This window comes from Pseudomonas fildesensis, from assembly GCF_001050345.1.
Classification (GTDB): domain Bacteria; phylum Pseudomonadota; class Gammaproteobacteria; order Pseudomonadales; family Pseudomonadaceae; genus Aquipseudomonas; species Aquipseudomonas fildesensis.
Genome location: NZ_LFMW01000003.1, coordinates 57,027 through 113,087 on the forward strand (window position 1 = coordinate 57,027; position 56,061 = coordinate 113,087).

Here is a 56,061-nt window from a genome sequence, read left to right on the forward strand (position 1 = left end):
CGGGTAACCTGAATGAACGCGGCGCTCTCTGGCTTTTCGCGAGCAAGCTCGCGCCTACAGAAGAGCGCGCGACATGCGCCAAGGTGTTCATTATTTAACCTCCGGCGGCGTGGTGAACGTGTGGTACGGCGCGGGCGAAGGGACGCTCCACTCCAGGCCTTCGGCGCCATCCCACGGCTTGGCCGGCGCCGGCGGGCCGCCACGGATGCACTTGATCACGATGAACAGGAAGAAGATCTGCGTGGCACCAAACATGAAGGCGCCAATCGAGGAGACCATGTTGAAATCGGCGAATTGCAGGTTGTAGTCCGGCACCCGGCGCGGCATACCGGCGAGCCCCACGAAGTGCATCGGGAAGAACGCCATGTTCATGCCCACGAAGGACAGCCAGAAGTGCAGCTTGCCCAGGGTTTCGTCGTACATGTGGCCGGTCCATTTCGGCAGCCAGTAGTAAGCCGAAGCGAAGATCCCGAAGATCGCGCCGGGTACCAGTACGTAATGGAAGTGCGCCACCACGAAGTAGGTGTCGTGGTACTGGAAGTCCGCCGGTGCGATGGCCAGCATCAAGCCGGAGAAGCCGCCAATGGTGAACAGGATCACGAAGGCCACCGCAAACAGCATCGGCGTCTCGAACGTCAGCGAACCTTGCCACATGGTGCTGACCCAGTTGAACACCTTCACGCCCGTAGGCACGGCGATCAGCAGGGTGGCGTACATGAAGAACAACTCGCCCACCAGCGGTATGCCCACCACAAACATGTGGTGCGCCCACACGATGAATGACAGGAACGCGATGCTCGCCGTGGCGTACACCATCGAGGTGTAGCCGAACAACGGCTTGCGCGAGAAGGTCGGGATGATCGAGCTGACGGCGCCGAAGGCCGGCAGGATCATGATGTACACCTCGGGGTGGCCGAAGAACCAGAACACATGCTGGAACAGCACCGGGTCACCGCCGCCGGCCGCGCTGAAGAAGCTGGTGCCGAAGTGGATATCCATCAGCATCATGGTCACGCACCCAGCCAGCACCGGCATTACAGCAATCAACAGGAACGCGGTGATCAGCCAGGTCCAGACGAACAGCGGCATTTTCATCAGGGTCATGCCGGGTGCGCGCAGGTTGAGGATGGTGGCGACCACGTTGATCGCGCCCATGATCGAACTGATGCCCATCAGGTGGATGGCGAAGATGAAGAACGTCACGCTTTCCGGGGCGTAGGTAGTGGAGAGCGGGGCGTAGAAGGTCCAGCCGAAATTCGGCCCGCCTCCGGGAGCGAACAGGGTTGATATCAACAGCAGGAACGCCGCCGGCAACAGCCAGAAGCTGAAGTTGTTCATGCGCGGCAGGGCCATGTCCGGCGCGCCGATCATCAGCGGGATCATCCAGTTGGCCAGGCCGACAAACGCCGGCATCACCGCACCGAACACCATGATCAAGCCGTGCATGGTGGTCATCTGGTTGAAGAACGCCGGCTCGACGATCTGCAGGCCCGGCTGGAACAGCTCGGCACGGATCACCATGGCGAACGAACCGCCGAGCAGGAACATGGTAAAGGCGAACCACAGGTACATCGTGCCAATGTCTTTGTGGTTGGTGGTCAGTACCCAGCGCATCAAACCTTTTGCGGGGCCGTGGGCATGGTCACCGGCGTGGCCATGGTCATCGATCACAGCGCTCATGGCCGTTCTCCTGCAAGCGAGTGGGCGGGGCGGTTGGCAGTGAATGCGTTCATTTGCTTTGCGCCTGTTTCAGAGCCAGCACGTCTTTTGGCGTGACCATGTCGCCCTTGTTGTTGCCCCAGGCGTTGCGCTCGTAGGTCACCACGGCGGCGATATCGACTTCCGAAAGCTGTTTGCCGAACGCCGCCATCGCGGTGCCGGGCTTGCCGTGATAGACGATGCTCAGGTGGCCTTCTTTCGGCCCGGTGGCGATCTTCGAGCCCTTGAGCGCCGGGAACATTGGCGGCAGGCCTTGGCCCTCGGCTTGGTGACAGGCCACGCAGGTGGTGTGATAGACCTTATCGCCACGGGCGACCAGCTCTTCCAGCGTCCACTCTTTGGAGGTCAATTCCTTGAGCTTGGCGGCTTCCGCTTTGCGCTCGCCGAGCCAGGTGTCGTAGTCGGCCTTGGACTTGACCTCGACCACGATGGGCATGAAACCGTGGTCCTTGCCGCACAGTTCGGCGCACTGGCCACGGTAGATGCCGGGCTTCTCGACACGGGTCCAGGCCTCGTTGACGAAGCCAGGGATGGCGTCACGCTTGACCGCAAAGGCCGGCACCCACCAGGAGTGGATCACGTCGGCGGCAGTCACCAGAAAGCGCACCTTGGCCCCCACCGGCAGCACCAGCGGCTGGTCGACTTCCAGCAGGTAATGCTCTCCCTTGGTGGCCTGGTTATGAATCTGCTCGGCCGGCGTGGCCAGGTTGCTGAAGAACTCGACGTCCTGGCCCAGGTATTTGTAATGCCATTTCCACTGGTAGCCGGTGACCTGGATATCGATATCCGACTCACTGCTGTCGTAGATATTGATCAGGGTTTTGGTCGCCGGAATGGCCATGGCCACTAGGATCAGCAAAGGCACCACGGTCCAGAGAATTTCCACGGTCGTGCTTTCGTGAAACTTGGCCGCTACCTGGCCCGTGGACCGCCGGTGCAGGATCATCGACCAGAACATCGCGCCAAACACGACAATGCCGATCACTACACAGATCCAGAAAATGGTCATGTGCAGGTCGAACACAGCGTGACTGACTTCAGTCGCCCCTGGCGCCATATTCGTTGTCCAGGCGGCGTGCGCCTGGCCGAATACTGACCACAACAGAAGGCCCATCCAAACGTGTGGATGTCGCGTCATTGCGGGTTCCCCTTATCGTTCTTGTTATCCCGCCGGTTTGCACCCGGGGTGAAGGGAGCGGCTTCCATACTGCTTACAACCGCTTAGCCTCACCTGCTCATGCAGTCTGGCGTCATCAGCTAATTGCGTACAAACCCGAGTATAGACAGCACCTGCAACCCCGCAATGTGTAGGGGCAAATGAGCAGAAATGAGTGGCCGAAGCTAATAAATCCGGGAGCGTAATCGTTTATCCGACGAACGATGGCAATTCGATATAACGCGGTTGCATAACCATGAAATAATTATGACAAATGCGTCTGAGGCGCTCGTATAAACGAGCTACCTTATCCTCTCCCTATTCCTACGCCTGCTTCACTGGAGCTTTCATGAACACCGCCGCATTGCGCGAGCAGATTTCCCGTGCCCATCAACACGAAACCAGCACCGGCCAGCTTGCCCTGCAGCTGGAAAACCAATTGCCGCACCTGCATTCGGCCATCGCTGTGGCTGACGGTGATCGCACCCAAGTCATGACCCGCTTTGTAACCGCCTACATCGAACTCGTCCCGGACTTGCTGGAAGCCGCCAATGACGTGGCCCGCGAAGCCGGTATCGAAAGCCAGATAAAGCCGGTGCTGAAGATCGCCGAGCAATTCTTCCTGCAACCGCCAGCGATTCTAGTGGGCCATGTAGGGCTCGACGGCTTGCTGGACGAGGCCTACCTGGCCCATCGTCTGGTGGAAGAGGTCAACGATTTGTATATCAAGCATTTCGGCCAGCCGTTGATTCCTGCGGATACCACCGTGGCTAACGTGATTGCCCATCAGCTGATTGGCGAAACATTCGCTAACCAGTTGGATGAAGCGGTGCACCACGCGGTAGATGAACTGCTTAACGAAGAAAGCTTTGCGCTGGAGTCCGTCGAGGCGTATCGCGAACAGTTGAAGAGCCCGGACACAGAAGCGGCGTGGAAGCGCTGGCCGTGCCTGTCGCGGCAGCTGGGTGTTGAGTTGGCGCTGGATCAGCCTGCTTAAACTTTGCAGCGGGCGCTATGTTTGATCGTTCCCACGCTACGCGTGGGAACGATCATCAGCCAACGGACGGCGCTGAGCCAATCCCCGTCGTCGTGCGCAGACGCCCTTCCAACCGGCGCTTCAACCCGCGCGCCTCTATCACCAGCTTCGAGCCCTTGGCCACATTGGCTCGACCCCATTCCTCCAGCAACTCCAGGCAGGAATGGTCGATGTAACTCAGGTTATTGAGCGGCACATGCACGGTCGTCCCCGCGGGCACCGTCGACAGCACCTGGGTCAGCGCCGGCACTTTCAGAAAGGTCGCCGCACCGGTCAGGCGCAGCTCCATCTCGCCGTCCTTGGGCAGGTCTATCAGGCTGACTTTAAGCCGCGACGCCTTAAAGGCCAGTTTGACCAGCGTCAGGCCGAATCCCACCAGCACACCGGTCAACAAATCGGTAAAGATGATCGCCAACGCGGTGGCTGCGTAGGTAAACATCGGCATCCGCCCATAACGTCCCAACGCCCGGAACGCCTTGATATCCACCAGCTTGATCCCGGTGTACACCAGCACGCCCGCCAGGCTCGCCACCGGAATGCTTTGCAGCACGCTCGACAGCAACAGCACGAACCCCAACAGCCACACACCATGGAAAATTGCCGACAGGCGCGTGGTGGCACCGGCCTGCACATTGGCCGAACTGCGCACGATCACACCGGTCATCGGCAAGGCGCCGACCAACCCGCAGAGCATGTTGCCTACGCCTTGAGCGGATAATTCCTTATCAAAATCGGAACGCTGACCGCTGTGCATGCGATCGACCGCCGCGGCGGAGAGCAGGGTCTCGGCGCTGGCGATAAACGCCACGGCGAACGCGGCGATCAGCAGTTGCGGGTCAGCCAGGTTCAGCAGGTCGCCGGGGCGCAGCCAATCGATTGCGTCGGCGAGGTTTTCCGGCACCTCCACGCGCTTGACCTGCAATGCCAGCACCAGGCTGGTCACCGTCGCCAGGCCCACACCGAGCAAGGCACCCGGTACAAACCGCAACGGATGTGGCCGCAATTTATCCCACAGGTACATCACCAACATTGTCGACAAACCCAGCAAGCCGGCCTGCCAGCCAAGCCCACCGCCAATGGTCGGAATCGCTTCAGCCAAGGCGGCCGGGAAGCCCGCCAGGTTATCCAGCCCCGAAGGCTTGGGCGCGCCGTCGAGCATCACATGGATCTGCGACAGCACAATCAGTACACCGATCCCCGCCAGCATGCCGTACACCACCGCCGGCGCCGTAACGCGGAACCAGCAGCCCAGGCGCAAACGCCCCGCCACCAGTTGCAGGAAACCCGCCAGCAGCAGAATCGGCCCCAACATCGCCATGCCGTGCTGGCGCACCAGCTCAAACACCAACACCGCCAAACCCGCCGCCGGGCCGCTGACTTGCAGCGGCGACCCCGCCAACCAGCCCACCACCAGGCCACCGATAATCCCGGTGATCAGGCCCTTGGCAGGCGGCATGCCGGAAGCGATTGCAATGCCCATGCACAAGGGCAGGGCGACCAGAAACACAACCACGGAAGCCAGCAGCTCCCGTGGCAGTACAGCTTTCAATTGAGCAACACGCATGATGACTCTCCCGAGGCATTCGCCGGGCGCGGCAAAGCCTGGCTGCATCCATGGCAGCCACCGCATTACCCGGCAGGGAAGTGTTTTAGAAGCGCGCTTTAGGCGTCGCCGAAGGGATCGACTCGGTCGCGTTTAACGGTCGAAACGCCGCCTGATCCGCGTCGTAAGCCCGAATTTCGCTGGTCTCGATGTTGTAGATCCAGCCGTGGATAAACAATTGACCGTTGGCCATGCGCGAAGCCACCGAAGGGTGAGTGCGCAAGTGCTGCAACTGGGCGATGACGTTTTCTTCGGTCAGCACCTTCATGCTCTCGCCTTCATTGGCGCAGTCGCAGTTGTCCTCAACCATGGACTTGGCAACCTCGGCGTGACGCAGCCAGGCCCTGACCGTCGGCATCTTCTCCAGGCTGGCGGGATTGAGTACTGCACGCATGGCGCCACAGTCGGAGTGACCGCACACGATGATGTGCTGCACGCCCAGGGCGAGTACCGCGTACTCGATGGCCGTGGAAACACCACCGTTCATCTGGCCGTAGGGCGGCACCACGTTGCCCACATTACGGGTCACGAAAAGGTCGCCTGGGGAGCTTTGGGTGATCAGCTCGGGCACGATGCGCGAATCGGCACAGGTAATGAACATCGCCCGTGGGCTCTGGGCCGTGGCGAGTTTCTTGAAGAGTGCTTCCTGCTGAGGGAAGACGTCGTGATGGAAATGCAAAAAGCCGTCAACGATGTGTTGCAGCGCTGCATCGGCGGACTCCGCCACAGAAGGGGCTGAAGCCGACGCAGCCAACGGCTGTTTATCCTTGTCACTCATGATTCATCCTCTTGATTAATGCAGGGGAGTTTTCAGGTCAGTTCGACGCCCGGTCAGTGGAATAGTTGGAAAACTCCCCACCCCAAGGCGCCGACTCATCAGTCACTCGATGAACAAGGTAACCGTCGAAACTTAACTCAAACTGAATGAACCGCTCTAGAACGCGGGTTTCAGTGATATCAAAACGCGACTATTCCTACAGGAACGGTGCATTCTTCCTCGTCAGTCTACAACAATGCCATTTGTCTGCCTGGGGGACAAAACGCAGTGCAATCCAGGTTGAAGCCCTCACGGCGATTGAGCCCCAGGCGTTTGATCGCCTTGCTGAAACGTTGCGCCAGCAGATCGGCGAACGGCCCCTCGCCACGCATACGCACGCCAAACCGACTGTCATACACCTCACCGCCGCGCACCTGACGCACCAGGCTCATCACATGGGCCGCACGCTGAGGGTAATGCGCCGCCAACCATTCCTCAAATAGCGGCGCTACCTCCAGCGGCAGGCGCAGCATCATGTACGCCGCGCTTTGCGCGCCAGCGGCGTGGGCTTCGGTCAGCAGGTTTTCCAGCTCACTGTCGTTGATCATCGGGATCATCGGCGAACACAGCACGCCCACTGGAATACCGGCCTCGCGCATCACCCGGATCGCCCGCAACCGTGCCTTGGGCGCTGCCGTGCGCGGCTCCAGGATGCGCTTGAGCTCGTCGTCCAGGCTGGTAAGGCTGATCATCACCGCCACCAGGCGCTGCCGGGCGAGCTCGGTGAGCAGGTCGAGGTCGCGCAGGATCAGCGAGCCCTTGGTGATGATGGTCACCGGGTGCCGGTAACGCAGCAGCACTTCGAGGGTTTGCCGAGTGATCTTGTATTCACGTTCGATAGGTTGATACGGGTCGGTATTGGAGCCCAGGTTGATCGGCGCACACACATACCCCGGCTTCGATAACTGCTGCTCCAGCACGTCGGCGGCATTGGTCTTGGCGATCAGCTTCGTTTCAAAATCCAGCCCCGGCGACAGGTCCCAATAGGCATGGCTGGGCCGCGCATAGCAGTAGATGCAGCCGTGCTCGCAGCCACGATAGGGATTGATCGAGCGATCAAACGGCAAATCCGGCGAGTTGTTGCGGGTAATGATGGTTTTCGCCGTTTCGATACGCACTTCCGTGCCCTGGGTCGGCGGTACTTCCTGGTACCAGCCATCGTCCTCAGCGACGCTGACGGTGGGTGCAAAACGGTTGTGCAGGTTGGTGGCCGTGCCCCGGCCACGGGGCGGCAGCGGAGTAGACATGAAAACGCCCCTATACTGTTTTTATATACAGTATAGGGGCGCAAGGGTTCTGGCCAGTGCCGTTTGGCAGTCAGGGAAGGGTCAGTGCTTTTGCGTCACTTGCCCGAGATCATCGCCCGAAGTAGTGCGCATATCGTTCTTGCGCAGGTCTGCCACCTCGCCGGCTTTCACCGGCGCACCTTTATTGCCCCAGCTGCCACGGATGAAACTGACCACATCCGCCACTTGCTGGTCCGACAACCGCCAGGCAAACGCTGGCATGGTGAAGGTTGACGGCGCTGCGTGAGTAGCCGGCAACGTCCCACCGTTCAACACGATGTTGATCAGTGAAGTGGCATCCGCCGTCTGCAACACCGGGTTGCCCGCCAGCGCCGGGAACACCCGCGTGTACCCATGGCCATCGGTACGGTGGCAGGCCGCGCAGTTGTCGATGTACACCGATGCGCCCGGCTTGCTGTCATCACCTTTCCAAAGCGCCTCGGCCACCTGCTTGTCGTACTGGTGCGGCGGGTCCTTGGGGTCCACTGCCGGCAGGCTCTTGAGGTAGCGGGCGATCGCGGTCAGGTCGTCCTTGGACATGTACTGCATGCTGTGCACCACCACATCGCTCATGCCGCCGAACACCGCGCTGCGATCACTGCGCCCGGTCTTGAGGAATTGCACCAACTGTTCCTCACTCCAACTGCCGAGGCCGTCCTTGTGGTCGCCGCGCAGGCTTTTCGCGATCCAGCCTTCCAGCGGCGCGCTGCCGGACAGGAAGGCGTTGCCGTCACCGGCACTCAGGGCTTTTTCCTGCATGGTCAGGGCGCGTGGTGTATGGCACGCGCCGCAGTGGCCGAGGCCCTCCACCAGGTAGGCGCCACGGCTGATCACTGGGTCAGCGCCCGCTGCCGCCTGGTAATCCGCCACCGCGGGGGCAAACATCCAGCGCCACGCCGCCAACGGCCAGCGCATGCTTAGCGGCCAAGGGATGTCGCTGTCCTTGTTCTCCTGGGCGACCGGCTCCACGCCTTTCATAAAGTACGTATACAACGCCTGCATGTCGCTTTCACTGACACGCGCGTAAGACGGATAGGGCATCGCTGGGTAAAGCGTACTACCGCTCTTGGCGACGCCATGGCGCACGGCCTTGTCGAAGTCCTCGAAGCTGTAGTCGCCCAGGCCGGTCTTGTCCGGGGTGATGTTGGTGGAATAGATCACGCCAATGGGTGTTTCCATCGGCAGGCCGCCCGCGAATGGCTTGCCACCCTTGGCGGTGTGGCAGGCCACGCAGTCGCCAGCGCGGGCCAGGTATTCGCCCTGCTTGACCAGGTCGGTTTCGGCGGCGCTCACCGAGCAGCTGCTAAACAGAGCAAAGGTCGCGATAACAAGTGCTTTCATGGTCATCGCTCCTTATGCCTGAACCAGGGGGCCGGGGTTTTTCAGGTAGTGCTCGCGAATCGCCCGCGCCGACCAATAGGTCAACGCTGCCACCAGGCCGGTAGGGTTGTAGCCCAAGCCCTGTGGGAAAGCGGACGCACCCGGGACAAACACGTTGTGGACATCCCAGCACTGCAGGTAGCGGTTCAACGCACTGGTTTTCGGGTCGGTGCCCATGATCGCGCCACCGTTGAGGTGCGTGGTCTGGTAGGACGCGGTGTTGAAGTGCTCACCGACCTTTTTGCCAAGCACGGCAATCGCTTTGGGGTTCATCGCTTCGGCGATCTTGCCCATTTTCTCGACCATGAAGCGGTTCATCTTGATGTCGTTTTCCTGCCAGTCAAACGTCATGCGCAGCAACGGCAGGCCGTAGGCATCGCGGTACACCGGGTCCAGATCCAGATAGTTACCCCGGTAGGATTGATGTGCACCGTGAGCGTCCATCGACACTTGGTGGGTGTAGTAGTCGGCGGTGGCGCGCTTCCAGGCACTGCCCCAGGCCGGGGTGCCCGGTGGGTTGGAGGTACCGGCAATCGGCCGGCTGCCCGCCTGGTTGACCCACATCGGCGACCCTCCGACGAAGCCATGGGGCCCGTGGTCGAAGTTGTCGGCGTTGAAATCATCGATCGCCACACCATTGCCGCCGGCGCCGATGAAGTTGTTGGTGTGGGTGTCCTTATCGAAGAACGCCTTGATGGTGGCCATGTTCTGGTAGGCGAAGTTCCTGCCCACCACGCCCTCGTTGGTAATCGGGTCGTAAGGCTTGCCGATGCCCGACAACAGCATCAGCCGCACATTGTGGAACTGAAACGCGCCGAGGATCACCAGATCTGCCGGCTGCTCGATTTCGCGGCCCTGGGCGTCGATGTAGGTCACGCCGGTGGCCTTGCTCTTGGTGCTGTCGAGATTGACCTTGAGCACGTGGGAATTGGGCCGCAACTCAAAGTTCGGCACCTGGCGCAGCGCCGGCAGGATGTTTACGTTCGGCGAGGCCTTGGAATACATGTAGCAAACGTAGCCGCTGCAGAAACCGCAGAAGTTGCACGGGCCCATCTGCGCGCCATAGGGGTTGGTGTACGGCCCCGAGGTATTGGCTGACGGCAGGTTGTAGGGTTTGTAACCCACCGACGCGGCAGCCTTTTGAAACAGCTGCGCCGACACGGTGTTTTTCTGCGCTTCCAACGGGAACGGGTTAGAGCGATCCGGCGCATATGGGTTGCCGCCACGGTCTTCGCCCACTCGCTGGCCGTTGACGGTCCAGGCCTGGCCGGAAGTGCCGAAGACTTTTTCCGCGTAGTCGAAAAACGGCTCCAGCTCTTCGTAGCTGACGCCGAAGTCCTGGATGGTCATGTCCTTGGGAATGAAGTTTTTCCCGTAGCGTTCTTCGTAATGGCTGCGCATGCGCAACTCGATAGGGTCAACGCGAAAATGCACCCCCGACCAGTGCAAGCCCGCACCGCCCACGCCGTTACCCGGCAAGAAGGCACCCAACTGACGGTTCGGCAGGGCGACATCGTTCACGCTATGGCGAATCGTCACCGTCTCCTTGGAGATGTCCTGGAAGAGTTTTTTCCGAACGCTGTAAGTCAGTTCGTCAATCACCTGGGGATAGTTACCGTCCGGGTAAGTGTCCTGCATCGGGCCGCGCTCCAGCGCTACCACGTTGAGGCCCGCTTCCGTCAGCTCCTTGGCCATGATCGCGCCGGTCCAGCCGAAGCCGACAATCACCGCATCCACTTTCTTCATGATGGTCGCCACGTTTATGCCCTCTCGCCGCGAATTGAAACAGCCGGGAAGGGGTATTGCTCGTTGCGTTCCACCCAGTCCATAAAATCGGCGCGGGCGCCGGGGAAGCCGATCATGGTCCAGCCGACCATGCCTTTGTTGCCGCCATGAATCGGGTCGCAGAAGAACCCTTCCTTGGTGTTTTGCAGCAGCAGGTTGAAGAATATCTTCGGTGGCACCGTGTCGAAATGCGCGGAGACTTCTGCGCCTCCAGCCTCCAAACGCTTGAGCATATCCTCCTGGGTAGCGCTGTCTTGCGCAGCAAACGCTTTACCGTTGAACGCCTTCGACCATGCATCCGTCGCGGCAATACCCAGGCGATAGATCTCCTTGGGCACCAATTTGCTCTGCCAGCCCATCTCCGGCGCAGCCTCGGCGTTGAACGGGCCTTGCATGAACCACAAGGCGCCGCTGGCGTACGGCGTGTGCATCTGGCGGTCGATGTATTCCGGTGCGCCGGCTTCCAGGGCGCCAGGGCCTTGGGCGTCAGCCGGGATCAGGCGTGCAACGGCGGCATTGATAAACGCCCATTCTTCAGCGGTGAAATAGCTCGGCTCATAGGCCTTGTCGCTCACGGGCGGCTTGGCTGGCGCGGCCTGGGCCGGCTCGGGCGTGGCCATCAACATCGAACTGCCAAGGCCGGTGCTGGCAACCGTGACCACCGGGATCAAGGTCAAGGATTTGCGCAAAAAGTCACGCCGGGGGTTGTCTTGATCTTGATCAGACATGGGTGCACCTCATCATGTGGTCACGGGTTTAACAGCGGCTTCTGGTGAGCGGCTTGTTTGTATTGGGCGGCGAATTGGATCCAACCGATCCAGGGAGATAGAACGCAGCGGCAATCAATAGTTACAAATGATAGCAGGCTAAGCATCGAGAGAATCGATTCAGCGACAAAAGTAGGGGGGTTCACGATTCTTTGACGAGCGCCTCACGTCCCATTGACCCCATACAAACCAATCTGCGTCCCATCACCCAATAGCCCACTCGGTAACGTCGCCCCATGTTCAACACTCAACTGCTGCCAACCCTCGTCTTGGCGTTTATGGCACTGTTCGCGACGGTTCACGCCCGGGCCGACGAAGCCTCGTCCATTCGTTCAGCGGAATGGGCCCAGCCTGTGGGCACCCAGTACAACCTGCACCAAATGACGCCCACGCTCTACCGCAGCGCCCTTCCGGACAGCAACGCAGTTCCTCTACTGGAACAACTCAAGATCGGCACCGTGATCAACTTCCTGCCGGAGTCCGACGCCAACTGGCTGAAAGCCTCCGGCATCCATCAGGTACAGCTGACATATCGCACAAACCATGTCGACGATACCGACGTGCTGGCAGCCCTGCGGGCGATCAAGGATGCACAAGCCAATGGCCCGGTGCTGATGCACTGCAAACACGGCTCGGACCGCACCGGCCTGATGGCGGCGATGTACCGCGTGGTGGTTCAGGGATGGAGCAAAGAGGATGCTTTGAACGAGATGACCTTGGGCGGCTTCGGTTCAAGTAACGGCTTTAAGGACGGAGTTCGCTACATGATGAAAGCCGATATCGACAAGTTGCGCGCAGCCTTGGCGAATGGCGATTGCAGCACCAGCGCGTTTGCGCTGTGCTCAATGAAAAGCTGGCTGAACCCGGCGACGAAGGCGCACGAGGCCGCTGAGGAAAAAACTGCACTGGTCGTGACCCCCTGAGATGTAATCCCAGGGGGTGAATGCATCAGTCTTTTTTCAGCTTCGGATTCGGAAAGAACTGCACGGCCTGCACCTTCGGGTCCGGTGCTTTCAACGCCGACACATTCACCCGCGTGCCCAATTCCTTGGGCACCGACAAACCTTGGTCATTCAGCGTGTCGGTATAACCGCAGGCGACACATTCGCGGTGCGGCACGCTGTCTTCGGTCCACATCTTCAACTTGTCCGGCTCGCTGCACGCCGGGCAGACCGCCCCGGCGATAAATTGCTTTTTGGTAATCACAGGCACTTCGCTCATGCTGCCGCGTCCTCACTCAGGCCGCTGTGGCGCAAGAGTGCGTCAATCGACGGCGCACGCCCGCGGAAGTCGACGAACAGCACCATTGGCGCCTGCGAACCGCCACGGGCCAGGATTGCCTCGCGGAACGCTCGGCCGGTTTCGGCATTGAGCACGCCGTCTTCTTCGAACTTGGAGAAGGCATCCGCCGACAACACCTCGGCCCACTTGTAGCTGTAGTAACCCGCCGCGTAACCGCCGGCGAAGATGTGCGCGAAGCTATTGGGGAAGCGGTTGTACGCCGGTGGGCGCATCACCGAGACCTCGTCGCGCACGCCCTCGAGCACCTGGGCCGGGCTGCGGCCGTCGCCGTGGGTGGCATGCATTTCGAAGTCGAACAGCGAAAATTCCAGCTGGCGGACCATCATCAGGCCGGATTGGAAGTTCTTCGCCGCGAGCATTTTTTCCAGCAGGTCCTGGGGCAGCGGCTCGCCGGTTTCGTAATGACCGGAGATCAGCGCCAGGCCTTCCGGCTCCCAGCACCAGTTCTCCATGAACTGGCTCGGCAACTCCACCGCATCCCAGGCCACGCCGTTGATGCCGGACACGCCTGCGTGTTCAACGCGGGTCAACAAGTGATGCAAGCCGTGGCCGAATTCGTGGAACAGGGTGGTGACTTCATCGTGGGTCAGCAGGGCAGGCTTGCCGCTGTCGGCCGGAGTGAAGTTGCACACTAGGTTGGCTACCGGGCTTTGCAGCACACCGTCAACGGTGCGGCGACGGTCGCGCGCGCCGTCCATCCAGGCACCGCCGCGCTTGTTGGCGCGGGCGTACAGGTCGAAGAAGAAGCGGCCGACGTGCTGGCCGTTTTCGTTGATTTCGAACAGGCGAACGTCCGGGTGCCAGGTGTCGAAGCCTTTCAGTTCGGCGATCTCGATGCCGTACAGGCGCTGCACGATGGCGAACAGGCCGCCCAGCACTTTGTCGATCGGGAAATAGGCGCGCAGGGCTTCCTGGGACACGCTGTAGCGCTGCTCACGGAGCTTTTCACCGTAGAAACCGCTGTCCCAGCTTTGCAGGTCGGCGCAGCCTTGTTCGGCGGCGTAAGCCTTGAGCTGTTGCAGGTCCTGGGTGGCAAACGGCTTGCTGCGCTTGGCCAGGTCGCGCAGGAAGCTCAATACCTGGTCGCTGGACTCGGCCATCTTGGTGGCCAGGCTCAGCTCGGAGAAGGACGCAAAGCCCAACAGCTGGGCCAGTTCCTGGCGCAGGTCGAGGATCTGCTCCATCACCGGGCCGTTATCGTTCTGACCGGCATTCGGGCCTTGGTCTGACGCACGGGTGCAGTAGGCCGCGTAAATTTCCTCACGCAGGGCGCGGTCCTGGGCGTAGGTCATCACCGCGTAGTAGCTGGGGAATTCCAGGGTGATCAGCCAGCCGTCGAGGCCTTTGGCCTGGGCGGCGGCGGCCATTTGCGCCTTGGCCGAGTCGGTCAGACCGGTGAGGGTGGCCTCAAAGGTGACGTGTTTGGTCCAGGCCTGGGTGGCGTCCAGCAGTTGGTTGGAGAACTTGCTGCCCAACTCGGAGAGTTTGCTCTGCACTTCGGCGTAGCGCTTCTGCTGCTCAGGCGGTAAGTCGATACCCGACAGGCGGAAGTCGCGCAGCGAGTGTTCCAGGATGGTTTTTTGCGCCACATCGAAACCGGCGGCCTCGGGGCTGTTGGCCAGGGCTTCGAAGGCCTGGAACAGCGCACGGTTCTGGCCCATCTCGGTGGAATAGGCGCTCAACGCTGGCAGGCAGCCTTCATAGGCTTCGCGCAGTTCGGCGCTGTTGCACACGGCGTTGAGGTGGCTGACCGGGCTCCAGGCGGCGCCCAGGCGGTCGTTGAGTTCGTCCATGGCCAGGATCAGGCCGGCCCATGTCGGATTTTTCCCCTGGCTTTGCAGGATGCCTTCGATGGCGACACGGTTGTCGGCGAGGATCTGTTCGATGGCCGGCTGTACGTGCTCGGCACGAATCGCCGAGAACGGCGGCAGGTCGTAGGACTGCAGAAGAGGGTTGTTCGCGCTCACGGTTGGCACCTTGGCTGAAGAAACATGTAAGACAAAGATGGGGTCATCTTAATTACAATCAACGTCCACCGCAGCTATCAGCAGAAGAGAGAGAGGCTATCGTGACCCTTCGCACCTATCAGAACCACACGCCAACCCTGGGCGCCGGGGCTTTTGTCGATATTTCGGCGGTGGTGATCGGCGATGTCGAAATCGGCACCGACAGCTCGGTTTGGCCGTTGGCCGTGATTCGCGGCGACATGCACCGCATCCGCATCGGCGCGCGCACCAGCGTGCAGGATGGCTGTGTACTGCACATCACCCACGCTGGGCCGTTCAATCCAGATGGCTTCCCGCTGTTGATCGGCGACGATGTGACCATTGCCCACAAAGTCATGCTGCATGGTTGCAGCGTCGGCAACCGTATCCTGATCGGCATGGGCAGCATCGTGATGGATGGCGCGGTGGTGGAAGACGACGTGATCATCGGCGCTGGCAGCCTGGTGCCGCCGGGCAAGAAACTCGAGAGCGGCTTCCTGTATGTCGGTAGCCCGGTTAAACAAATCCGTCCGTTGACTGACAAGGAACGCGCCTTTTTCACCTACAGCGCGGCGAACTACGTGAAGCTCAAAGACCTGCACCTGGCTGAAGGATTCGATCAATGACTGCGCAGTACAAAACCGCTCTGTTCGACCTGGATGGCACACTCACTGACCCGCGAGAGGGCATCACGCGCTCGATCCAGTACGCCCTTGGCAAGCTCGGCATCGATGAACCGGACCTGACCAAACTCGAACATTTCATCGGCCCGCCGCTGCTGCAAGCGTTCATGCAGTTCTACGGCTTCGACGAGGCCAAGGCGTGGGAGGCGGTGAATTTTTATCGCGAGCGCTTCAAGGTCACTGGTTTGTACGAGAACCGCGTGTTCGATGGGGTGATGCCACTGCTGGAAGAACTGAGCAACCAAGGGCGCCAGCTGTACGTGGCCACGTCCAAGCCCTGGGTGTTTGCCCGTGAAATCGCCCGGCATTTTGATTTTGCCAGGCACTTCAAAGTGATCTACGGCAGCGAGTTGGACGGCACGCGCACCAACAAGGTCGAGCTGATCGCCCATTTGATGAGCGAGGAAGGCCTGGACCCGGCCACCACCCTGATGATTGGCGACCGCAAGCACGACCTGATCGGCGCGCGCAGCAATGGGCTGGATTCAGCGGCGGTGGGGTATGGGTTTGGCAGTTTTGAAGAGTTGAATGCCGAGGTGCCGACCTGGCACTTTGAGACCTTGGCCGAGATGCATCAGGCGTTTATGCAGCGTCCTTGAGACCGGTATCGCCAACAAGCCGGCTCCTACAGGAGCTGGCTTGCAGCGATGGGGCCCTAGTTTGCACGCGCCTCTAACTGCCCCAACACCGCCTTGCGCTGCGCCACCGGCAACCCGCCCAGTTTCTCCACCGCCGCGTAAAACTTCATCCAATCCCCACCCTCCTGCCGAAACAACGCCGCAAACGCCGGCACCCACTGGTCATACAGCCCGAATGGCAACAACCGCGCGTTGTTCAGCGGCTGGTTGATCCAGGCGTCATAACGCTTGTCGCCGCCCCACTGGCTATCGCGCATCTGCCGGTACTCACTGCGCAAGCGCTCGAACGCCTGCGCCTTGGCCAGACGCATCGCATCCCCCGCCAAGGGCTGGGCGTAGACTTTTTCCAGGCGCTTGCGGGTATCGAGGATCAGCTGGATAAACGCGTCACGCTGTTTCAACCCCGACGGGCCAGCCGGTGCCAAGCCCCGCGCGGCGCGCCATTGGCGAGTGCCTTCCTGCTCGACAAAACTGGCAAACGACTCGTTGAACTCGGTGTCGTCCTTCACATAGAAACGCTGGTGCGCCAGTTCATGGAAGATCAACGTGGCCAGGCGCTCATCGCCCCAATTCATCATCGAATTCATGATCGGGTCATTGAACCAACCCAGGGTGGAATAGGCCTCGACGCCCCCAATCGACACATCCATCCCTTGTTGGCGCAACAATGCCGCCTCGCCCCGTGCCGCGCCTTGGCTGTAGTAGCCGCGATAGGCCACGCAACCGGCAATCGGGAAGCAGTGATTTTGCGGTGACAGGGAAAACTCCTGCGTGGCGAAGACATTCCACACCACATAAGGGCGGCCGATATCGGCGTACAACCGGTAACTCTGGTTGTCAGGCAGATGCAGGTGCTCGCTCGCGAAGGTGCGCGCCTTTTGCGATTGCACCAGGTGGTCACGCAAGACTTGTGGGCGGGATGGGTCGGCTATCACTTGGGAAACCGGCTCTCGCGCCCGCAGCAATTGCCACTGGCCGCCCGCCAATTGGCTGTAATAGCTGACGCTGGAGCAGCCGCTGAGCAGCACCATCGCCAACCCTGGGAAAAAACGCCTGACCATGCCCCGACTGCTCCTGGGTAATTTGCTCGCCAGACTATCCTGCCTGCACGGAATTTTTCCATGGCGCAGCGTGTTTATACTCATAGGAAGTCTGCCGCCATCGGCGTGGGGCTTAATCCTCTCTTTGCGTTGAGTGCCTGCCATGCGTCAGCTTTTACTTCCCGCCGTTGCCCTGTTGCTCAGCGCCTGTGCTTCGACGCCCATCCCGCCGGTCGACCCGCAGCAGGCGTGGGTCGATTTCGCCACCCCGACACCGGGCGCGAAACTGGTGATGGCCCAGCGCCTGGACGGCAAGAACCTGAACGACGGGCGCTATTTCCAGATGCCACCCGGCAGCCACGAACTGATGGTGCGCTTCGACTTTGAAGTGCCAGCCGGCGCTGGTTTGGGCGGGTTGGGGCAGACGATGTATCGGACGTGCTTCATGACGCTGGAGTACAAAAACTTCCAGGCCGGCCAACGTTATGTGCTGGAAGGGCGTTCACTGGCGTTCACGCCCAACATCCGGCTGTACAACGCCGCGCGTCAGCTGTTGGCTGAAGAGCGCAGCGTCAACTGCCTCTGATCAGTCGTTGTTTTTCTGGTAGACGATGGCCTTGGTGCCGTTCTCACACGTGCCAACAACCATGGCGACGTCGTGCTTGTCGGCTTCTTCCTTGCTGACAATCTCAAGGGTGTAGGACGGCACGGCGTTAGCCTGGATTTTGATCTCGATCTCTTTCCTGAGCTCTTCGCAGTCTTTAGGTGCGGCCACGGCCGATGTGGCCAAAACACCGCAGATCATTGCCAAGGCAAAACGTTTCATGTGTGAAGCTCCCTGAATGCATTGCGCACGGGTGTGCGTCTAAGGCTGCATGGGCTATTCGAGCACACCCACCCTTATAGGGGCGAGCTTATTGTGGCGAGGGAGGGCCCACCCCGTCTTCGACGCCGCGCTGTCGCGCAGCAAACTGGGACCTCTGTGGCGAGCGGGCTTGTCCCGCGTTGGGGTGCGAAGCGCCCCTGATGAAAACGATGCGGTGTATCGGGCACTCCTCCGCGCCTGGTTTTGGGGCTGCTGCGCAGCCCAACGCGGGACAAGCCCGCTCGCCACAAGAATGCGGTCGCCTGAAATTGTTTATGTAAGACTCAAAACTTTAGGGTGAAATTTTAACCCTTTAAAATCAGTAAGTTATTTTAAGTTTGATAAGAGCTTGCTCCCGTTGGACCGGGTTGGCGCTCCAGTGCGCAGCGCTCCCGCTTTTCTGGGGCCGCTACGCAGCCCAACGGGAGCAAGCTCTTATAGAACAAAATTTATCTCATTGATTTTAAAGATAAATTATTTTCCGATTTATCGGCATGTTCTCTGCGCGACAGCGCAGCCTGCTTGCAGGCTGGGCAGCCTCCCTCGCCACACGAGCCCTCCGCCAATGCCAATAGAGGGGAGATCAATCAGCCTGCAAGCGTGGCATCCAACGTGATTTTCGCATTCAACACTTTGGAGACCGGGCACCCTTCCTTGGCCTTTTTGCTCAGTTCTTCGAACTGCGCTTGGCTCGCGCCAGGAATTTTAGCCTTAAGAGTCAGGTGCACAGCGGTGATGGCAAAGCCACCCTCAACCTGGTCCAGAGTCACTTCGGCGTGGGTGTCGATACTGTCGGCCTTGAGGCCCGCGTCGCCGAGAATCATGGAAAACGCCATGGAGAAACAGCCGGCGTGGGCCGCGCCGATCAATTCTTCAGGGTTAGTGCCCTTGCCGCCTTCGAAACGAGCCTTGAAGCCGTAGGGCGCTTCGCGCAGCACGCCGGTTTCGGTGGAAATGGAACCCAGGCCAGTCTTCAGATCACCTTCCCAATGCGCGGATGCCTTTTTAACGATACTCATAGCTTTCTCCTCGAACGGTGGTTTTGCGTCAGTAAGGGTTCTGAGGATAGACGCCCCCGCAAAGTTCATCTTGTCGGAGAAACCTAGCAATTTAGTAGGAAATTTCGCGCTCGCTATTGAATCTCGGGTATATGCCCTCATTGCATAGAGCATGCACATGAAGCGGCAGGTTTTGGTTCGTCTTAGAAGCCTGCGCCCCCATTTGGAGAAGCAGGCTTATGAAATCGCTGTCCGACGTAAAGTTTTCGACCCTCGACCTGGTACCCGTGCGGGCCAACGGTAGTCCGGCGCAGTCGCTGCGTAATTCCCTGGACCTGGCCCAACACGTGGAAAAGTTTGGCTACAACCGTTTCTGGGTGGCTGAACACCACAATATGGACGGCATCGCCAGCTCGGCCACCTCGGTATTGCTGGGTTACCTGGCCGGTGGCACCTCGACCATCCGCGTCGGCTCCGGCGGCGTGATGCTACCTAACCACGCGCCGCTGGTGATCGCCGAACAGTTCGGCACCCTCGAAAGCTTGTACCCCGGCCGTATCGACTTGGGCCTGGGCCGTGCACCCGGTTCCGACCAGATGACCGCCCGCGCCCTACGCCGTGAACGCTCCGGCAGCGCGGATGACTTCCCCGAAGACGTAGCCGAATTGATGGCCTACCTGGGCCCGCGCACCCCCGACCAGCGCGTGATCGCGGTACCGGGCACCGGCACCAACGTGCCGGTGTGGTTGCTGGGTTCGAGCCTGTTCAGTGCGCAACTGGCCGGTGAGCGCGGTTTGCCCTACGCCTTCGCCTCCCATTTCGCACCGCGTTTGATGCATGAAGCGATTCGCGTGTATCGCAACCACTTCAAGCCTTCGGCTGTGCTGGACAAACCCTACGTGATGCTCGGCGTTCCCTTGGTGGCAGCGGATACCGATGAGCAGGCCGACTACCTGGCCACTTCGGTGTACCAACGCATCCTCGCGCTGATGCGCGGGCAAAGCCTGGTGCAGCGCCCGCCGGTGAAAACCATGGACGGCCTTTGGTTGCCTCACGAAAAAGACGCCGTGGGCAGCTTCCTTGGCCTGGCCATGGTCGGCAGTCCGGCGAAGATTCGAGCAAAACTGGAGGTGCTGGTCGAACAAACCGGCGCTGATGAGTTGATTTTTACCTGCGACCTGTACGAGCACGCGGACCGAATTCATTCCTACGAGCTGCTGGCGCAACTGATGAAGGGCTGACCACCAGGCGAAAAAAATCGACGCACCTGTGGCGAGGGAGCTTGCTCCCGCGCCACAGGTGCGTCGACTTTATGTCTGCAACACGTGATTAACCGCGCTTGTAGACGATTTCCTTGGTGCCACCTTCGCAGGTGCCGACCACTTCAGCGTCGGTTGAGGCGCCCTTATCTACCACTTCCAGCGAATAACCCGAAGCGCCCTTGGCGTCGATTTTCGCTGCAATTTCACTTTTCAGCTCGTCACAAGGCTTGCCCGCCGCCAGGGCTGTACCCGCAATGCTCAACAAACCTACCGCTAACAGGAACTTCTTCATCCGTTACTTTCCTTGCGCTGATCGAAAAGAACGTGCCGACGCTGTGGCATCGGCACCCATCGTTGTAGCGCAGGTTATGGCAATCGGCCAGTCAGCAAGTTCAACTCTAATGGATCAGCTGCTGGCAATTCGGAACCCTACCTTAAGCGTGACTTGGAAGTGAGCGGCCTTGCCGTCTTTGATGTGACCGCGGGTTTCCGTCACTTCAAACCATTCCAAGTGCTTGATGCTCTTGTTGGCTTCGGCCAGGGCATTGTTGATCGCGTCTTCAATGCTGGTCGCCGACGAGCCAACCAGTTCGACTTTCTTGTACGTGTGATGATCAGACATAGCGTTTCTCCTGAGGTCTCTAGTGAGCGTAGCAGTCAATGTTCGTAATGCTTCTGGCGACCGTTCCGACCAGAAAGTTCAGATTTACTGCACTTTCTGAAACGGCCGCAGTCGGTATCTACACACGCCACTCAATCACTTCAGGAGAGTCCACATGGCCAACACTTCTTTACGCAAAGCGTCGCTGGAAAGCATGGAAGCCGAGATTTCGAGCCTGCTCAAGTCCCTTGAGAGCCTCAAGGACGATGCGTCCGATGAGTCGCGCAAAACGCTGAAGGCCCTGAAAAGCAATGCCGAGAATGCCCTCAAGCACTCCCGCCACCTGATCAGCGATGCCTACGAAGAAAGCAAAGTCAAAATCCGCGAAACCAGTGTTGCGACCCGGGACTACGCACAAGAGCACCCGTGGACTACCGCCGGCGTCGCCGTTGGCGCGCTGGGCCTGCTGGCGGCTTATTTGCTGTGCAAGCGCGGCGACTGATTTACCGGTTATGCCGGCTGGCGCAACAGCTCAGCCTTGAGCCACTGCGCCAACTGCCGGGCGCGCCCGTCTGCGGCGCGCTTGGGTAGCCACAACGCCAGGTGCGCCGGGGTTTCACTGAAACCCCACGGCGCCACCAGGCGACCCGCTCGCAGGTCCTCTGCCACCAGCGGCTCCGGCGCAATCGCCACGCCCAATCCTGCCACCGCCGCCTCCAGCAAATAATACAAATGCTCGAAACCTTGCCCGTGTTTCAGCGCGTGCGCTTCGATCCCATACTGCTGCGCCCAACTCGGCCAGGCTTGCGGACGCGATGTGGTGTGCAGCAACGCTTCGCCACACAAAGCTGAGGCCGGCGCCTGGCGCAGACGTTCGTAGCCGGCGAAACGCGGGCTCATGACCGGGCCGATGCGCTCGCTGGCCAATTCATACACTTGCATATCCGCCGGCCAGGGCGGCTCGGCGAATACCAGCAGGGCGTCTAGGCCAGGGCGGCGGGGATCGAGGTCGCCGTCACCCGCCGACAGGTGCAGGCGCAAATCCGGCAAGTCTGCGTTCAAGCGGCCCAGGCGCGGGATCAACCAGCGCGCCAGCAAACTACCCGAGCAGCCCAGCACGAAGGGCGCATCGGCGCTGCTCTGGGTGAGTTCGGCGCACACAGCCCTTAAACGCTCGAAGGCATCAAAGCTGGCATCTCGCAGCCGAACACCTGCATCTGTGAGTTTAATGCCGCGCCCGTCTTTGACGAACAGGCTGACCCCCAAATGTTCCTCCAGCACTTTCAACTGGCGGCTGACTGCGCCGTGGGTCACATGCAATTGCTCTGCAGCCTGACTGACGCTGTTGAGCCGAGCGGTGGCTTCAAAAGCGCGTAAGGCATTCAGTGGAGGGAGGTCTCGGCTCATCTGTGAGTTTTCCTGACAGGTTGCGGCGATCTTATCGGTTTTCAACCTACAGCGTGAGGGGTAGAGTGACCGTCATTGTTTCTTACACACATTCTTTCCAGGAGCGTCCCATGACTCAGTCCCAGACCGATCTGCGCAACGGCCCTGACGCCAGCGGCCTGTTCGGCGCATTCGGCGGCCGCTACGTCGCCGAAACCTTGATGCCGTTGATCCTCGAACTGGCCCGCGAATACGAAGCAGCCAAGATCGATCCGGCGTTCAACGAGGAACTGGCCTACTTCCAACGCGACTACGTCGGACGTCCAAGCCCGCTGTATTTCGCTGAGCGCCTCACCGAATTCTGCGGCGGCGCCAAGATCTACCTCAAGCGCGAAGAGCTGAACCACACCGGCGCGCACAAAATCAACAACTGCATCGGCCAGATCCTGCTGGCGCGGCGCATGGGCAAAAAACGCATCATCGCCGAGACCGGCGCCGGCATGCATGGCGTGGCCACTGCCACCGTGGCTGCGCGCTTTGGCCTCGACTGCGTGATCTACATGGGCACCACCGACATCGAGCGCCAACAGGCCAACGTGTTCCGCATGAAGCTGCTGGGCGCTGAAGTAATCCCGGTGATCTCCGGCACCGGCACCCTCAAAGATGCGATGAACGAAGCCCTGCGTGACTGGGTAACCAACGTCGAAGACACCTTTTACCTGATCGGCACCGTGGCCGGCCCACACCCTTACCCTGCGATGGTGCGCGACTTCCAGGCCGTGATTGGCAAGGAAACCCGTGACCAGATGCAAGCCCAGGAAGGCCGCCTGCCGGACAGCCTGGTGGCGTGTATCGGCGGTGGCTCGAATGCCATGGGCCTGTTCCACCCGTTCCTGAATGACCCCAGCGTCGAAATCATCGGCGTTGAAGCGGCAGGCTATGGCATCGAAACCGGCAAGCATGCCGCCAGCCTCAACGGCGGCGTACCGGGCGTGTTGCACGGCAACCGTACTTTCCTGTTGCAGGACGACGACGGCCAGATCATCGACGCCCATTCGATCTCCGCTGGCCTTGATTACCCCGGCATCGGCCCGGAACACGCATGGTTGCATGATATCGGCCGCGCCCAGTACACCTCGGTGACTGACGACGAAGCCCTCGAAGCGTTCCACAAATGCTGCCGCCTGGAAGGGATTATTCCCGCACTGGAAACCGCCCACGCCCTGGCTGAAGTGTTCAAACGCGCACCAAATCTGCCGAAGGATCACCTGATGGTGGTCAACCTCTCGGGCCGTGGCGACAAAGACATGCAGACCGTGATGCACCATATGGGCCTTTCTCAACAAGCGCACGCCAAGCAGGAGAAACACTGATGAGCCGCCTGCAAACACGTTTTGCGCAACTCAAAGAACAAAACCGCGCCGCCCTGGTGACCTTCGTCACTGCCGGCGACCCCGGTTATGACGCCTCGCTGGCGATCCTCAAGGGCTTGCCCGCCGCCGGTGCCGATGTGATCGAGTTGGGCATGCCCTTCACCGACCCGATGGCCGACGGTCCGGCCATTCAACTGGCGAATATCCGCGCGCTGGACGCCAAGCAGAACCTGGTGAAAACCCTGCAGATGGTCCGCGAGTTCCGCAAGGACAACAACGACACCCCGCTGGTGTTGATGGGCTACTTCAACCCGATCCATATGTACGGCGTGCCGAAGTTCATCACTGACGCCAAGGAAGCCGGTGTCGACGGCCTGATCGTGGTCGACCTGCCGCCCGAGCATAACGGCGAGCTGTGCGACCCGGCCCAGGCCGCAGGCATCGACTTCATTCGCCTGACCACACCGACTACCGACGATGTGCGCCTGCCCACCGTGCTTAACGGCAGCTCGGGGTTTGTGTACTACGTGTCGGTGGCCGGTGTGACCGGTGCCGGCGCCGCCACCCTGGAACACGTCGAAGAAGCCGTGGCGCGCTTGCGTCGCCATACCGACCTGCCGATCAGCATCGGCTTCGGCATTCGTACGCCGGAGCAAGCGGCAGCCATCGCACGCCTGGCAGACGGTGTGGTGGTGGGTTCGGCGCTGATCGACCACATCGCCAATGCCAGCAATGACCAGCAAGCGATTGATGGCGTGTTGAGCCATTGCGCGGCTCTTGCTGAAGGCGTACGTAACGCTCGTAAGTAAGCGCCCCGTAAGCGGTAGGTAAAGTTCCTGATACAGAGGAATCAACCCGCGAAAGCACAGCCTAAACGGCAAGACCAAGGGATTTCGAACCTCGTTCGAAGTCCCTTTTTTAGGTGTGTACCCTGAGGAATACCCGATGAAAATGCCCAAATCCGTGATTGCAGGTCTCGGCGTATTGGTGCTTGGCGCCAGCGCCCTGGTGCAAGCAGCGCCGCCTGATCAGCGGGGTGACGGCCCCGACCGTGGCGACCAAGGCCAGCACGAGCAACGGGGCGACGACCATCGTGGCCCGCAGGACAACCGTCGCGGCGGCCCGCCCCAGGATTTCGGCCCGGTGCAGCAGGTTATCCGCGACAACCACGGCCAATTCTCGCGCGGCGCGCCGCCGCCGCCGAATGTGCGCCTGATGCGCGGCCAGCCGTTGCCACGCGGTTACTACGGCGAACGCCTGGACAACCGCGCCCTGGCGCGCCTGCCGGTTTACCCAGGCTATGAATGGCGCCGCTCGGGGCCGGACGTGATACTGATCGCCATAGGCACGGGCATCGTCTACGAGATCCTGGACGGCGTGCTCAACTAACACTGTGGGCGACGCCGCTTCCTGTGATGAGCGGGGTTCCGGTGGCAAGTGGGCCTCCTGTGGCGAGCGGGCTTGTTGTGGCGAGCGGGCTTGCCCCGCGTTGGGGTGCGAAGCGCCCCCAAAACCTGACACCGCGGTTTTCCTGGAAAAACGCAGTGGCCTTAATGGGGCTGCTCCGCAGCCCAACGCGGGGCAAGCCCGCTCGCCACAACAAGCCCACTCGCCACAACAAGCCCGCTCGCCACAGGAAGCCGCTTGCCACGAGGAATCAATGTTCAATCACTGGGCTTAAGGTTCGATGCGTTCGACCTTACCGACGAGCAATATGTAGGAAAGTGCCCCAAGCAACGCCAGCACCGCGATATAGGTAATCGCCGGCGCAAACGAATCGCCACTGGCCAAAAAGCCGATCACGATCGGCGTGGCAATCGCCGCCAAGTTGCCAATGAAGTTGAACACACCCCCCGTCAACCCCAGCAACCGCGCCGGTGCCAAGGTCGACACCAGCGACCAGGTAATCGACGCCAGGCCATTGCCAAAGAACGCCAGCGCGAGAAACGCAATCACCCACGCCGTCGAATCCACATAGTTGGCGCCAATGATCGCCGTGGAGATCAACAGCCCGCCAATGATCGGTAACTTGCGCGCAAAGCCTACCGACGCGCCCCGGCGAATCAGCCAGTCAGAAAAAATCCCCGAGCACAGCACGCCGACAAACGCCGCTAGGAACGGCAACGATGCCAGCAGGCCGGACTTGATGAAGTCCATGCCGCGATATTTCACCAGGTAGGTCGGGAACCACGTCAGGAAGAACCACAATGTGGAGTTCAGGCAGAACTGCCCCAGGTAGATGCCCCAGAGTTTGCGCTTGCTCAGCACGATGCCCAAGTCGACCCAACTGAAGGGTGCCTTGACGGTTTGCGCCTGCATGTCTACCAGCCCGCCACCTTCACGGATCAGCTCGATTTCAGCCGCATTGGCGCCTTTGAAATCCTTCGGCTCGCGGTACACCGCGTACCAGATCACGGCCCACACAATGCCGACGCCGCCGGTGGCGACAAACACCATATGCCAGCCAAACGCGTGCTGAAGCCAAGCCAGCACCGGCGTTAAAAACGCCAGCCCGACGAACTGCCCGGAGGTATACACGCCAATGGCGGTGGCGCGCTCACGCTCCGGGAACCAGGTGGTGACCACGCGGCTGTTGATCGGATACGCGGGCGCTTCCAGGGCGCCTACCGCCATGCGCAGGACGAACAGCGCGATAAAGCTCGCAGCAAAGCCGAGCATCACGGTGGCAATCGACCACAGCAGCAGCGCAACGGTGTAGAGGATGCGCGGCGGCACCCGGTCGACCAACCAGCCGCCTGGGATTTGCATGGCGGCGTAGGTCCAGCCGAAGGCGGAGAAGATCAGGCCTACGTGCACCGGGTCGATGCCCAGTTCGCTGGTCAGCGCCGGGGCGGCAATCGACAGGTTGCTGCGGTCGAGGTAGTTGATCACCACGGTGATAAACAGCAACACCATAATGAAGTAGCGCTTTCTGCTGGGCGTGACTAGAGAAGCCTGCCCGGTGAAGGATTCAGGTTGCATGGGGGGTGCCTCTTCTTATGTTTATTGAGGACTCTATTGATCGTTCCCACGCTCTGCGTGGGAATGCCGCCCTGGACGCTCTGCGTCCGCTCTTAAAAGCGTGACGCGGAGCGTCACATGAGGCATTCCCACGCAGAGCGTGGGAACGATCATGCGGTGATCAGGCCTACCACTCGGCGAAACTGCCGTCGGCATGACGCCAGATCGGGTTGCGCCAGCGGTGGCCGATGGCCGCGCGTTCGATCACGTATTCCTCGTTGATCTCAATGCCCAGGCCCGGCCCGTTGGGGATTTTCACGAAACCTTTGTCATAGTCGAACACGCCCGGGTCGCGCACGTAGTCGAGCAGGTCGTTGCTCTCGTTGTAGTGAATGCCCAGGCTTTGCTCCTGGATAAACGCGTTGTAACAGACCGCGTCCAATTGCAGGCACGCCGCCAGGGCAATCGGGCCCAGCGGGCAGTGCAGGGCCAGGGCCACGTCGTAGGCTTCGGCCATGTTGGCGATCTTGCGGGTTTCGGTGATGCCACCGGCGTGGGAGGCGTCCGGCTGGATGATGTCGACGTAGCCTTCGCTGAGCACGCGCTTGAAGTCCCAGCGCGAGAACAGGCGCTCGCCCAGGGCTATCGGGGTGCTGGTCAGCGGTGCCAGTTCTTTCAAGGCTTCGTAGTTTTCGCTGAGCACCGGCTCTTCGATAAACATCAGCTTGTACGGGTCCAGCTCTTTCATCAGCACCTTGGCCATGGGCTTGTGCACCCGGCCATGGAAGTCGACGCCGATGCCCACGTTAGGCCCGACCGCGTCGCGCACGGCGGCGACGTTGGCCAAGGCCAGATCGACTTTTTCGAAGCTGTCGACGAACTGCAATTCTTCGGTGCCGTTCATTTTCACCGCGGTAAAGCCCCGCGCCACGGCCTCTTTGGCCGCGCGGGCGGTGTCGGCCGGACGGTCGCCGCCGATCCACGAATACACGCGGATCTTGTCACGCACCTGGCCGCCGAGCAGGTCGCTGACCGACACGCCCAGCGCCTTGCCCTTGATGTCCCACAGCGCCTGGTCGATGCCGGCGAGGGCGCTCATGTGCACGGCGCCGCCGCGATAGAAGCCGCCCCGGTAGAGCACGGTCCAGATGTCTTCGATATTGCGTGGGTCTTTGCCGATCAAGTAGTCGGACAGTTCCTCAACCGCAGCGGCCACGGTGTGGGCGCGGCCTTCGACCACGGGTTCGCCCCAGCCGGTAACGCCCTGGTCGGTTTCCACCTTGAGGAAGCACCAGCGCGGTGGAACGATGAAGGTGGTCAGTTTGGTGATTTTCATCTTCTTATCTCTCTTGTCGATGCAGCGCCCGAGGCGCAAAGCTTGAAGTCAGTTCACGGCATCAGTTCAGCGCGTTCCAGGCAGCCACATAGGCCTGGGCACTGCTCGCCACTTGGTCCACAGACATGCCTGGCTTGAACAACCCCGAGCCCAGGCCGAAACCCTTGGCACCGGCGTCGAAATACACTTGCATGTTATCCGGGGTCACGCCGCCCACCGGCAGCAGCAACGTGCCCGTCGGCAATACCGCCAGCCACGCCTTGATCACGGCCGGGCCCATTTGCTCGGCCGGGAACAGCTTCAACACGTCGGCGCCTTCGGCCAGCGCGGCAAACGCTTCGGTAGGGGTGGCAACCCCCGGCGACAGGTACAGGCCCGCCGCTTTCGCTGCGCGCAGCACCTTGGCGTCGCTGTGAGGCATCACGATCACCTGGCCACCGGCGGCTTTCACCTGCTCGACCTGCGCAGGCGTCAACACCGTGCCGGCACCGATCAGGCAATCGGCGGGCAGGCTGTCGCGCAGGGTGCGGATGCTGGTGTAAGGGTCCGGTGAATTCAGCGGGACTTCGATCACGCGAAAGCCGGCCTTGTAGAGCACCTGGCCAATGGCTTGGGCTTCATCCGGTCGCACACCGCGCAGGATTGCGATCAAACCGTTGTGGGAAAGAGCTTGCTTGAGCATGTCAGGCCTCCAGGGAAGGTTGAGTGAGCCCGGCGGCCAGCGCCAGTTGCCACAGGCCGCGCTCGGTGGCTTCCTGCGCCAGGCTGACGCGAGCAAAACCGCACAGGGCGAGGGCGCGTTGGTAGCGGGCGCACAGCGGCGCGGCACCGACCAGAATGATCGGCAGGTCGCGGGCGCCGGTCGGCAACCCGGCCAGTTCATGGCCAATCAGCAGGCCGGAGAGGTAATCCGGCTGCTGCTCGGGAGTGAGTTCGGCGGTCAATCCGAGGGTGCGCGCACTGAACAACGTCGACAGCACACCACGCTGGCCGTCGGCCGAGCGCGCGACTTGCACGCCGCGATCAAAGGCTGCGCCCTGGAATTGCTCGGAGACCTTTTGCGTACGACCGAGGATGCTGTGCTTGCTCAGCACCGCGAACAGTTCGCCGGTCATAAAGGTGTCGAAGTGGGTGATGCAGCCGTCGACCACCTCGACCCATTTGGAATGGCTGCCGGGCAGGCCGATCAACACCTCGGCACCGAGGTCTTGCAGCACACCCAGTACTTGGGTTTCTTCGCCGCGCATCACATTGGGCAAACCGACCTGTTCGATGACGCCCGGCACGATATGCACATCCACACCGCGCACGCTGCGTACGGTATGCAGCGCCTGGCCCAGGCTCGCCACGTCGACGGGGGTATTACGGTAGGCCGCTTCGCTCCAGCCCTGTGCGCTGCCGACCATGCCGCAGGCAATCACCGCAAGGCCAGGCTGAGCGTCCAGCCAATCGCCACAGGCGGCATCGAACGCCAGTTCGAAGCCATCGCTGCAACGCACACCGGCGATGTCCCGGGGTTCGCTGGGCAGGTGCATGATCCCGAACGCCAGCGAGCGTTGTTCCAATACCACGCCTGCGGGGCCGAGTTTGTAAGCACGAAGGGAACTGGTTCCCCAATCGAGCGCGATCAATTGCGCCTGCATCGCTTCACCTGAAATGAGTGGGTGCTGAAAAAAGCAGATGGGCGAATATAAACCTAAGGCTGGAAACATCTCAATATATAAATAACAGTCCCATATATTGGGAGAGCACACGAATTGTAGGAGCGAGCTTGCTCGCGAAGAACGTCAACGATAACGAGGGCATCCTGGATGAACGCCACGCCTGGAAGTTTTTCGCGAGCAAGGGCTAGCCGCCCGCCTCGCTCCTACAAGAGAGACGGGAGCTGGTTAAAAATCAGACAAATCCAGCGCGCGCATCGCACCCATCCAGATCGCATAATCGGTGTGATCCTTCAGGTCATCGCCGGTATCAGGGTGCAGGAACACCACGAGCCCATTGCGATTGAGCGCCAGCCACGGCAGCACCACGCCGATGTATTCGGCGTCGAATGCCAGCTGGCAGCTCCAGTCCGGATGCGGGCCCACCGGCCGCTCATGCACGCGGCCCATGCGCAGCGGGAACAGTTTGGCGCCGTCTTCGCACAGGGTGCGCGCCTGGTCGATCGTGCTGGCGTCGAAGTAGATATGGGCGTGATAGCCCTTGATACGTTGCATGGCGAGATCCGGATCCAATGTGTGGCAAATCCTAGATCGCAATCGACGGCAGGGCCAGCCCGGTCAGCGATTGCACACTGCGCGCCTGTTCCGTCAGCAGCCAGTCGACAAACCGCTCGACCAACTGGCCCCGGCGTTTGCGCTGGGGTTGCACCACGTAATAGCCGAAGCGCGAGATCACCGTGTCGCTGATCGGCCGGCACAGCCACTTCTGTTCCAGCAGGTTATCCACCAGGTGGCGCCAGCCGATGGCCACGCCCTGCCCGGCAATTGCGGCCTGGATCAGCAGGGTGTAGTTGTCGAACCGCAACTGGCCGGGAGTGGGCACAGTGGTGATGCCTAGCTCGCGAAACACGCCGCTCCAGTCGAACCACTGGCTGTTGTTTTCCTGGCGCAGGTGCAGCAACGGGTAGTCCTGCAAGGTGTGTACGGTCAGCGGCGTGGCCTGGTCCTTGAGCCACTGCGGGCTGCACACCGGGAACACTTCCTCATTGAACAGCCACAGGCTGTCGCCTTGCTTGAAACGGCCATCGCCAAACAACACGGCCACGTCGATATCGCTGCGCAGGGTGGCGTGGTTGCGCTCGTTGGTCACCAGGCTGACGTCGACCTGAGGGTTGGCTTCGTGGAACCGATGCAGGCGCGGCATCAGCCAATAGGCGGCGAAGGCGAAGTCGGTGGCCACTTGCAGCACTTCGTGCTGATCCTGTTGGGTGATCGCGCTCAGGCCATGGTTGATGGCCTGCAAGCCGCCCTGGACGTGTTCGAACAACAGCGCGCCCGCATCGGTCAGCTCGATGCCACGGTAGATGCGATCAAACAGGCGGATCGCCAGTTGTTCTTCGAGGCGCTTGATCTGCTGGCTGATGGCCGGCTGGGTGGTGCCCAACTCCATCGCGGCGGCGGTGAAGCTGCGGTGGCGCGCGGCCGCTTCGAACGTGCGCAGCAGATCAAGGGACACATCGCCGAGGGCTTCATACATAAGCTGTGCTTATCCTAGACATTGCTTTTCATGGGCTTTACCCCATTTTCCATGGGCTGCATGCTCATTCGCATAAACACCGCCTATGGAATGCCCAGAACCCATGAAGCGCAAGAACATTCTTTTCATCATGGCCGATCAAATGGCCGCGCCGTTGCTTCCGTTCTACGGTTCTTCGCCTATCAAACTGCCGAATCTGAGCCGCCTCGCCGAACAGGGCGTGGTGTTCGATGCCGCCTACTGCAACAGCCCGTTGTGCGCACCTTCGCGCTTTACCCTGGTCAGCGGCCAGTTACCGAGCAAGATCGGCGCCTACGACAACGCCGCAGATTTCCCCGCCGATGTGCCGACCTATGCCCACTACCTGCGTCGCCTCGGCTACCGCACGGCGCTGTCGGGCAAGATGCATTTTTGCGGGCCGGACCAGCTGCACGGTTACGAAGAGCGCCTGACCAGCGACATCTATCCCGCCGACTACGGCTGGGCAGTCAACTGGGATGAGCCGGACGTACGCCCCACCTGGTACCACAACATGGCGTCAGTGCTGCAAGCCGGCCCGTGCGTGCGCACCAACCAGCTGGATTTCGACGAAGAGGTGGTGTTCAAGGCGCAACAGTACCTGTTCGACCATATCCGCGAGGACGGCGACCAGCCGTTCTGCCTGACCGTGTCGATGACCCACCCTCATGACCCGTACACCATTCCCAAGCCGTTCTGGGACCTGTACGACGACAGTGACATCCCATTGCCTGCAACGCCGGCCCAGGCCGATCTCGATCCGCATTCCCAGCGCCTGCTCAAGGTGTACGACTTGTGGGGCAAACCGCTGCCGGTCAACAAGATTCGTGATGCGCGCCGCGCCTACTTCGGCGCGTGCAGCTACATCGACAGTAATGTCGGCAAACTCCTGCAAACCCTGGAAGACACCGGCCTGGCCGACGACACCATCATCATCTTCTCCGGCGACCACGGCGACATGCTCGGCGAGCGCGGCCTCTGGTACAAAATGCACTGGTTTGAAATGGCCGCCCGCGTGCCGCTGCTGGTCAGTGCGCCGGGGCAATTCGCGGCGGGCCGCGTGAGCAAGGCCGTCTCGACTGCCGACCTGTTGCCGACCCTGGTGGAACTGGCCGGCGGCGAGCTGGATCCGCGCTTGCCGCTGGACGGCCGCTCACTGGTCCCGCACTTGCAGGGGCAGGGCGGGCACGACGAAGTGTTTGGCGAGTACATGGCCGAAGGCACCATCAGCCCGCTGATGATGATTCGCCGGGGCGCCTACAAATTCATCTACAGCGAAGACGATCCGTGCCTACTGTTCGATGTGCACAACGACCCGCACGAGCGGGAAGACCTCAGCCAGTCACCGGAACACCGGCCACTGTTCGAGGCGTTTTTGAGTGAAGCGCGGGCCAAATGGGACATCCCGGCGATCCACCAACAGGTGCTCGCCAGCCAACGCCGTCGCCGCCTGGTCTTTGAGGCGCTGACCCAAGGCAAGCTGAAGAGCTGGGATCACCAGCCACTGGTGGACGCCAGTCAGCAATACATGCGCAACCATATCGACCTCGACGACCTGGAGCGCAAGGCACGTTATCCACAACCCTGCCAAAACCAATAAATAGACAGAGGGAAGGCCATGCAAAAGTTGACTGCGATGCTTAGTTCAGGGGCATTGGGCATGCTGGTGCTGAGTAGCGCCAATGTGTATGCGGACGCCAGTTGTGACACGGTAAAGATGGCCGATCCAGGCTGGAGCGACATTGCTGCGACCAATGCCATCACCGGTTTTCTGCTGACGGGCATGGGCTACAAGGCCAAGGTCGACACCCTGGCGGTGCCGATCACGTTTGGCGGGCTCAAGGACGGCCAAGTGGATGTGTTCCTGGGTAACTGGATGCCGGCGCAACAGGGTTTCTACGACAAGTTCGTGGCCAACGGCGATGTGGTGCAACTGGCGAAGAACCTGGACGGCACCGAGTTCACCCTCGCTGTGCCGGACTACGTGTGGGACGCCGGGGTGCGTGATTTTGCCGACCTGAACAAGTATGCCGACATGCATCCCGAGAAAGCCGACAAGAAGATCTACGGCATCGGCTCCGGCGCGCCGGCGAATATCTCGCTGCAGGCGATCATCAAGAAGAATGACTTCGACCTCGGCCAGTGGAAGCTGATCGAGTCCAGCGAACAGGCGATGCTCGCCGAAGTGTCGCGGGCCGTGAAGAAGCAACGCTTCGTCACCTTCCTCGGCTGGACGCCGCACCCGATGAACGTGCAGCTGAAAATGCATTACCTCAAGGGCGGCGAGAAGTACTTTGGTGATACCGGCAGCGTGTATACCTTGACCCGCAAGGGTTATGCACAGGCCTGCCCGAACGTAGGAAAACTGCTGACCAACCTGAGTTTCACCCAGGAGATGGAGAACAGCATCATGTCCGAAGTCGCCAACAACAAGATCAGCAATGCCGACGCGGCCAAGGCGTGGATCAAGGCGAATCCGGCGGTGCTGGATAAGTGGCTTGATGGGGTGAAAACCGTGGATGGCAAGGATGCGTTGGCGGCCGTCAAAGCCAAACTCTGAACACCCCACTCGTCGCGGTGCAAGCCCGGCACTGTGGCGAGCTGATTTACTGTAACAAGCAGGCGTGTCGTGGCGAGCGGGCTTGCCCCGCGTTGGGCTGCGTAGCAGCCCCATCTGGTTGAACGCGGTTCTTCCGGAAAAACGCATTCGCAGGTTTTGGGGCTGCTACGCAGCCCAACGCGGGGCAAGCCCGCTCGCCACAACAAGCCCGGGGCCCCTAAATTTGCGTGTCCTGATAACCTTTCCCAAACTTTCCCACCCGAGCCTCTGATGCCCCGGCCCAATCGCCACACACTCTTTCCCTTCCTCACGTGGCTCCCACGCCAAACCCGCGCCAGCGTCGGTCGGGATGCGATCGTTGGCCTCAGCGGCGCCGTCCTCGCCCTGCCACAGTCAATTGCCTACGCCCTGATCGCCGGCCTCCCACCCGAATACGGCCTGTATGCCACCATCATCCCGGTACTGATCGCGTGCCTCTGGGGCTCGTCCTGGCACCTGATCTGCGGCCCCACGGCGGCAATTTCCATCGTGCTCTACGCCAGTGTCAGCCCTCTGGCTATGCCGGGGTCCCAGGACTACATCACCCTGATCCTGCTGCTGACATTCCTCGCCGGCGTGTTCCAGTGGCTGCTCGGCATGTTGCGCTTCGGCGCGCTGGTGAATTTCGTCTCCCATTCGGTGGTGCTGGGCTTCACCCTGGGCGCCGCCGTGGTGATCGCCTTGGGCCAATTGCCCAATCTGCTGGGGCTGGACCTGCCAAGCCAGGCTACGGCGATCAATAGCTTGCTGGCCTTGATCCACCACGCGGGCGAATGGGATCACGCCTCACTAGCCCTCGGGCTGGGCACGTTGCTGGTGGGCGCGGCGCTCAAATACCTGGTGCCACGCTGGCCGACGCTGTTGATCGCACTGGCGTTGGGCAGCCTGGCAGCGTGGCTGTGGCCGGCAATGTTCGGGCATGTGGCGCTGGTCAGCTCGTTTATCGGCAAGCTGCCGCCGTTCAGCCCGCTGCCGATGGACCTGGACATGCTGCTGCGCCTGCTGCCCAGCGCCGTGGCGGTGGGTATGCTGGGGCTGGTGACCAGCCTCTCGATTGCCCGTTCACTGTCGGCACGTTCCCAGCAACTGCTCGATGCCAATCAGGAAGTTCGCGCGCAGGGTTTATCGAATATTGTCGGCGGATTTTTCTCCGGCTACTCGTCGGCCGGGTCTTTCACCCGCTCCGGCCTCAGCTACGAGGCGGGCGCCTGTTCGCCCCTGGCAGGGGTTTTTTCCGCGCTGTGGGTGGCGCTGTTCGCGTTGTTTGGCGCGGCGCTGATCGCGCATATTCCGATCCCGAGCATGGCCGCGAGCATCCTGTTGATTTGCTGGGGCCTGGTGGACCATCGGGGCATTCGCGCACTGTTCCGGGTGAGTCGCGCCGAGTTTGTGGTGATGGGCCTGACCTGCGTCGCCACGTTGCTGCTGGAACTGCAAACCGCGATTTACGCGGGGGTGTTGGCGTCGCTGTTTTTCTACCTCAAGCGCACGTCGCAGCCCCGGGTTCAGCAATGGCGCGACGGCGAGGAAGACGTGCTGCGGGTCGGCGGGTCGATCTTTTTTGGCGCCAGCCATTACCTGCAAGTACGCCTGCAAAGTTTGCAGGGTGAGCGGGTGGTGATCGAGGCGCAGCAGATCAACTTTATCGACTATTCCGGGGTGGAAATGCTTCACCAGGAGGCGCGGCGGCTGAAGGGTTTGGGCCGTAGCCTGACCTTGCGCCGTGCCCGGCCGCAGGTAGTGGAGGAATTGAAGAAGCTGGAGGGGCCAGACAACTGCCCCCTCCATTTCGAAGACTGACAACGCCCCCTTTTAGGAGCCCGGCTTGCCGGCGATGAGGCCCTTGAGATCAACGATGATCTTGCGGGCGCCATCGCCGGCAAGCCGACTCCTACAGGGTTATTGAGCCAACTGGCGGCGTAGTTCGGCCAACACCGGCGCCGAATCCGGGCGTACGCCGCGCCACAGGAAGAACGCTTCCGCCGCCTGCTCCACCAGCATGCCCAGGCCATCCATCGCCACGGCCGCGCCTTGTTCCGTGGCCCAGCGACAGAACGCGGTCGGTTCCTTGGCGTACATCATGTCGTAGCAAAACGTCTTGCCCGGTTCGATCAGGCTGCCTGCAATCGGCGGTACATCGCCTGACAGGCTGGCGGACGTGGCATTGATGATCACGTCGACCGACTCACGCAGCCAGTCGAAACCGCTGGCGGACACCGGGCCTAAATCGTCGAACAGTTCGGCGAGCAGTTCGGCCTTTTCAACGGTGCGGTTGGCAATGATCAGCGATGCAGGCCGCTCGGCCAGCAGTGGCTCCAACGCACCACGCACCGCGCCACCGGCGCCCAACAACAGGATGCGTTTGCCTTGCAGGCTCAACCCGGCGTTTACCGTCAGGTCGCGTACCAGGCCTGCGCCGTCGGTGTTGTCGCCCAACAATGTGCCATCGGCCAACTTACTCAGGGTGTTCACCGCCCCGGCGCGTTGGGCGCGCTCGGTGAGGGTGTTCGCCAATCGGTAGGCGTCTTCCTTGAAGGGCACGGTGACATTGGCGCCACGGCCTTGCTGAAAAAACTCACGGGCACAGTCGGTGAAATCCCCCAGCGGCGCGAGCAAGGTGCTGTAGTCCAGTTGCTCGCCGGTCTGTTCGGCGAACATACGGTGAATCAGCGGCGACTTGCTGTGGCCGATGGGATTGCCGAACACCACATAACGATCCATCAGACCGCTGCCTTGGGCGCAGCAACGCCCAGCCAGTCACGGTCTTGCAGGAAGTAGTCGGTGAGGCGCGCTTCTTCGCTGCCGGCCTCGGCTTTCCAGTCGTAGCTCCAACGCACTTGCGGCGGCAGCGACATCAGGATCGACTCGGTACGCCCGCCCGATTGCAGGCCGAACAGGGTGCCACGGTCGTAGACCAGGTTGAATTCAACGTAGCGCCCACGTCGGAACTCCTGGAATTCGCGCTGCTGTTCGGTATAGGCCATGGCCTTGCGGCGCTGCACGATCGGCAGGTAGGCGTCGATGTAGGCATCGCCGATGGCGCGGATGAAGGCGAAGCAGGTGTCGAAGTCCCACTCGTTCAAATCATCGAAAAACAGGCCGCCGATACCACGGGGCTCGTTGCGATGTTTGATATGGAAGTAGGTGTCGCACCAGGCCTTGTAACGCGAGTACACGTCGGCGCCGAACGGCGCACAGGCCTGCTCGGCCACGCGGTGCCAGTGGATGCAGTCTTCTTCATTGCCGTAGTAAGGCGTGAGGTCGAAACCACCACCGAACCACCACACGGCTTCTTCACCCTCTTTTTCGGCGATGAAAAAGCGCACATTGGCGTGGGACGTCGGTACATGAGGGTTGTGCGGATGGATCACCAGCGACACGCCCAGCGCTTCAAACCCGCGACCAGCCAGCTCTGGGCGGTGCGCACTGGCGGACGGTGGGAGGCCGCTGCCAAACACGTGCGAAAAGTTAACGCCGCCTTTTTCGATGACCGAGCCGTTTTCAATCACACGGGTGCGTCCACCGCCGCCGGCAGGCCGGGTCCAGGCGTCTTCGATAAAGCGAGTGTCCGTCTCGAAGGTTTCCAGGGCACTGCAAATGCGGTCTTGCAGGTCGAGCAGGTAGGCTTTAACAGCCTCGGTGCGGGTAGTCATGGCATCACCTTGAATCGGGCAAAGCTACGCGAGGCCATTGGGCGTCGGCGGCAAATGGGCGCACAGGATACCACCGCACTCCGGTGCGCCACAGTTGACGAAGATCAAGCTTAGGAGTCCGATAGGCGGCTACGCGAATTCGAACCCAGGAGAAGTGAAGATGGCCAAACGTATCCAGTTCAGCGCCCATGGCGGCCCCGAAGTGCTTGAGTATGTGGACTACACGCCGGCGGAACCGGGCCCACAACAGGTTAGGGTGCGTAACGAGGCGATCGGCCTGAACTTCATCGACACCTACTACCGCAGCGGGTTGTACGCACCACCGGCCTTGCCATCAGGCCTGGGCGCGGAGGGCGCCGGCGTGGTCGATGCGGTGGGCAGTGAAGTCACCCAGTTCAAGGTCGGCGACCGTGTGGCCTACGGCAGTGGCCCGCTCGGCGCTTACAGTCAGTTGCACGTCCTGCCTGCGGCCAACCTGGTGCACCTGCCGGACGACATCAGCTTCGAACAAGCCGCCGGGGCCATGCTCAAGGGCCTGACTGTGCAGTACCTGCTGCGCCAGACCTATGAGTTGAAGGGTGGCGAGACCATCTTGTTCCACGCTGCCGCCGGTGGCGTGGGCTCCCTGGCTTGCCAGTGGGCCAAGGCCCTGGGCGTGAAGTTGATCGGTACCGTGAGCTCGCCGGAAAAAGCCGCGTTGGCCATATCCCTTGGCGCTTGGGAAACCATCGACTACAGCAAGGAAAACGTCGCACAGCGCGTGCTGGAATTGACCGACGGCAAGAAGTGCCCTGTGGTGTACGACGGCGTCGGCAAGGACACCTGGCTAACCTCGCTGGACAGCGTGGCGCCACGCGGGTTGGTAGTGAGCTTTGGCAACGCCTCGGGCGCTGTGGACGGGGTGAACCTGGGGATTCTGGCGGCCAAGGGTTCGCTGTATGTCACCCGGCCGACCCTGGCGACCTATGCCAGCAATCCGAAGGACTTGCAGGCGATGGCCGACGATCTGTTTTCGATGATCAAGAGCGGCAAGGTGCGCATCGATATCAACCAGCGGTTCTCGCTGGCGGAGGCGGCGAAGGCGCAGACGGAGTTGTCCGGGCGGCGTACGACGGGGTCGACCATTCTTTTGCCGTAAGGCTTGATCGTTCCCACGCTCCGCGTGGGGATGCAGCCCAGGACGCTCCGCGTTTGCCTTTAAAGTCGTGACGCGGAGCGTCACAGGAGGCATTCCCACGCGGAGCGTGGGAACGATCAGAACCTTACGAAGGCCGCACCACCTCGCCTGTCGCCAAATCGCGAATCAGGCTCGGGTTCTTGCGCCCGCCGAGGGCGCCACCCACTACGAGGTCCACCTGGCCACGGAAATACTGCTCCACGCGAATCCGCGTGCGGGCGGCCGGGCGACCCTGCGGGTTGGCCGAGGTGGAGATCAACGGCCCCACCAGCGAGCACAAATCCCGCACCAGCGGGTGATCGCTGACGCGCAGCGCCACGGTGTCGTGCGCCCCGGTGACCCATTCCGGCAGTAAATCCTGATGCGGCACCAGCCAGGTGTTCGGCCCCGGCCAGGTGCTGGCCATCCGGTCGATCCAGGTGTCGGGGAAGTCTTCGAAGAGGAAATCGAACTGACGGATATTGTCCGCCACCAGGATCAGGCCCTTATCCACCGACCGGTTCTTGATAGCCAAAAGTCGGTCCACCGCTTCTTCGTTCCACGGATCGCAGCCCAGGCCCCAGACCGCTTCGGTTGGATAGGCAATCACCGCGCCTGCGCGAATTTCTCGTGCGGCTTCCAGCACACGCCACCTGTTGACCATTGCTCACTCTCCGGACTAAAGCTCTGCGCAGTTTACCGATCTTCGTTACAAAACCTAGCAGCGCGCGAGCCAGCGCCCGTTCTCGCAGATCACCTGGCCCTCAAGCTCCAGCTCGGTGAGGGTCGCCAGTACCTGGGACAACGAACGCCCGCTGGCAATCGCCAAGGCTTCGCTGGTGTGGGGTGCCGCGTGCAGCAGCGCCACCAGCGGATGGGTCACGGGCATCGGCGCCGGGCGCGACAACGCCTGCCAGCCGCGCAAACCCTCGAGGATATGCTCGATGGTTTCCACCAACACGGCACCATCACGGATCAACTGGTGACAGCCCTTGGCGCCGGGATGATGAATGGAACCCGGGATCGCATACACCTCACGCCCTTGCTCGGCCGCCAGCCGCGCGGTGATCAGCGAACCGCTGGCCATGCTGGCTTCCACCACCAGTACGCCCAGGGACAAGCCACTGATGATGCGATTGCGTCGAGGGAAGTTGCCGGCCTGGGGCGCGGCGTCCAGCGGAAACTCGGAAACCACCGCGCTGCCCTGCTCAATCATCGCCGCCGCGAGCCGTCGGTGGCGCTGTGGATAAAAATTTTCGAGCCCTGTGCCGAGCACACCGATTGTCTGCCCACCCACATCCAGTGCCGCTTGATGCGCGGCACCGTCGATGCCCAGGGCCAAGCCGCTGGTGATGACAAAACCGGCGCTCGCCAGGCTGCGGGAAAAGGCCGCAGCGGTGTCCATGCCGGGTCGGGAAGCTCGGCGGCTGCCGACCATGGCCAACTGCGGTTTTTCCAGGATTGTCGGGTCGCCCGCGACGAATAACAGCGGCGGCGCGTCGTCGATCTGGGCGAGCAATGCGGGGTAATCAGGTTGGTCCCACATCAGCAAATGCTGGGCCGGGCGCCCCAGCCACGCCAATGCAGCACTCGCACCATCACGGACTTCAGGGCTACGCCGGGCATCGGCACTGATAGGCGGCAGCCCGAGTGAGCGCCACGCGCTAGCGGGTGCGCTGATGGCCTTTGAGGCAGAGCCGAAAGCTTCAATCAACAAGCGAAAACGCTTCGGACCCAGCTCCGGCAGCCTGTGCAAGCGTAATCGAGCTTCCAGTTCTGACGGGGAAATTTCACTGCTGTTTATCGGATACATCTGATCATCCTTGACCGGAACAAGTTGTGGATAACTCTGTTGGTAACTTATTTAGCAGGCTATTTATTGTCTTTGATGGGCAGTCTCGAAACGGTCCATCACCGCCAGCGGGCGTGAGGCGCTGAGAACCAGGCCATAACTGAGCTTTTCGTAGGTGCGAAACACCAGCAGGGTGCCGGCGCGTTCATCGGGCAGTTTCACCGGGGCGCCGGTGAGGGTGTCGCGGACAGTGGCGCCGGTTTTGATCACCCTCAGCAATTGGCCTTCGACCAGGCCGTCGCGGCGGCCTTTGTTCAGGGTCACGGCGTCGAGTACGCCGATTTGGGTGACGCCCTTGGGGATATCGATGATTTGGCCTTCGATGAGCGGCGCAGCCGTTGGGGTTTCCAGGCTTGCCAGTTCAACCGGCGATGGGCTGCGGAGCAGGCGGTCGCCAGGGCGCACTTCCTGGGTAACCCGTTGCACAGCCAGGGTGGTGAGGTCGCCGGCCATCACAAAGCGCGCGGTGCCGATGTCGTCGGCATTGATGCCCAAAAACTCCTGGGTTTGAGGGTCGGTGTAGATTCTGCCGCGCCGAAAGATCCCATAGGTTGGCTGGGTCGGGTCCAGGTCGCCCCGGGCATGCACACGCTCGCCATTGGCGCCCAGCACCCGGCCGGCATCCGCCGCAACAATGTACGGCGCGTTGTCCAGGTCCAGGACCGAGTCAAGAATGCGGTTGTGCAGTAAAAAGCGCTGGATGGCCTGTTGCGTGGGTTGATCCAGGCGTTGGCCGGGCGGTGGCAGCAGGGCCATCGCAAACGGGGCCCACAACAGCAAGACGAGTAGCGATTTCCTCATGGGGTGAATCTCCTTTATTATGTGCGTTCGCGTGAAATGCCATAGCCTTCGCGGCTCTCGAACGTTTCACACCGGCTGCCTGGGTCCATCCCAACGCCGATTTGCCTCTACCTCACATGTGCAGCAATTACGCTTATGGCTATTTTGAACATCCTCGAATTTCCCGACTCGCGCCTGCGCACGATCGCCAAACCGGTGGCCGTAGTGGACGACAAGGTTCGTCAGTTGGTCGATGACATGTTTGAAACAATGTATGAAGCCCCGGGCATCGGCCTCGCCGCGACCCAGGTCAACGTACATCAGCGTGTCGTGGTCATGGACCTGTCGGAAGACCGCAGCGAACCCCGGGTGTACATCAACCCCGAGTTCGAACCGCTGACCGACGAGATGGGCGAATACCAGGAAGGTTGCCTGTCGGTGCCGGAGTTCTACGAGAACGTCGAACGCCCGTTGCGCGTGAAGATCAACGCCCTGGACCGCGACGGCAAGCCGTTCGAGCTGATCGCCGAAGGCCTGCTCGCGGTGTGCATCCAGCACGAATGCGACCACCTCAACGGCAAGCTGTTTGTCGATTACCTGTCCAACCTCAAACGCGACCGGATCAAGAAGAAGCTGGAAAAAAAGCATCGCCAGCAAGCTTGATGCCCCCCTTCCAAAGGCTTGCTGCGGCAAGCCTTTTTCTTTTGTGACTGTTTTTAACCGAGACTTCCCATGACCGAGCCACTGCGCATTGTTTTTGCCGGTACCCCCGAATTCGCTGCCGAACACCTCAAAGCGCTGCTCGCCAGCCCTTATGACATCGTCGCGGTGTACACCCAGCCGGATCGCCCGGCCGGTCGCGGGCAAAAACTGATGCCGAGCCCGGTCAAGCAGTTGGCGCTTGAGCACAACATCCCCGTGCTGCAACCGCCAACCCTGCGCAATGCCGACGCCCAGGCCGAACTGGCTGCGCTGAAACCTGACTTGCTGGTGGTGGTCGCCTACGGGCTGATCCTGCCGCAGGCGGTTCTGGATATTCCGCGCCTGGGTTGCATCAACAGCCATGCTTCGCTGCTGCCGCGCTGGCGCGGTGCGGCGCCGATCCAGCGTGCAGTGGAAGCAGGCGACAGCGAAAGCGGCGTGACCGTGATGCGCATGGAAGCCGGCCTGGACACGGGCCCGATGCTGTTGAAGGTGGTCACCCCAATCACCGCCGAAGACACCGGCGGCAGCCTGCACGACCGCCTCGCCGAGATGGGCCCACCCGCCGTGATCCAGGCCATCGCCGGCCTCGTTGCCGGCACCCTGGAAGGCGACGTACAGGACGACAGCCTGGCCACCTACGCCCACAAGCTGAACAAGGACGAAGCCCGCATCGACTGGAGCCGCCCGGCTGTGGAGCTGGAGCGCCTGGTGCGCGCGTTCAACCCGTGGCCGATCTGCCACAGCACGCTAAACGGCGAAGCCTTGAAGGTACTGGCCGCAACCCTGGCCGACGGCAAGGGCGCCCCCGGTGAAATCATCGGCGCGAGCAAAGACGGCCTGTTGGTGGCCTGCGGTGAACAAGCGCTGTGCCTGACCCGTCTGCAATTGCCCGGTGGTAAGGCGCTTAATTTCAGCGATTTGTTCAACAGCCGCCGTGAGAAATTTGCCCTCGGCGTCGTTCTTGGCCAAGCGGCGGATGCGCAATGAACCCGCGTCTGGCCGCCGCCAAGGCCCTCGCCGCCGTACTCAACGGCAAGGCTTCGCTGAACAGTTCACTGCCCACGCAGATGGATAAGGTCGAAGACCGCGATCGCGGTTTCACCCAGGATTTGGCCTTTGGCACCGCGCGGTGGCAGCCACGTTTGTCGGCGCTGGCAGCCAAGTTGCTGCAAAAGCCGTTCAAAGCGGCCGACGCCGATGTTGAAGCGTTGCTGCTGGTGGGCCTGTATCAACTGCTCTACACCCGCGTGCCCGCCCACGCCGCCATCGGTGAAACCGTCGGTTGCGCCGACAAGCTGAAAAAGCCTTGGGCCAAGGCCCTGCTCAACGCCGTGCTACGCCGTGCCCAGCGCGAAAGCGAAGCGCTGCTGGCCGAGCTGGAGCATGACCCGGTGGTGCGCACCGCCCACCCGCGCTGGCTGCAAAAATCCCTGAAGGCCTTCTGGCCTGAGCAATGGGAAGCCATTTGCGCAGCCAACAATGCGCACCCGCCGATGATTCTGCGGGTCAACCGTCGCCATCACAGCCGTGATGCCTACCTGCAATTGCTGACCGATGCGGGCATCGCAGCCACGCCGTGCGTGTACAGCATCGACGGCATCGTGCTCGAAGCCGCCGCCGACGTGCGCAGCCTGCCGGGCTTTGCCGAAGGCTGGATCAGCGTGCAGGACGAAGCCGCGCAACTGGCTGCCGACCTGCTCGACCTGGCCCCAGGCCAACGCGTGCTGGACGCCTGCTGCGCGCCCGGCGGCAAGACTTGTCACATCCTCGAGGTCGAAAAAGACCTGGCCGGTGTAGTCGCGGTCGACCTGGAAGCCAAGCGCCTGGTGCGCGTGCGGGAAAACCTTGCACGCCTGGGCCTGAGCGCCGAGCTGATCGCCGCCGACGGCCGCGACACCGCCACCTGGTGGGATGGCAAACCCTTCCAGCGCATCCTGCTCGACGCACCGTGCTCCGCCACTGGCGTGATCCGCCGTCACCCGGACATCAAGCTCACCCGCCAACCCGACGACATCGCCGCCCTGGCCGTGCTGCAAGGCGAACTGCTCGACGCGTTATGGCCAACGCTGGAGGTCGGCGGCATCCTGCTCTACGCCACCTGCTCCACCTTGCCCACCGAGAACACCGAGGTCATCGAAGCCTTCCTCGCCCGCACCAGCGGCGCGCGTGAGCTGGACCTCGCCACCACGGCTGGCATCAAGCAGCCCCACGGCCGACAGTTGCTCGCGCAAGAAGGCGGACACGATGGCTTCTACTACGCCAAACTGATCAAGATCGCCGCCGCACGCGGCTGAACGGGTTTAAGGGAGTGAACGGATGAAAATCATCATCCTTGGGGCAGGGCAGGTCGGTGGCACGCTGGCCGAACATTTGGCCGGCGAAGCCAACGACATCACCGTGGTCGACACCGATGCCGAGCGCCTGCGCAACCTGGGCGACCGCCTGGACATCCGCACCGTGCAGGGTCGTGCATCGTTTCCTACGGTGCTGCGTCAAGCGGGTGCCGACGATGCAGACATGCTCGTCGCCGTGACCAACAGCGACGAGACCAATATGGTCGCCTGCCAGGTCGCCCACACCCTGTTCCACACCCCGACCAAAATCGCCCGCGTGCGGGAAGCCGCCTATCTGACCCGCGCCGGCCTGTTCGACAACGACGCGATTCCGGTGGATGTGCTGATCAGCCCGGAACAAGTGGTGACCCACTACATCAAGCGCTTGATCGAAATTCCCGGCGCCTTGCAGGTGATCGACTTCGCCGGTGGCAAGGCACAGCTGGTGGCGGTGAAGGCCTATTACGGCGGGCCGCTGGTGGGCCAGCAACTGCGCCAACTGCGTGAACACATGCCCAACGTGGAAACCCGCGTGGCGGCGATCTTCCGGCGTGACCGGCCGATCCTGCCCCAGGGTGACACGGTGATTGAGGCCGACGACGAGGTATTTTTCATTGCTGCCAAGGCGAATATTCGCGCAGTGATGAGCGAAATGCGCCGGCTCGATGAGAACTACAAACGCATCGTGATCGCCGGTGGCGGGCAGATCGGCGAACGCCTGGCCGAGGCCATCGAGAGCCGCTACCAAGTGAAGATCATCGAGATGAATCCGGTTCGCTGCCGGTATTTGTCCGACACCCTCGACAGCACTGTCGTGCTGCAGGGCAGCGCGTCGGACCGCGACCTGCTGATGGAAGAGAACATCGCCGACGCCGATATCTTCCTGGCCCTGACCAACGATGACGAGGCCAACATCATGTCATCGCTGCTGGCCAAGCGGCTGGGGGCGAAGAAGGTGATGACCATCATCAACAACCCGGCCTATGTCGACCTGATCCAGGGCGGCGATATCGACATCGCCATCAGCCCGCAACTGGCCACCATCGGCACCTTGCTCGCCCACGTACGCCGTGGCGATATCGTCAGCGTGCACTCCCTGCGCCGGGGTGCGGCGGAGGCCATCGAGGCGATTGCCCATGGCGACTCGAAGTCGAGCAAGGTGATCGGCAAGGCCATACGTGACATCGGCCTGCCGCCGGGCACGACCATCGGCGCGATTATTCGCGATGAGGAAGTGATCATCGCCCACGACGATACTGTGATTGCCACAGGGGACCATGTGATTCTGTTTCTTGTGGATAAAAAACACATCCGCGATGTGGAGAAGCTGTTCCACGTGGGGTTGAGCTTTTTTTAAGTCGGAAAATTCCATTTTGGCGAGGGCGCTTGCTCCTGCTCGAGTGCGTAGCGCTCGCACAATCGTTGGAACTGCCACGCAGTCCAGCGGGAGCAAGCTCCCTCGCCACAACAGCTACCTTTACCGAAGGTGACAAGCATGCTCGAATCCCTGGAGAAAATGCTCGCCAAGGGTGTGGATAACTCGCTGCTGCGCTTTGGTTTGGGCAAGGGTTATCTGGACCTGAAGGACAATGCCAAGGCGGCCGAGCATTTGCAGAAATGTGTCGAGTTCGATCCGAAGTATTCGGCGGCGTGGAAGTTGTTGGGCAAGGCGCAGGCGGGGCGGGGTGATAGCGCTGCGGCGCGGCAAGCGTGGGAGAAGGGCATTGAAGCGGCCCAGGCCCATGGCGACAAGCAGGCCGAAAAAGAGATGACCGTGTTCCTGAAAAAACTCGACCGCCAAACTTGAGCGGGACTTAATGTGGGAGGGGGCTTGCTCCCGATAGCGGCGTATCAGTCGATGGATATTTGACTGAACCACTGCCATCGGGAGCAAGCCCCCTCCCACATTTGGTTTTGTGTTGCTCTTGAGTCAGTGGTGAATCAATACCACCGCGCCTCTCCCGGCGGGCGTTTCTTGAAACGCTTCATGCTCCACATGTACTGGCTCGGGTAAGCCCCCACATAGCGTTCCACCACCTTGCTCATCGCCGCGCAGGACGTGGCGGTGTCGGTGCTGTACATGTCTTCCGGCGCCGCTTCCAGGATCACTTTGTAGCCCGAGCCGTCCGGCAGCCGCAGGGCATGCAGGAACACACCCACCGCCTTGCCGCCCGCCAGCATGTTCGGCACGAACTTGCTGGTCAGTGCCTGGGTGGCGAAGAACGGTACGAAGATCCCGGCGGACTCGGCCGGCTCCGGGTCGGCAGGAATGCCTACCTGACCGCCTTTGCGCACTTCCTTGATCACGCTGAGGATGCCTTCCCTGGTGGACGCGGCCACGCGGTTGCCCAGTTGTACGCGCTGTTTGCGCAGCAACTCGTCCACCGCCTTGAGCTTCGGCGGGCGGTAGAAAATGATCGGTTTGCACTGGTTGCAATAGAAGTGGTTCAACACTTCCCAGTTGCCCAGGTGGCTGGTGATGCCGACGACGCCTTTGCCCGAGGCCAGGGCTTCGTGCAGTACTTCCAGGCCTTCGACTTCACGCACCAGGTCGATGGAACGCTGGGCCGGCCAAATCCACGCGCAGGCGCTTTCGGTCAGCGATTTACCGATGTCCATCAGGCTCTGGCCGACCAGGCGCTCGCGCGCGGCGGGGTCCATGTCCGGGAAGCATTTGGAGAGGTTGATCCGCACCGTCTCGCGGGAGCGGTTGGGGGTTTTCCACATGATCCAGCCAATCGCCGTGCCGACCGCTTGAACCGCGCGCCAAGGCAATAGGGCAAACAACCGAAGAGCGCCTACCAGCAAGGCGCCTTTAAACTTTTCCACAGGTCACTCCTGATCGTGTGTGGTGCGCAAAGCGGCCATTCTAACCGGCGTTGACCAAGTCCGCGTAACGGTCGCAGTCCTGAGTGTGGTCCATGACCATGCCCGAGGCCTGCATGAAGGCGTAGCAGATGGTCGGTCCGACGAACGTGAAGCCGGCTTTTTTCAAGGCTTTGCTCATGGCTTCGGCCTCGGGCGTAATCGCCGGGACTTGGCTGCGATCCTTGAAATGATTGACCTTGGGCACGCCGCCGACAAACGACCAGAGCAATCCCACCGGGTCCTCCAGCGCCAACCAAGCCGAGGCATTGCGTCGGGTGGCGTTGAGCTTGAGACGGTTGCGCACGATGCCGGGGTCGAGCATCAGCGCCTCGATCTCGGCATCGGTCAGTTGCGCCAAGCGCTGCGCGTCAAAGCCGAACAAGACCTTTCGATAATGCTCGCGTTTGCGTAAAACGGTGATCCAGGACAGGCCCGCCTGGAACCCTTCGAGCAAAAGCAACTCGAACAAACCCTGCGCATCGCGCAGCGGCGTTCCCCACTCCTGATCGTGATAAGCCATGTACAGCGGATCTTCAGAACACCAAAAGCAGCGTGGCATAAGGCTCCAGGGGATGGTGGCGCGGCCGAATCGGGTATACTCCCGCTCTTTAAATCGCAGCCCAAGTAACAGGTGAATTTCGTGAGCCAGCCTACGCCAGCCGTGCGTACCTTCCAAGACTTGATCCTCGCCCTCCAGCAATACTGGGCCGAGCAAGGTTGTGTGGTACTTCAGCCCTACGATATGGAAGTAGGCGCCGGCACTTTCCACACCGCTACCTTCCTGCGGGCCATCGGCCCGGAAACCTGGAACGCCGCTTATGTGCAGCCCAGTCGTCGCCCGACTGACGGCCGCTACGGCGAAAACCCGAACCGTCTGCAGCACTACTACCAATTCCAGGTGGTACTGAAGCCGAACCCGGATAACTTCCAGGAGCTGTACCTGGGCTCGCTGAAACATGTCGGCCTGGACCCACTGGTGCACGACATCCGTTTCGTCGAAGACAACTGGGAATCGCCAACCCTCGGCGCCTGGGGCCTGGGCTGGGAAGTCTGGCTCAACGGCATGGAAGTCACGCAGTTCACCTACTTCCAGCAAGCGGGCGGCATTGAGTGCTACCCGGTGACCGGCGAGATCACTTACGGTCTCGAGCGCCTGGCCATGTACCTGCAAGGTGTGGATTCGGTCTACGACCTGGTGTGGGCTGACGGCCCGTTCGGCAAAGTCACCTATGGCGATGTGTTCCACCAGAACGAAGTGGAGCAATCGACCTACAACTTCGAACACGCCAACGTCGAGAAGCTGTTCGAACTGTTCGACTTCTATGAAAGCGAAGCCAAGCGCCTGATCGAACTCGACCAGCCGCTGCCGTTGCCGAGCTATGAAATGGTGTTGAAGGCGTCCCATACCTTCAACCTGCTGGACGCCCGCCGCGCCATCTCGGTGACCGCGCGCCAGCAATACATCCTGCGTGTGCGCACCCTGGCGCGCTCCGTCGCCCAAGCCTACCTGCTGGCTCGCGCCAAGCTGGGCTTCCCGATGGCCACCCCGGACCTGCGTGATGAAGTGTTGGCTAAGCTGGAGGCTGCACAATGAGTGCTCAAGATTTCCTGGTTGAACTGGGCACCGAAGAGCTGCCACCCAAGGCACTCAATATCCTGGCCGATGCATTCCTGGCCGGTATCGAAAAAGGCCTGCTCGCTGCGGGCCTGAAGTTTGAAGCGAAGAAGGTCTACGCCGCGCCGCGCCGTCTGGCCGTGCTGCTCACCGCGCTGGAAACCCAGCAGCCGGACCGCAGCATCAACCTCGACGGCCCGCCACGCCAGGCTGCCTTCGACGCTGAAGGTAACCCGACCCAAGCCGCCCTGGGTTTCGCCAAAAAATGTGGCGTCGATCTGAGCGAAATCGACCAGAGCGGCCCGAAGCTGCGTTTCAGCCAGGTCATCACCGGCAAGCCAACCGCCAGCCTGTTGCCGACCATTGTTGAAGACTCCCTGAATGACCTGCCGATTCCCAAGCGCATGCGCTGGGGTGCGCGCAAGGAAGAGTTCGTGCGTCCTACCCAGTGGCTGGTGATGCTGCTCGGTGACCAAGTCATCGATTGCACCATCCTCGCCCAGAAGGCCGGTCGCGATTCCCGTGGTCACCGCTTCCATCACCCGGAAAGCGTGCGCATTTCGTCGCCGGCCAACTACCTCAGCGACCTGCGCGCCGCTTATGTGCTGGCCGATGCCAATGAGCGTCGCGAACTGATCAGCAAGCGCACCGAAGAGCTGGCTCGCCAGCAGGAAGGCACCGCCATCGTGCCGCCAAGCCTGCTGGACGAAGTGACCGCCCTGGTTGAATGGCCAGTGCCGCTGGTGTGCTCGTTCGAAGAGCGCTTCCTCGACGTGCCGCAAGAAGCCCTGATCATCACCATGCAGGACAACCAGAAGTACTTCTGCCTGCTGGACGTGGACGGCAAGTTGCTGCCGCGTTTTATCACCGTGGCCAACATCGAAAGCAAAGACCCCCAGCAGATCATCGCCGGTAACGAGAAAGTCGTCCGCCCGCGCCTGACCGACGCCGAGTTTTTCTTCAAGCAAGACAAGAAGCAGAAGCTCGAAGACTTCAACCTGCGCCTGCAAAACGTGGTGTTCCAGGAAAAGCTTGGCAGCGTCTACGACAAGGCTGTGCGCGTTTCCAAGCTGGCGGCCTACATCGCGCCACGCATCGGTGGTGATGCCGCCTGGGCTGCGCGTGCTGGTCTGCTGTCCAAGTGCGACCTGGCCACCGAGATGGTCGGCGAGTTCCCGGAAATGCAAGGCGTTGCCGGCTACTACTACGCCCTCAACGACGGCGAGCCAGACGAAGTCGCCCTGGCGCTGAACGAGCAGTACATGCCGCGCGGTGCTGGTGCCGAACTGCCGACCACCCTGACCGGCGCGGCCGTGGCCATCGCCGACAAGCTGGATACCCTCGTCGGTATCTTCGGCATCGGCATGCTGCCTACTGGTAGCAAAGACCCGTATGCCCTGCGCCGTGCCGCCTTGGGCGTGCTGCGTATCCTGATCGACAAGAAGCTCGACCTCGACCTGACCCAGGCCGTGGTGTTCGCCGTCGGCCAGTTCGGTGGCAAGGTCAAGCAAGCCGGCCTGGCCGAGCAAGTGCTGGAGTTCGTGTTCGACCGTCTGCGTGCGCGTTACGAAGACGAAGGCGTGGACGTTTCCGTCTACCTGTCGGTACGTGCCCTGCAACCGGGTTCGGCGCTGGACTTCGACCAGCGCGTACAAGCCGTACAGGCCTTCCGCAAGCTGCCGGAAGCCGATGCCCTGGCCGCCGTGAACAAGCGTGTGTCGAACCTGCTGAGCAAGGCCGAAGGCCTGGGCAACGCCGATGTCGACCCTGGCCTGTTTGCCGATGCCAAGGAGTTCTCGCTGAACTCGGCCATCGCCAAGGCAGAAAACGCCGTGAAGCCGCTGATCGCCGAGCGTAACTACGCTGAAGCCCTGGCGCGCCTGGCCACCTTGCGAGAGCCGGTGGATGCGTTCTTCGAAGCCGTGATGATCAATGCCGAAGATGCCGGCGTGCGGAAAAACCGCTACGCCATGCTGGCGCGTCTGCGTGGCCTGTTCGTCAATATCGCTGACATTTCGACGCTGAGCTGATCATGGTGAAACTGCTGATTCTCGATCGGGACGGGGTGATCAATTACGACTCCGACGCTTACATCAAGTCGGTGGCGGAATGGGTTCCACTGCCCGGTTCGATCGAGGCCATCGCGCAGTTGAGCAAGGCCGGCTGGACGGTGGCCATCGCCACCAACCAGTCCGGCATTGCACGCGGTTACTACGACATCGCCACCCTCGACGCCATGCACGCGCGCTTGCGCACGTTGGTGGCGGAGCAGGGCGGTGAGGTGGGGTTGGTGGTGTACTGCCCCCACGGGCCGGACGAGGGCTGTGATTGCCGCAAACCCAAGCCTGGCATGTTGAAAACCATTTCAGAACATTACAAGGTGCCATTAGCTGGGATATGGTTCGTCGGGGACAGCCTCGGTGACCTGGAGGCTGCCAAAGCCGTCGACTCTCAGCCAGTTTTGGTAAAGACCGGGAAAGGCGAAAAGACCCAGGCTAAGACCCTGCCGGTAGGCACCTTGATTTTTGACGATCTGGCGGCGATTGCCGCAGAACTTATCAACAACTAGCAGCCCTTCTGACTTCCTGACCAAGGACTGTTCGGGAGCGCGCTTTTAACAGGCGGGCCATGTCCCGCAACGGTAAATGCCGCCATGTCGATTTTGCAGGCCATCAGAACCTTCTTCTTTTACCTGCTGCTGGGCACCAGTTCGTTTCTCTGGTGCACCCTGAGCTTTTTTATTGCGCCCTTCCTGCCGTTCAAAGCGCGCTATCGCTTTATCAACGTCTATTGGTGCCGCTGTGCTTTGTGGCTGACCAAGGTATTCCTGGGCATCCGCTTCGAAATCAAGGGTGCGGAAAATGTCCCGGACCAGCCCTGCGTGATTCTGTCGAACCACCAGAGCACTTGGGAGACGTTCTTCCTCTCGGCGTACTTCTCGCCGCTGAGCCAGGTGCTCAAGCGTGAGCTGCTGTACGTGCCGTTCTTCGGTTGGGCCATGGCCATGTTGCGTCCCATCGCCATCGACCGTGACAACCCTAAGGCTGCACTCAAGCATGTGGCCAAGAAGGGTGATGAGCTGCTGAAGGATGGTGTGTGGGTACTGATCTTCCCGGAAGGGACGCGGGTGCCTTTCGGCACCGTTGGCAAGTTCTCCCGGGGTGGTACCGCCCTGGCAGTCAACGCCAACCTGCCGGTTTTGCCGATTGCGCATAACGCCGGCAAGTTCTGGCCGAAGACCGGCTGGGCCAAACGCGCGGGTACGATCACCGTGGTAATTGGCGAGCCTATGTATGCAGAAGGTGAAGGGCCGCGGGCGATTGCCGCGTTGAATGACCGCGCCGCCGCGTGGAATGAGGCCCAACAACGGGCTATGGGTTCACTGCCGCCGGAGCCGGTGGTGGTCGATACGCCGGTGATCTGAGCATCTGTGGATAACCTGTGTACGGATTGTTGGCGAATCGGCTTTTTTGCTTCATAAGAAGCTGATTTACTTACATATTTCTTGAGCGCATAAAATCACGAAAAACGTGCATAAGTTTTTTTCAGCATAAAAAAACCGGTCCTTGAGACCGGTTTTTTATGTGCCGCATAAAAGTACGTTTTTCAGTCTTCCAGCAGCGGCAGTTTCAGGCTGAATGTGGTGCCTTTGCCGACTGCGCTATCGCAACTGATACGGCCACCGTGACGTTCCACGACCGCCTTGACCATGGTCAGCCCCAGTCCCAAACCTTCGCTGCCTTGTGCGGAATCGAAACGTCGGTATTGGCTGAACAGTTCGGGCAAATCCTCAGCTGCAATCCCCGGCCCCTGGTCGCTGATGCGACACTCCAACCAGCCCTCGGCGCTGTCGTGGCGTAACCGGACGGTAGTCCCGGACGGGGAATATTTGATCGCGTTCTCCAGCACGTTGAACAGCGCACGCGTGAGCAGCGATTGATCGGCTGACACTATCCCTTCATCGGCCTCATCCAGGTCATGGACTAAGTGAATGCCCTTGAGTTGGGCGATCACCGCGACCTGGTCAAAAGCATCCATCACCAACATCGCGAACAGGGTTGGCTGGAAATGGTAGCCGTCGGCTTCAGCCTTCGCCAACTGCACGAATGACTCGGTGAGGCTCAAGGCCCGCCGAACCTGCTGTTCGATCTGGGCAAATACCGGCGACTCACCATTGTGCACGTCGAGCAGCGCCAGGATCGCGGAGTGGGGCGCACGCAGGTCATGGGAGAGGAAGCGCAGCATGGTTTCGCGATGCTGCTGGGCGTCGCGTTCGTTACTCAGGTCAGTCAGGCTCAGCAGCCAGCCGAGTGCAACATCACCGTCGGCAGGCAGCAGCGGCGCGATGTCCATACGCAGGCTGCGTTGATGGATATCGCGAAATTCCACGAGTTCCATCGCTGCCAGCGGCGGGCGAATACCGTTATGCAACGGCGGATAACCGAGGTCAGCGAGTTGTTCGAGCAGGTTTTCAGTGACCAGATCATTGCCGAACACTTCGCGCGCAATGCGGTTCGCCAGCAGGATATTGCCCCTGGGGTCGGTAATCAGCGTCGCCACCGGCAGGCACTCCAGGCCATCCGCCATAAAGCGTCGGGTGTCCCGCGTACGGCTGACGGCTTGCTCCAGGGCAAAGATACGGCCCTGTAACACGTCGCCCTTGCTGGCAGGTGCACGGCGGCGTTCGGGCAGCACTTTGGGTTCGTTATCCAGCCGCGCCAGTTCCCAGCCGAAATAGGCGAGGATCACGCTCAGGCGACGCCAATTCCAGATCAGGTAACTGAGCAACAAACCGATCAGGCAGGCGGCAGGTGACCACCAGTGACCCATGCGCAACAGCGCCCATGACCCCAGCAGCGCAGCGGCCATGCAGCCCAAGGTCATCCACAACGCGTAGCGTGGACGGTATAGCAACAGCCCCAGCAGTAAGGCCACCAACGACGTCGCCATCACTGCCGCGAGCCAACCGGGAAGGTCGACGATGCTGCGCTCCTGCAGCAAACCGTTGAGCACGTTGGCCTGGATCTCCACACCCGCACTGGTGCCGGCGGCAGAGGAGAGCGGCGTCACAAAACGCTCGCCCATTCTCGATGCGGTGACCCCGACCAGAATCAGGCGATTGCGCAGCAGTTCAGCGGGCACTTCACCGCGTAATACGCTGGCGTAGGACACGCTGGGAAAATGCGTATGAGGCGCGATAAAAGGGATACGAACAGCGTGCTCGCGATGCCAGTCTTTGATCGCATCCAGAGGCTCCCCAGGCATCGTCGTGTGTGACCCGCTCAACTCATACGCCAGCCACGCTAACTGTACAGCGGTGGCGTCTGGCGGCCCTTCGCGCAAATACAGACTGCGCACCACACCGTCGCTGTCGGCTTCCACGTTGATTTGCCCAACCCCTTTTGCGCATTTAAGCAGCGGCAGCATCTGCTCCCCAGGCTGGCTGTAACTGGCCGGGCCTTCACGCACCAGCGGTAACAGCACATTACCCGCGTTGCACACGGCGTCGGCGAGACGTTTGTCGTTGGCGGAGTTGCCGGGCTCGCTGAAGATCACATCAAACAGGATGCCTGCCGGTTGCGCGGCACTCAGACGATCGATCAAGTCGGCGTGAAGACTGCGAGGCCAGGGCCACTGGCCGAGTTTTTTCAGACTGGCATCGTCGATAGTCACCAGCAAAATTCGCGGATCTACCGGCAGTGGTGTAAGCCGACGAAGGCTGTCGTACAGCGGGTTGTTCAGGGCAAGGCCGGGGCTCAAGGACAGATAGGCCGTGATCGGCAGCAACACCAGACCAATCCACAACCATTCGCGCACCAGGCCGTGGAACAAGCGCTGGGCATGGGTAGGTTGGCGTTTCTCGGCCTTGCGCCAGAGCATCATTGGTCAGCCACCGCAAACCTGGGCTTGCATAACGGGCGGGTAGTAGAAGATGTCATAGACCTCGGTTTCTCCTTCCAGGCCTGCTCATCGTACGCCGACAAAGGACGTGATAGAGCGACGCGTTGGGCCCAGTGAAGCTCATTTTTGGCTCACCGGAAAAGTTTTCCTGCTTAATGTTCATAAGGGCTCAATCGGCAGCCGCTTGGGCGACTTTCGTCCCGTTATAACCGCGCAGGCAATTACAGCAGCGCTCGTGTTGGCTGATCCTTTTACTTCCGGGCGGGAGCCGGTATCTTTCCCCCATCGGTATCGAGGACTTTCAATGGATTAACGGCCCTTTGATATCAGCGTACCGACAGATCCAAGGGGTCATTGAATCTGACCACAATTATTCAGATTCAAAGGCCGGCGACTGCGCAGTATGTGCCTGTGATCGACAGGCCGTCGGCTGCCGTATTTTTTAGTAGAAAGGACCCTTCCCATGCGTGTCGCAATACTGGATGACGAACCTGCTGAATTAAGGCGGGTGGAACAGACACTGCGACAGATCCCCAGCACAGCGGAACAGCCCTGGTCTTTGCATTGCTTCGAGCGTGGCGAAGACCTGCTGCGCCAACTGCGCAGGGAAACGTTTGACCTGTTGATACTCGACTGGCAATTGCCCGATATCACCGGTATCGCACTGCTGCGCTGGACGCGCGAACACATGGAATCGCCGCCCGCCGTCATCATGCTCACCAGCCGAGATGCCGAGAGCGACATCGTCACGGCGCTGAACAGCGGCGCCGATGATTACGTCAGCAAACCCTTTCGCCCCAATGAACTCATAGCCCGAGTCAGCGCTGTATTGCGCCGCCACGGGTTGCAGAAGTCGGCCTCCCACGAAGTACAGAGCTTCAACGACCTGACCTTCGACGACGCCGAACTGACCGTGACCCGGGCAGGTAAACCGATCAACCTGACCGAGCGCGAATACCGCCTGGCCAGTTGTTTGTTTGCGAACCTGGCGCGTCCTCTTTCCCGCGAGTATCTGTATGAGCGGTTCTGGAGCCATGAGGAAATGGTCTCGTCTCGGCCGCTGGATACACATATATACCGCCTGCGTAACAAGCTTGGGTTGACGGCGGACCGGGGTTGGCAACTGCTGACGATCTATGGATATGGGTATCGGTTGGAGAGTGTGGCCTCCACCGCCAACGGTTAAAACGTTGATGTTCCACGTGGAGCATTTGGAAAATGATCCAATAAAAAAGGCCAACGCTAAGCGTTGGCCTTTTTGGTTTAGCGGCTACCTGATCAGAAATCCAGGTTGGACACCGCCAAGGCGTTGCTCTCGATGAAGTCACGGCGAGGCTCGACCGCATCACCCATGAGGGTGTTGAAGATCTGGTCTGCGCCAATGGCGTCTTCGATGGTCACGCG

The 56,061-nt window shown here is 61.0% G+C and carries 55 protein-coding genes (1 of these 55 cut by a window edge); 24 read left to right on the forward strand and 31 right to left on the reverse strand.

Going from position 1 to position 56,061, the window contains the following annotated elements; genetic code table 11:
* Positions 1-90: 90 nt before the first annotated feature.
* Entirely contained in the window at positions 91-1,680 is a 1,590-nt protein-coding gene (ctaD, locus tag ACR52_RS05755; RefSeq protein WP_048721544.1) for a cytochrome c oxidase subunit I, read from the reverse strand.
* 49 nt (positions 1,681-1,729) lie between these two features.
* Positions 1,730-2,857: a cytochrome c oxidase subunit II gene (gene coxB / locus ACR52_RS05760; RefSeq protein WP_048721545.1), complete on the reverse strand. Its 1,128-nt coding sequence runs from the start codon at positions 2,855-2,857 to the stop codon at positions 1,730-1,732.
* A 367-nt stretch (positions 2,858-3,224) separates the two neighbouring features.
* Here coxB and ACR52_RS05765 point away from each other — a divergent pair, with 367 nt between their 5' ends.
* On the forward strand, positions 3,225-3,872 hold the full coding sequence (locus ACR52_RS05765) for a hypothetical protein (protein ID WP_048721548.1): 648 nt from the start codon (positions 3,225-3,227) through the stop codon (positions 3,870-3,872).
* Between the two features lie 55 nt (positions 3,873-3,927).
* Here ACR52_RS05765 and ACR52_RS05770 read toward each other — a convergent pair whose 3' ends face one another.
* The 6 genes from ACR52_RS05770 to ACR52_RS05795 all read right to left on the reverse strand — a co-directional run bounded on the left by ACR52_RS05770 (position 3,928) and on the right by ACR52_RS05795 (position 11,510).
* Positions 3,928-5,475, reverse strand: coding sequence for a SulP family inorganic anion transporter (locus ACR52_RS05770; protein ID WP_048721550.1), 1,548 nt, complete (start codon positions 5,473-5,475; stop codon positions 3,928-3,930).
* 85 nt (positions 5,476-5,560) lie between these two features.
* Positions 5,561-6,292: a carbonic anhydrase gene (locus ACR52_RS05775; RefSeq protein WP_048721552.1), complete on the reverse strand. Its 732-nt coding sequence runs from the start codon at positions 6,290-6,292 to the stop codon at positions 5,561-5,563.
* Positions 6,293-6,519: 227 nt separating this feature from the next.
* Positions 6,520-7,578, reverse strand: coding sequence for a PA0069 family radical SAM protein (locus ACR52_RS05780; protein WP_048721554.1), 1,059 nt, complete (start codon positions 7,576-7,578; stop codon positions 6,520-6,522).
* An 81-nt stretch (positions 7,579-7,659) separates the two neighbouring features.
* Complete coding sequence (locus ACR52_RS05785; protein ID WP_048721556.1) at positions 7,660-8,958, reverse strand: c-type cytochrome; 1,299 nt, start codon at positions 8,956-8,958, stop codon at positions 7,660-7,662.
* Between the two features lie 12 nt (positions 8,959-8,970).
* The gene (locus tag ACR52_RS05790) at positions 8,971-10,755 is read right to left on the reverse strand and encodes a GMC family oxidoreductase (RefSeq protein ID WP_048721565.1); all 1,785 of its coding nucleotides are present in this window, start codon (positions 10,753-10,755) and stop codon (positions 8,971-8,973) included.
* Between the two features lie 2 nt (positions 10,756-10,757).
* A complete protein-coding gene (locus ACR52_RS05795) occupies positions 10,758-11,510 on the reverse strand; it encodes a gluconate 2-dehydrogenase subunit 3 family protein (protein ID WP_048721567.1) in 753 nt (250 codons plus the stop codon).
* A 275-nt stretch (positions 11,511-11,785) separates the two neighbouring features.
* On the opposite strand from ACR52_RS05795, the gene ACR52_RS05800 reads away from it, so the two are divergent.
* Positions 11,786-12,472, forward strand: coding sequence for a dual specificity protein phosphatase family protein (locus tag ACR52_RS05800; protein ID WP_048721570.1), 687 nt, complete (start codon positions 11,786-11,788; stop codon positions 12,470-12,472).
* Between the two features lie 25 nt (positions 12,473-12,497).
* Here the strand turns inward: ACR52_RS05800 and ACR52_RS05805 are convergent, their stop codons facing one another.
* Together ACR52_RS05805 and prlC are read right to left on the reverse strand one after the other, a co-directional pair.
* Positions 12,498-12,770 (reverse strand): YheV family putative zinc ribbon protein, encoded by a 273-nt coding sequence (locus ACR52_RS05805; protein ID WP_048721572.1) that lies wholly within the window; start codon positions 12,768-12,770, stop codon positions 12,498-12,500.
* On the reverse strand, positions 12,767-14,818 hold the full coding sequence (gene prlC, locus ACR52_RS05810; protein ID WP_048721574.1) for an oligopeptidase A: 2,052 nt from the start codon (positions 14,816-14,818) through the stop codon (positions 12,767-12,769). Before prlC ends, ACR52_RS05805 begins: the two co-directional genes overlap by 4 nt.
* A gap of 101 nt (positions 14,819-14,919) precedes the next feature.
* On the opposite strand from prlC, the gene ACR52_RS05815 reads away from it, so the two are divergent.
* Entirely contained in the window at positions 14,920-15,462 is a 543-nt protein-coding gene (locus ACR52_RS05815) for a gamma carbonic anhydrase family protein (RefSeq protein ID WP_048721576.1), read from the forward strand.
* Positions 15,459-16,118 (forward strand): HAD family hydrolase, encoded by a 660-nt coding sequence (locus ACR52_RS05820; protein WP_048721578.1) that lies wholly within the window; start codon positions 15,459-15,461, stop codon positions 16,116-16,118. Before ACR52_RS05815 ends, ACR52_RS05820 begins: the two co-directional genes overlap by 4 nt.
* 56 nt (positions 16,119-16,174) lie before the next feature.
* Here the strand turns inward: ACR52_RS05820 and ACR52_RS05825 are convergent, their stop codons facing one another.
* Positions 16,175-17,218: an aminopeptidase gene (locus ACR52_RS05825; protein ID WP_048721581.1), complete on the reverse strand. Its 1,044-nt coding sequence runs from the start codon at positions 17,216-17,218 to the stop codon at positions 16,175-16,177.
* Between the two features lie 142 nt (positions 17,219-17,360).
* Here ACR52_RS05825 and ACR52_RS05830 point away from each other — a divergent pair, with 142 nt between their 5' ends.
* Positions 17,361-17,783 (forward strand): PA0061/PA0062 family lipoprotein, encoded by a 423-nt coding sequence (locus tag ACR52_RS05830; protein ID WP_048721584.1) that lies wholly within the window; start codon positions 17,361-17,363, stop codon positions 17,781-17,783.
* Here the strand turns inward: ACR52_RS05830 and ACR52_RS05835 are convergent, their stop codons facing one another.
* Together ACR52_RS05835 and ACR52_RS05840 are read right to left on the reverse strand one after the other, a co-directional pair.
* Complete coding sequence (locus ACR52_RS05835) at positions 17,784-18,023, reverse strand: DUF1161 domain-containing protein (protein WP_048721587.1); 240 nt, start codon at positions 18,021-18,023, stop codon at positions 17,784-17,786.
* Positions 18,024-18,649: 626 nt separating this feature from the next.
* Positions 18,650-19,081, reverse strand: coding sequence for an OsmC family protein (locus tag ACR52_RS05840; RefSeq protein WP_048721590.1), 432 nt, complete (start codon positions 19,079-19,081; stop codon positions 18,650-18,652).
* 218 nt (positions 19,082-19,299) lie between these two features.
* Here ACR52_RS05840 and ACR52_RS05845 point away from each other — a divergent pair, with 218 nt between their 5' ends.
* A complete protein-coding gene (locus tag ACR52_RS05845; RefSeq protein ID WP_048721593.1) occupies positions 19,300-20,301 on the forward strand; it encodes an LLM class flavin-dependent oxidoreductase in 1,002 nt (333 codons plus the stop codon).
* Between the two features lie 88 nt (positions 20,302-20,389).
* Here the strand turns inward: ACR52_RS05845 and ACR52_RS05850 are convergent, their stop codons facing one another.
* Together ACR52_RS05850 and ACR52_RS05855 are read right to left on the reverse strand one after the other, a co-directional pair.
* Complete coding sequence (locus tag ACR52_RS05850; protein WP_048721596.1) at positions 20,390-20,614, reverse strand: DUF1161 domain-containing protein; 225 nt, start codon at positions 20,612-20,614, stop codon at positions 20,390-20,392.
* 114 nt (positions 20,615-20,728) lie between these two features.
* Complete coding sequence (locus ACR52_RS05855) at positions 20,729-20,944, reverse strand: dodecin (protein ID WP_003187305.1); 216 nt, start codon at positions 20,942-20,944, stop codon at positions 20,729-20,731.
* Positions 20,945-21,098: 154 nt separating this feature from the next.
* Between ACR52_RS05855 and ACR52_RS05860 the strand changes: the two genes are divergently transcribed.
* The gene (locus ACR52_RS05860) at positions 21,099-21,425 is read left to right on the forward strand and encodes a DUF883 family protein (protein WP_032885107.1); all 327 of its coding nucleotides are present in this window, start codon (positions 21,099-21,101) and stop codon (positions 21,423-21,425) included.
* A gap of 8 nt (positions 21,426-21,433) precedes the next feature.
* Here ACR52_RS05860 and ACR52_RS05865 read toward each other — a convergent pair whose 3' ends face one another.
* Entirely contained in the window at positions 21,434-22,330 is an 897-nt protein-coding gene (locus tag ACR52_RS05865; protein WP_048721606.1) for a LysR family transcriptional regulator, read from the reverse strand.
* 110 nt (positions 22,331-22,440) lie between these two features.
* Here ACR52_RS05865 and trpB point away from each other — a divergent pair, with 110 nt between their 5' ends.
* From trpB to ACR52_RS05880, 3 genes are all read left to right on the forward strand, one after another.
* A complete protein-coding gene (trpB, locus tag ACR52_RS05870) occupies positions 22,441-23,682 on the forward strand; it encodes a tryptophan synthase subunit beta (protein ID WP_048721609.1) in 1,242 nt (413 codons plus the stop codon).
* Entirely contained in the window at positions 23,682-24,491 is an 810-nt protein-coding gene (gene trpA / locus ACR52_RS05875) for a tryptophan synthase subunit alpha (RefSeq protein WP_048721617.1), read from the forward strand. The genes trpB and trpA overlap by 1 nt, the downstream gene beginning before the upstream one ends.
* Before the next feature lie 136 nt (positions 24,492-24,627).
* On the forward strand, positions 24,628-25,071 hold the full coding sequence (locus ACR52_RS05880; RefSeq protein ID WP_048721620.1) for an anti-virulence regulator CigR family protein: 444 nt from the start codon (positions 24,628-24,630) through the stop codon (positions 25,069-25,071).
* A gap of 288 nt (positions 25,072-25,359) precedes the next feature.
* On the opposite strand, the gene ACR52_RS05885 is transcribed toward ACR52_RS05880, so the two are convergent.
* From ACR52_RS05885 to ACR52_RS05910, 6 genes are all read right to left on the reverse strand, one after another.
* A complete protein-coding gene (locus tag ACR52_RS05885; protein ID WP_048721623.1) occupies positions 25,360-26,664 on the reverse strand; it encodes an MFS transporter in 1,305 nt (434 codons plus the stop codon).
* Between the two features lie 166 nt (positions 26,665-26,830).
* Positions 26,831-27,979 (reverse strand): galactonate dehydratase, encoded by a 1,149-nt coding sequence (gene dgoD / locus ACR52_RS05890; RefSeq protein WP_017137927.1) that lies wholly within the window; start codon positions 27,977-27,979, stop codon positions 26,831-26,833.
* 61 nt (positions 27,980-28,040) lie between these two features.
* Entirely contained in the window at positions 28,041-28,661 is a 621-nt protein-coding gene (locus tag ACR52_RS05895; protein WP_048721632.1) for a 2-dehydro-3-deoxy-6-phosphogalactonate aldolase, read from the reverse strand.
* Position 28,662: 1 nt separating this feature from the next.
* Positions 28,663-29,622: a 2-dehydro-3-deoxygalactonokinase gene (locus tag ACR52_RS05900; protein WP_048721634.1), complete on the reverse strand. Its 960-nt coding sequence runs from the start codon at positions 29,620-29,622 to the stop codon at positions 28,663-28,665.
* Positions 29,623-29,868: 246 nt separating this feature from the next.
* Complete coding sequence (locus tag ACR52_RS05905) at positions 29,869-30,195, reverse strand: DOPA 4,5-dioxygenase family protein (RefSeq protein ID WP_048721636.1); 327 nt, start codon at positions 30,193-30,195, stop codon at positions 29,869-29,871.
* Between the two features lie 31 nt (positions 30,196-30,226).
* Complete coding sequence (locus ACR52_RS05910; RefSeq protein WP_048721638.1) at positions 30,227-31,177, reverse strand: choline sulfate utilization transcriptional regulator; 951 nt, start codon at positions 31,175-31,177, stop codon at positions 30,227-30,229.
* Positions 31,178-31,280: 103 nt separating this feature from the next.
* Here ACR52_RS05910 and betC point away from each other — a divergent pair, with 103 nt between their 5' ends.
* The 3 genes from betC (at position 31,281) to ACR52_RS05925 (ending at position 35,594) form a co-directional block, all read left to right on the forward strand.
* Positions 31,281-32,795: a choline-sulfatase gene (gene betC, locus ACR52_RS05915; RefSeq protein WP_048721641.1), complete on the forward strand. Its 1,515-nt coding sequence runs from the start codon at positions 31,281-31,283 to the stop codon at positions 32,793-32,795.
* A gap of 18 nt (positions 32,796-32,813) precedes the next feature.
* A complete protein-coding gene (gene choX, locus ACR52_RS05920; RefSeq protein ID WP_048721644.1) occupies positions 32,814-33,755 on the forward strand; it encodes a choline ABC transporter substrate-binding protein in 942 nt (313 codons plus the stop codon).
* A 270-nt stretch (positions 33,756-34,025) separates the two neighbouring features.
* Positions 34,026-35,594, forward strand: coding sequence for a SulP family inorganic anion transporter (locus ACR52_RS05925; RefSeq protein ID WP_048721646.1), 1,569 nt, complete (start codon positions 34,026-34,028; stop codon positions 35,592-35,594).
* 99 nt (positions 35,595-35,693) lie between these two features.
* Here the strand turns inward: ACR52_RS05925 and aroE are convergent, their stop codons facing one another.
* Both aroE and hemF read right to left on the reverse strand, forming a co-directional pair.
* Positions 35,694-36,515, reverse strand: a complete 822-nt coding sequence (gene aroE, locus ACR52_RS05930) for a shikimate dehydrogenase (protein WP_048721663.1) — start codon at positions 36,513-36,515, stop codon at positions 35,694-35,696.
* Positions 36,515-37,447 (reverse strand): oxygen-dependent coproporphyrinogen oxidase, encoded by a 933-nt coding sequence (gene hemF, locus ACR52_RS05935; RefSeq protein WP_048721667.1) that lies wholly within the window; start codon positions 37,445-37,447, stop codon positions 36,515-36,517. The genes aroE and hemF overlap by 1 nt, the downstream gene beginning before the upstream one ends.
* 160 nt (positions 37,448-37,607) lie before the next feature.
* Here hemF and ACR52_RS05940 point away from each other — a divergent pair, with 160 nt between their 5' ends.
* The gene (locus ACR52_RS05940; protein WP_048721669.1) at positions 37,608-38,585 is read left to right on the forward strand and encodes a quinone oxidoreductase family protein; all 978 of its coding nucleotides are present in this window, start codon (positions 37,608-37,610) and stop codon (positions 38,583-38,585) included.
* 124 nt (positions 38,586-38,709) lie between these two features.
* Here ACR52_RS05940 and ACR52_RS05945 read toward each other — a convergent pair whose 3' ends face one another.
* From ACR52_RS05945 to ACR52_RS05955, 3 genes are all read right to left on the reverse strand, one after another.
* Entirely contained in the window at positions 38,710-39,267 is a 558-nt protein-coding gene (locus tag ACR52_RS05945; protein WP_048721672.1) for an L-threonylcarbamoyladenylate synthase, read from the reverse strand.
* A 54-nt stretch (positions 39,268-39,321) separates the two neighbouring features.
* Positions 39,322-40,416: a DNA-processing protein DprA gene (gene dprA / locus ACR52_RS05950; RefSeq protein ID WP_048721674.1), complete on the reverse strand. Its 1,095-nt coding sequence runs from the start codon at positions 40,414-40,416 to the stop codon at positions 39,322-39,324.
* 63 nt (positions 40,417-40,479) lie between these two features.
* A complete protein-coding gene (locus ACR52_RS05955) occupies positions 40,480-41,256 on the reverse strand; it encodes a hypothetical protein (protein WP_048721676.1) in 777 nt (258 codons plus the stop codon).
* A 135-nt stretch (positions 41,257-41,391) separates the two neighbouring features.
* On the opposite strand from ACR52_RS05955, the gene def reads away from it, so the two are divergent.
* The 5 genes from def (at position 41,392) to ACR52_RS05980 (ending at position 46,080) form a co-directional block, all read left to right on the forward strand.
* Positions 41,392-41,898, forward strand: a complete 507-nt coding sequence (gene def, locus ACR52_RS05960; RefSeq protein WP_048721678.1) for a peptide deformylase — start codon at positions 41,392-41,394, stop codon at positions 41,896-41,898.
* 69 nt (positions 41,899-41,967) lie between these two features.
* Complete coding sequence (gene fmt / locus ACR52_RS05965; RefSeq protein WP_048721680.1) at positions 41,968-42,927, forward strand: methionyl-tRNA formyltransferase; 960 nt, start codon at positions 41,968-41,970, stop codon at positions 42,925-42,927.
* Positions 42,924-44,234 carry a 16S rRNA (cytosine(967)-C(5))-methyltransferase RsmB gene (rsmB, locus tag ACR52_RS05970; protein WP_048721683.1) on the forward strand — a complete coding sequence of 437 codons (1,311 nt, stop codon included), beginning with the start codon at positions 42,924-42,926 and terminating at the stop codon, positions 44,232-44,234. The genes fmt and rsmB overlap by 4 nt, the downstream gene beginning before the upstream one ends.
* Positions 44,235-44,256: 22 nt before the next feature.
* Positions 44,257-45,630: a Trk system potassium transporter TrkA gene (trkA, locus tag ACR52_RS05975; protein WP_048721685.1), complete on the forward strand. Its 1,374-nt coding sequence runs from the start codon at positions 44,257-44,259 to the stop codon at positions 45,628-45,630.
* A 138-nt stretch (positions 45,631-45,768) separates the two neighbouring features.
* Positions 45,769-46,080 (forward strand): tetratricopeptide repeat protein, encoded by a 312-nt coding sequence (locus ACR52_RS05980; RefSeq protein ID WP_048721688.1) that lies wholly within the window; start codon positions 45,769-45,771, stop codon positions 46,078-46,080.
* Between the two features lie 134 nt (positions 46,081-46,214).
* Here ACR52_RS05980 and ACR52_RS05985 read toward each other — a convergent pair whose 3' ends face one another.
* Both ACR52_RS05985 and ACR52_RS05990 read right to left on the reverse strand, forming a co-directional pair.
* Positions 46,215-47,102, reverse strand: a complete 888-nt coding sequence (locus ACR52_RS05985) for a lysophospholipid acyltransferase (protein WP_048721693.1) — start codon at positions 47,100-47,102, stop codon at positions 46,215-46,217.
* A 40-nt stretch (positions 47,103-47,142) separates the two neighbouring features.
* A complete protein-coding gene (locus ACR52_RS05990) occupies positions 47,143-47,700 on the reverse strand; it encodes a DNA-3-methyladenine glycosylase I (RefSeq protein ID WP_048721695.1) in 558 nt (185 codons plus the stop codon).
* Positions 47,701-47,781: 81 nt separating this feature from the next.
* Here ACR52_RS05990 and glyQ point away from each other — a divergent pair, with 81 nt between their 5' ends.
* The 4 genes from glyQ (at position 47,782) to ACR52_RS06010 (ending at position 52,180) form a co-directional block, all read left to right on the forward strand.
* Positions 47,782-48,735 (forward strand): glycine--tRNA ligase subunit alpha, encoded by a 954-nt coding sequence (gene glyQ, locus ACR52_RS05995; RefSeq protein ID WP_003213601.1) that lies wholly within the window; start codon positions 47,782-47,784, stop codon positions 48,733-48,735.
* On the forward strand, positions 48,732-50,786 hold the full coding sequence (gene glyS / locus ACR52_RS06000) for a glycine--tRNA ligase subunit beta (RefSeq protein WP_048721709.1): 2,055 nt from the start codon (positions 48,732-48,734) through the stop codon (positions 50,784-50,786). Before glyQ ends, glyS begins: the two co-directional genes overlap by 4 nt.
* Positions 50,786-51,325, forward strand: coding sequence for a D-glycero-beta-D-manno-heptose 1,7-bisphosphate 7-phosphatase (gmhB, locus tag ACR52_RS06005; RefSeq protein WP_173439196.1), 540 nt, complete (start codon positions 50,786-50,788; stop codon positions 51,323-51,325). Before glyS ends, gmhB begins: the two co-directional genes overlap by 1 nt.
* A gap of 84 nt (positions 51,326-51,409) precedes the next feature.
* Positions 51,410-52,180 (forward strand): lysophospholipid acyltransferase family protein, encoded by a 771-nt coding sequence (locus ACR52_RS06010; RefSeq protein ID WP_048721712.1) that lies wholly within the window; start codon positions 51,410-51,412, stop codon positions 52,178-52,180.
* Between the two features lie 182 nt (positions 52,181-52,362).
* Here the strand turns inward: ACR52_RS06010 and ACR52_RS06015 are convergent, their stop codons facing one another.
* Positions 52,363-54,639: a CHASE2 domain-containing protein gene (locus ACR52_RS06015; protein ID WP_048721714.1), complete on the reverse strand. Its 2,277-nt coding sequence runs from the start codon at positions 54,637-54,639 to the stop codon at positions 52,363-52,365.
* Positions 54,640-55,120: 481 nt separating this feature from the next.
* Between ACR52_RS06015 and ACR52_RS06020 the strand changes: the two genes are divergently transcribed.
* The gene (locus tag ACR52_RS06020) at positions 55,121-55,843 is read left to right on the forward strand and encodes a response regulator transcription factor (protein ID WP_048721717.1); all 723 of its coding nucleotides are present in this window, start codon (positions 55,121-55,123) and stop codon (positions 55,841-55,843) included.
* 92 nt (positions 55,844-55,935) lie between these two features.
* On the opposite strand, the gene gyrB is transcribed toward ACR52_RS06020, so the two are convergent.
* On the reverse strand, positions 55,936-56,061 hold the final stretch of the coding sequence (gene gyrB, locus ACR52_RS06025) for a DNA topoisomerase (ATP-hydrolyzing) subunit B (RefSeq protein WP_048721720.1). Its footprint extends 2,298 nt past the window's final position; 126 of the gene's 2,424 nt are visible here — the last part of the coding sequence; its start codon lies beyond the right edge, outside the window — the gene reads right to left on this strand; the stop codon is at positions 55,936-55,938.

Excerpts from the sequence above, each read along its gene's own strand:
- ACR52_RS05910 (WP_048721638.1), bottom strand. The coding sequence starts at position 31,177 with ATGTATGAAGCCCTCGGCGATGTGTCCCTTGATCTGCTGCGCACGTTC.
- ctaD (WP_048721544.1), bottom strand. The coding sequence starts at position 1,680 with ATGAGCGCTGTGATCGATGACCATGGCCACGCCGGTGACCATGCCCAC.
- ACR52_RS05800 (WP_048721570.1), top strand. The coding sequence starts at position 11,786 with ATGTTCAACACTCAACTGCTGCCAACCCTCGTCTTGGCGTTTATGGCA.
- ACR52_RS05850 (WP_048721596.1), bottom strand. The coding sequence starts at position 20,614 with ATGAAGAAGTTCCTGTTAGCGGTAGGTTTGTTGAGCATTGCGGGTACA.
- hemF (WP_048721667.1), bottom strand. The coding sequence starts at position 37,447 with ATGACTACCCGCACCGAGGCTGTTAAAGCCTACCTGCTCGACCTGCAA.
- ACR52_RS05855 (WP_003187305.1), bottom strand. The coding sequence starts at position 20,944 with ATGTCTGATCATCACACGTACAAGAAAGTCGAACTGGTTGGCTCGTCG.
- dprA (WP_048721674.1), bottom strand. The coding sequence starts at position 40,416 with ATGTATCCGATAAACAGCAGTGAAATTTCCCCGTCAGAACTGGAAGCT.
- ACR52_RS05785 (WP_048721556.1), bottom strand. The coding sequence starts at position 8,958 with ATGAAAGCACTTGTTATCGCGACCTTTGCTCTGTTTAGCAGCTGCTCG.
- ACR52_RS05775 (WP_048721552.1), bottom strand. The coding sequence starts at position 6,292 with ATGAGTGACAAGGATAAACAGCCGTTGGCTGCGTCGGCTTCAGCCCCT.
- glyS (WP_048721709.1), top strand. The coding sequence starts at position 48,732 with ATGAGTGCTCAAGATTTCCTGGTTGAACTGGGCACCGAAGAGCTGCCA.
- def (WP_048721678.1), top strand. The coding sequence starts at position 41,392 with ATGGCTATTTTGAACATCCTCGAATTTCCCGACTCGCGCCTGCGCACG.
- trpB (WP_048721609.1), top strand. The coding sequence starts at position 22,441 with ATGACTCAGTCCCAGACCGATCTGCGCAACGGCCCTGACGCCAGCGGC.
- ACR52_RS05830 (WP_048721584.1), top strand. The coding sequence starts at position 17,361 with ATGCGTCAGCTTTTACTTCCCGCCGTTGCCCTGTTGCTCAGCGCCTGT.
- ACR52_RS05860 (WP_032885107.1), top strand. The coding sequence starts at position 21,099 with ATGGCCAACACTTCTTTACGCAAAGCGTCGCTGGAAAGCATGGAAGCC.
- ACR52_RS05770 (WP_048721550.1), bottom strand. The coding sequence starts at position 5,475 with ATGCGTGTTGCTCAATTGAAAGCTGTACTGCCACGGGAGCTGCTGGCT.
- ACR52_RS05835 (WP_048721587.1), bottom strand. The coding sequence starts at position 18,023 with ATGAAACGTTTTGCCTTGGCAATGATCTGCGGTGTTTTGGCCACATCG.
- choX (WP_048721644.1), top strand. The coding sequence starts at position 32,814 with ATGCAAAAGTTGACTGCGATGCTTAGTTCAGGGGCATTGGGCATGCTG.
- ACR52_RS05980 (WP_048721688.1), top strand. The coding sequence starts at position 45,769 with ATGCTCGAATCCCTGGAGAAAATGCTCGCCAAGGGTGTGGATAACTCG.
- ACR52_RS05885 (WP_048721623.1), bottom strand. The coding sequence starts at position 26,664 with ATGCAACCTGAATCCTTCACCGGGCAGGCTTCTCTAGTCACGCCCAGC.
- ACR52_RS06015 (WP_048721714.1), bottom strand. The coding sequence starts at position 54,639 with ATGATGCTCTGGCGCAAGGCCGAGAAACGCCAACCTACCCATGCCCAG.
- coxB (WP_048721545.1), bottom strand. The coding sequence starts at position 2,857 with ATGACGCGACATCCACACGTTTGGATGGGCCTTCTGTTGTGGTCAGTA.
- ACR52_RS05820 (WP_048721578.1), top strand. The coding sequence starts at position 15,459 with ATGACTGCGCAGTACAAAACCGCTCTGTTCGACCTGGATGGCACACTC.
- ACR52_RS05795 (WP_048721567.1), bottom strand. The coding sequence starts at position 11,510 with ATGTCTGATCAAGATCAAGACAACCCCCGGCGTGACTTTTTGCGCAAA.
- ACR52_RS05880 (WP_048721620.1), top strand. The coding sequence starts at position 24,628 with ATGAAAATGCCCAAATCCGTGATTGCAGGTCTCGGCGTATTGGTGCTT.
- ACR52_RS05865 (WP_048721606.1), bottom strand. The coding sequence starts at position 22,330 with ATGAGCCGAGACCTCCCTCCACTGAATGCCTTACGCGCTTTTGAAGCC.
- ACR52_RS05845 (WP_048721593.1), top strand. The coding sequence starts at position 19,300 with ATGAAATCGCTGTCCGACGTAAAGTTTTCGACCCTCGACCTGGTACCC.
- ACR52_RS06020 (WP_048721717.1), top strand. The coding sequence starts at position 55,121 with ATGCGTGTCGCAATACTGGATGACGAACCTGCTGAATTAAGGCGGGTG.
- ACR52_RS05895 (WP_048721632.1), bottom strand. The coding sequence starts at position 28,661 with ATGCTCAAGCAAGCTCTTTCCCACAACGGTTTGATCGCAATCCTGCGC.
- ACR52_RS05780 (WP_048721554.1), bottom strand. The coding sequence starts at position 7,578 with ATGTCTACTCCGCTGCCGCCCCGTGGCCGGGGCACGGCCACCAACCTG.
- ACR52_RS05900 (WP_048721634.1), bottom strand. The coding sequence starts at position 29,622 with ATGCAGGCGCAATTGATCGCGCTCGATTGGGGAACCAGTTCCCTTCGT.
- ACR52_RS05905 (WP_048721636.1), bottom strand. The coding sequence starts at position 30,195 with ATGCAACGTATCAAGGGCTATCACGCCCATATCTACTTCGACGCCAGC.
- ACR52_RS06010 (WP_048721712.1), top strand. The coding sequence starts at position 51,410 with ATGTCGATTTTGCAGGCCATCAGAACCTTCTTCTTTTACCTGCTGCTG.
- ACR52_RS05840 (WP_048721590.1), bottom strand. The coding sequence starts at position 19,081 with ATGAGTATCGTTAAAAAGGCATCCGCGCATTGGGAAGGTGATCTGAAG.
- ACR52_RS05990 (WP_048721695.1), bottom strand. The coding sequence starts at position 47,700 with ATGCCACGCTGCTTTTGGTGTTCTGAAGATCCGCTGTACATGGCTTAT.
- ACR52_RS05825 (WP_048721581.1), bottom strand. The coding sequence starts at position 17,218 with ATGGTCAGGCGTTTTTTCCCAGGGTTGGCGATGGTGCTGCTCAGCGGC.
- fmt (WP_048721680.1), top strand. The coding sequence starts at position 41,968 with ATGACCGAGCCACTGCGCATTGTTTTTGCCGGTACCCCCGAATTCGCT.
- ACR52_RS05925 (WP_048721646.1), top strand. The coding sequence starts at position 34,026 with ATGCCCCGGCCCAATCGCCACACACTCTTTCCCTTCCTCACGTGGCTC.
- rsmB (WP_048721683.1), top strand. The coding sequence starts at position 42,924 with ATGAACCCGCGTCTGGCCGCCGCCAAGGCCCTCGCCGCCGTACTCAAC.
- ACR52_RS05765 (WP_048721548.1), top strand. The coding sequence starts at position 3,225 with ATGAACACCGCCGCATTGCGCGAGCAGATTTCCCGTGCCCATCAACAC.
- trkA (WP_048721685.1), top strand. The coding sequence starts at position 44,257 with ATGAAAATCATCATCCTTGGGGCAGGGCAGGTCGGTGGCACGCTGGCC.
- trpA (WP_048721617.1), top strand. The coding sequence starts at position 23,682 with ATGAGCCGCCTGCAAACACGTTTTGCGCAACTCAAAGAACAAAACCGC.
- ACR52_RS05955 (WP_048721676.1), bottom strand. The coding sequence starts at position 41,256 with ATGAGGAAATCGCTACTCGTCTTGCTGTTGTGGGCCCCGTTTGCGATG.
- betC (WP_048721641.1), top strand. The coding sequence starts at position 31,281 with ATGAAGCGCAAGAACATTCTTTTCATCATGGCCGATCAAATGGCCGCG.
- aroE (WP_048721663.1), bottom strand. The coding sequence starts at position 36,515 with ATGGATCGTTATGTGGTGTTCGGCAATCCCATCGGCCACAGCAAGTCG.
- ACR52_RS05945 (WP_048721672.1), bottom strand. The coding sequence starts at position 39,267 with ATGGTCAACAGGTGGCGTGTGCTGGAAGCCGCACGAGAAATTCGCGCA.
- dgoD (WP_017137927.1), bottom strand. The coding sequence starts at position 27,979 with ATGAAAATCACCAAACTGACCACCTTCATCGTTCCACCGCGCTGGTGC.
- ACR52_RS05805 (WP_048721572.1), bottom strand. The coding sequence starts at position 12,770 with ATGAGCGAAGTGCCTGTGATTACCAAAAAGCAATTTATCGCCGGGGCG.
- ACR52_RS05940 (WP_048721669.1), top strand. The coding sequence starts at position 37,608 with ATGGCCAAACGTATCCAGTTCAGCGCCCATGGCGGCCCCGAAGTGCTT.